Annotated in this window: 52 protein-coding genes (2 of these 52 cut by a window edge); 51 read left to right on the top strand and 1 reads right to left on the bottom strand. The window is 41.9% G+C overall.

Annotation, left to right across the window (positions count from 1 at the left end; all coding sequences use genetic code 11):
* From aroQ to BUA83_RS05285, 23 genes are all read left to right on the top strand, one after another.
* Positions 1-138 carry the end of a type II 3-dehydroquinate dehydratase gene (gene aroQ / locus BUA83_RS05395; RefSeq protein ID WP_072935187.1) on the top strand. It extends 309 nt beyond the left edge of the window, so only the last 138 of its 447 coding nucleotides appear in the window; the start codon falls outside the window, past its left edge; it ends in the stop codon at positions 136-138.
* Positions 135-1,214, top strand: coding sequence for a M24 family metallopeptidase (locus BUA83_RS05390; RefSeq protein ID WP_072935186.1), 1,080 nt, complete (start codon positions 135-137; stop codon positions 1,212-1,214). Before aroQ ends, BUA83_RS05390 begins: the two co-directional genes overlap by 4 nt.
* Before the next feature lie 12 nt (positions 1,215-1,226).
* Entirely contained in the window at positions 1,227-1,784 is a 558-nt protein-coding gene (gene efp / locus BUA83_RS05385; protein ID WP_072935185.1) for an elongation factor P, read from the top strand.
* A gap of 150 nt (positions 1,785-1,934) precedes the next feature.
* Positions 1,935-2,336 (top strand): Asp23/Gls24 family envelope stress response protein, encoded by a 402-nt coding sequence (locus BUA83_RS05380; protein ID WP_072935184.1) that lies wholly within the window; start codon positions 1,935-1,937, stop codon positions 2,334-2,336.
* A gap of 17 nt (positions 2,337-2,353) precedes the next feature.
* Entirely contained in the window at positions 2,354-2,926 is a 573-nt protein-coding gene (gene amaP, locus BUA83_RS05375; RefSeq protein ID WP_072935183.1) for an alkaline shock response membrane anchor protein AmaP, read from the top strand.
* Between the two features lie 18 nt (positions 2,927-2,944).
* Complete coding sequence (locus BUA83_RS05370) at positions 2,945-3,184, top strand: DUF2273 domain-containing protein (RefSeq protein WP_094756487.1); 240 nt, start codon at positions 2,945-2,947, stop codon at positions 3,182-3,184.
* A 48-nt stretch (positions 3,185-3,232) separates the two neighbouring features.
* Positions 3,233-3,658 (top strand): transcription antitermination factor NusB, encoded by a 426-nt coding sequence (gene nusB, locus BUA83_RS05365; protein ID WP_072935182.1) that lies wholly within the window; start codon positions 3,233-3,235, stop codon positions 3,656-3,658.
* A gap of 52 nt (positions 3,659-3,710) precedes the next feature.
* Positions 3,711-4,922 carry an exodeoxyribonuclease VII large subunit gene (gene xseA / locus BUA83_RS05360; RefSeq protein ID WP_072935408.1) on the top strand — a complete coding sequence of 404 codons (1,212 nt, stop codon included), beginning with the start codon at positions 3,711-3,713 and terminating at the stop codon, positions 4,920-4,922.
* Entirely contained in the window at positions 4,915-5,154 is a 240-nt protein-coding gene (xseB, locus tag BUA83_RS05355; protein ID WP_072935181.1) for an exodeoxyribonuclease VII small subunit, read from the top strand. The genes xseA and xseB overlap by 8 nt, the downstream gene beginning before the upstream one ends.
* A gap of 5 nt (positions 5,155-5,159) precedes the next feature.
* Positions 5,160-6,035 (top strand): polyprenyl synthetase family protein, encoded by an 876-nt coding sequence (locus BUA83_RS05350; RefSeq protein ID WP_200795991.1) that lies wholly within the window; start codon positions 5,160-5,162, stop codon positions 6,033-6,035.
* Positions 6,036-6,054: 19 nt separating this feature from the next.
* Entirely contained in the window at positions 6,055-7,926 is a 1,872-nt protein-coding gene (dxs, locus tag BUA83_RS05345; protein WP_072935180.1) for a 1-deoxy-D-xylulose-5-phosphate synthase, read from the top strand.
* A 2-nt stretch (positions 7,927-7,928) separates the two neighbouring features.
* Positions 7,929-8,732: a TlyA family RNA methyltransferase gene (locus tag BUA83_RS05340; RefSeq protein WP_072935179.1), complete on the top strand. Its 804-nt coding sequence runs from the start codon at positions 7,929-7,931 to the stop codon at positions 8,730-8,732.
* Positions 8,733-8,744: 12 nt separating this feature from the next.
* Positions 8,745-9,599, top strand: coding sequence for an NAD(+)/NADH kinase (locus BUA83_RS05335; protein ID WP_072935178.1), 855 nt, complete (start codon positions 8,745-8,747; stop codon positions 9,597-9,599).
* A gap of 16 nt (positions 9,600-9,615) precedes the next feature.
* Positions 9,616-10,068: an arginine repressor gene (argR, locus tag BUA83_RS05330; protein WP_072935177.1), complete on the top strand. Its 453-nt coding sequence runs from the start codon at positions 9,616-9,618 to the stop codon at positions 10,066-10,068.
* A gap of 12 nt (positions 10,069-10,080) precedes the next feature.
* The gene (gene recN / locus BUA83_RS05325) at positions 10,081-11,784 is read left to right on the top strand and encodes a DNA repair protein RecN (protein ID WP_072935176.1); all 1,704 of its coding nucleotides are present in this window, start codon (positions 10,081-10,083) and stop codon (positions 11,782-11,784) included.
* The gene (locus BUA83_RS05320) at positions 11,784-12,350 is read left to right on the top strand and encodes an NUDIX domain-containing protein (protein WP_094756486.1); all 567 of its coding nucleotides are present in this window, start codon (positions 11,784-11,786) and stop codon (positions 12,348-12,350) included. Before recN ends, BUA83_RS05320 begins: the two co-directional genes overlap by 1 nt.
* Positions 12,351-12,377: 27 nt before the next feature.
* Positions 12,378-13,019: a site-2 protease family protein gene (locus BUA83_RS05315; RefSeq protein WP_072935175.1), complete on the top strand. Its 642-nt coding sequence runs from the start codon at positions 12,378-12,380 to the stop codon at positions 13,017-13,019.
* A gap of 64 nt (positions 13,020-13,083) precedes the next feature.
* A complete protein-coding gene (locus BUA83_RS05310) occupies positions 13,084-13,845 on the top strand; it encodes a segregation and condensation protein A (protein ID WP_072935174.1) in 762 nt (253 codons plus the stop codon).
* Complete coding sequence (gene scpB / locus BUA83_RS05305; RefSeq protein ID WP_072935173.1) at positions 13,832-14,419, top strand: SMC-Scp complex subunit ScpB; 588 nt, start codon at positions 13,832-13,834, stop codon at positions 14,417-14,419. The genes BUA83_RS05310 and scpB overlap by 14 nt, the downstream gene beginning before the upstream one ends.
* A gap of 470 nt (positions 14,420-14,889) precedes the next feature.
* Positions 14,890-15,867 carry a hypothetical protein gene (locus tag BUA83_RS05300; protein WP_072935172.1) on the top strand — a complete coding sequence of 326 codons (978 nt, stop codon included), beginning with the start codon at positions 14,890-14,892 and terminating at the stop codon, positions 15,865-15,867.
* A gap of 653 nt (positions 15,868-16,520) precedes the next feature.
* Complete coding sequence (locus BUA83_RS05295; RefSeq protein ID WP_072935171.1) at positions 16,521-17,366, top strand: hypothetical protein; 846 nt, start codon at positions 16,521-16,523, stop codon at positions 17,364-17,366.
* 225 nt (positions 17,367-17,591) lie between these two features.
* Positions 17,592-19,751, top strand: coding sequence for a hypothetical protein (locus BUA83_RS05290; protein WP_072935170.1), 2,160 nt, complete (start codon positions 17,592-17,594; stop codon positions 19,749-19,751).
* 71 nt (positions 19,752-19,822) lie between these two features.
* On the top strand, positions 19,823-20,443 hold the full coding sequence (locus BUA83_RS05285; protein ID WP_072935169.1) for a hypothetical protein: 621 nt from the start codon (positions 19,823-19,825) through the stop codon (positions 20,441-20,443).
* Between the two features lie 331 nt (positions 20,444-20,774).
* Here BUA83_RS05285 and BUA83_RS05280 read toward each other — a convergent pair whose 3' ends face one another.
* Positions 20,775-21,446 (bottom strand): hypothetical protein, encoded by a 672-nt coding sequence (locus BUA83_RS05280; RefSeq protein WP_072935168.1) that lies wholly within the window; start codon positions 21,444-21,446, stop codon positions 20,775-20,777.
* Between the two features lie 1,171 nt (positions 21,447-22,617).
* Between BUA83_RS05280 and BUA83_RS05275 the strand changes: the two genes are divergently transcribed.
* The 28 genes from BUA83_RS05275 to der all read left to right on the top strand — a co-directional run.
* Positions 22,618-23,577: a hypothetical protein gene (locus BUA83_RS05275; protein ID WP_072935167.1), complete on the top strand. Its 960-nt coding sequence runs from the start codon at positions 22,618-22,620 to the stop codon at positions 23,575-23,577.
* Positions 23,578-23,593: 16 nt separating this feature from the next.
* On the top strand, positions 23,594-23,875 hold the full coding sequence (locus BUA83_RS05270; protein WP_072935166.1) for a hypothetical protein: 282 nt from the start codon (positions 23,594-23,596) through the stop codon (positions 23,873-23,875).
* Between the two features lie 930 nt (positions 23,876-24,805).
* Positions 24,806-24,943 (top strand): hypothetical protein, encoded by a 138-nt coding sequence (locus BUA83_RS12640; protein ID WP_159430480.1) that lies wholly within the window; start codon positions 24,806-24,808, stop codon positions 24,941-24,943.
* Between the two features lie 187 nt (positions 24,944-25,130).
* Entirely contained in the window at positions 25,131-25,733 is a 603-nt protein-coding gene (locus tag BUA83_RS05265) for a recombinase family protein (protein WP_072935165.1), read from the top strand.
* A gap of 301 nt (positions 25,734-26,034) precedes the next feature.
* On the top strand, positions 26,035-27,090 hold the full coding sequence (locus BUA83_RS05260) for a tyrosine-type recombinase/integrase (RefSeq protein ID WP_094756485.1): 1,056 nt from the start codon (positions 26,035-26,037) through the stop codon (positions 27,088-27,090).
* A 106-nt stretch (positions 27,091-27,196) separates the two neighbouring features.
* The gene (locus BUA83_RS05255; protein WP_072935163.1) at positions 27,197-27,403 is read left to right on the top strand and encodes a hypothetical protein; all 207 of its coding nucleotides are present in this window, start codon (positions 27,197-27,199) and stop codon (positions 27,401-27,403) included.
* Complete coding sequence (locus BUA83_RS05250; protein ID WP_072935162.1) at positions 27,400-29,892, top strand: U32 family peptidase; 2,493 nt, start codon at positions 27,400-27,402, stop codon at positions 29,890-29,892. The genes BUA83_RS05255 and BUA83_RS05250 overlap by 4 nt, the downstream gene beginning before the upstream one ends.
* 58 nt (positions 29,893-29,950) lie before the next feature.
* Positions 29,951-32,323 (top strand): endonuclease MutS2, encoded by a 2,373-nt coding sequence (locus tag BUA83_RS05245; protein WP_072935161.1) that lies wholly within the window; start codon positions 29,951-29,953, stop codon positions 32,321-32,323.
* A gap of 60 nt (positions 32,324-32,383) precedes the next feature.
* On the top strand, positions 32,384-34,480 hold the full coding sequence (locus tag BUA83_RS05240; RefSeq protein ID WP_072935160.1) for a transglycosylase domain-containing protein: 2,097 nt from the start codon (positions 32,384-32,386) through the stop codon (positions 34,478-34,480).
* 16 nt (positions 34,481-34,496) lie between these two features.
* Complete coding sequence (gene tyrS / locus BUA83_RS05235) at positions 34,497-35,717, top strand: tyrosine--tRNA ligase (RefSeq protein ID WP_072935159.1); 1,221 nt, start codon at positions 34,497-34,499, stop codon at positions 35,715-35,717.
* Positions 35,718-36,187: 470 nt separating this feature from the next.
* Entirely contained in the window at positions 36,188-36,802 is a 615-nt protein-coding gene (locus BUA83_RS05230) for a phosphoribosylanthranilate isomerase (RefSeq protein WP_072935158.1), read from the top strand.
* 14 nt (positions 36,803-36,816) lie between these two features.
* A complete protein-coding gene (gene trpC, locus BUA83_RS05225) occupies positions 36,817-37,617 on the top strand; it encodes an indole-3-glycerol phosphate synthase TrpC (RefSeq protein ID WP_072935157.1) in 801 nt (266 codons plus the stop codon).
* 40 nt (positions 37,618-37,657) lie between these two features.
* Complete coding sequence (trpB, locus tag BUA83_RS05220) at positions 37,658-38,842, top strand: tryptophan synthase subunit beta (protein WP_072935156.1); 1,185 nt, start codon at positions 37,658-37,660, stop codon at positions 38,840-38,842.
* A complete protein-coding gene (gene trpA, locus BUA83_RS05215) occupies positions 38,839-39,657 on the top strand; it encodes a tryptophan synthase subunit alpha (RefSeq protein WP_094756484.1) in 819 nt (272 codons plus the stop codon). Before trpB ends, trpA begins: the two co-directional genes overlap by 4 nt.
* Before the next feature lie 36 nt (positions 39,658-39,693).
* Complete coding sequence (locus BUA83_RS05210) at positions 39,694-41,208, top strand: anthranilate synthase component I family protein (RefSeq protein ID WP_407695186.1); 1,515 nt, start codon at positions 39,694-39,696, stop codon at positions 41,206-41,208.
* Entirely contained in the window at positions 41,189-41,761 is a 573-nt protein-coding gene (locus BUA83_RS05205; RefSeq protein ID WP_072935154.1) for an anthranilate synthase component II, read from the top strand. The genes BUA83_RS05210 and BUA83_RS05205 overlap by 20 nt, the downstream gene beginning before the upstream one ends.
* Before the next feature lie 326 nt (positions 41,762-42,087).
* A complete protein-coding gene (locus BUA83_RS05200) occupies positions 42,088-43,752 on the top strand; it encodes a ribonuclease J (protein ID WP_094756483.1) in 1,665 nt (554 codons plus the stop codon).
* A 107-nt stretch (positions 43,753-43,859) separates the two neighbouring features.
* Positions 43,860-47,264 (top strand): DNA polymerase III subunit alpha, encoded by a 3,405-nt coding sequence (locus tag BUA83_RS05195; RefSeq protein WP_072935152.1) that lies wholly within the window; start codon positions 43,860-43,862, stop codon positions 47,262-47,264.
* A 121-nt stretch (positions 47,265-47,385) separates the two neighbouring features.
* On the top strand, positions 47,386-48,480 hold the full coding sequence (locus tag BUA83_RS05190; RefSeq protein WP_159430479.1) for a D-alanyl-D-alanine carboxypeptidase family protein: 1,095 nt from the start codon (positions 47,386-47,388) through the stop codon (positions 48,478-48,480).
* Between the two features lie 16 nt (positions 48,481-48,496).
* Positions 48,497-49,234 carry a pseudouridine synthase gene (locus tag BUA83_RS05185; protein ID WP_072935151.1) on the top strand — a complete coding sequence of 246 codons (738 nt, stop codon included), beginning with the start codon at positions 48,497-48,499 and terminating at the stop codon, positions 49,232-49,234.
* On the top strand, positions 49,234-50,484 hold the full coding sequence (locus tag BUA83_RS05180) for a BaiN/RdsA family NAD(P)/FAD-dependent oxidoreductase (protein ID WP_072935150.1): 1,251 nt from the start codon (positions 49,234-49,236) through the stop codon (positions 50,482-50,484). Before BUA83_RS05185 ends, BUA83_RS05180 begins: the two co-directional genes overlap by 1 nt.
* Before the next feature lie 17 nt (positions 50,485-50,501).
* Positions 50,502-51,821: a 3-phosphoshikimate 1-carboxyvinyltransferase gene (gene aroA / locus BUA83_RS05175; RefSeq protein WP_072935404.1), complete on the top strand. Its 1,320-nt coding sequence runs from the start codon at positions 50,502-50,504 to the stop codon at positions 51,819-51,821.
* Positions 51,822-51,846: 25 nt separating this feature from the next.
* Positions 51,847-52,503 carry a (d)CMP kinase gene (gene cmk / locus BUA83_RS05170; RefSeq protein WP_072935149.1) on the top strand — a complete coding sequence of 219 codons (657 nt, stop codon included), beginning with the start codon at positions 51,847-51,849 and terminating at the stop codon, positions 52,501-52,503.
* Between the two features lie 6 nt (positions 52,504-52,509).
* Complete coding sequence (locus tag BUA83_RS05165; RefSeq protein ID WP_072935148.1) at positions 52,510-53,109, top strand: lysophospholipid acyltransferase family protein; 600 nt, start codon at positions 52,510-52,512, stop codon at positions 53,107-53,109.
* 57 nt (positions 53,110-53,166) lie between these two features.
* On the top strand, positions 53,167-54,003 hold the full coding sequence (gene ispH, locus BUA83_RS05160) for a 4-hydroxy-3-methylbut-2-enyl diphosphate reductase (protein ID WP_072935147.1): 837 nt from the start codon (positions 53,167-53,169) through the stop codon (positions 54,001-54,003).
* Entirely contained in the window at positions 53,988-55,049 is a 1,062-nt protein-coding gene (gene rpsA / locus BUA83_RS05155; RefSeq protein ID WP_072935403.1) for a 30S ribosomal protein S1, read from the top strand. The genes ispH and rpsA overlap by 16 nt, the downstream gene beginning before the upstream one ends.
* A gap of 84 nt (positions 55,050-55,133) precedes the next feature.
* The gene (locus BUA83_RS05150) at positions 55,134-56,537 is read left to right on the top strand and encodes a DUF512 domain-containing protein (RefSeq protein ID WP_072935146.1); all 1,404 of its coding nucleotides are present in this window, start codon (positions 55,134-55,136) and stop codon (positions 56,535-56,537) included.
* Positions 56,530-57,671, top strand: partial view of a ribosome biogenesis GTPase Der gene (der, locus tag BUA83_RS05145; RefSeq protein WP_072935145.1) — the 5' portion only. 190 nt of this gene lie beyond the right edge of the window; 1,142 of the gene's 1,332 nt are visible here — the first part of the coding sequence; the start codon lies at positions 56,530-56,532; its stop codon lies off the right edge, out of view. The genes BUA83_RS05150 and der overlap by 8 nt, the downstream gene beginning before the upstream one ends.

Here is a 57,671-nt window from a genome sequence, read left to right as displayed (position 1 = left end):
AATGTCCATAAACGTGAAGAGTTCCGCCATCATTCAGTTATCTCTCCTGTTGTCATGGGGCAGATTGCGGGCTTCGGTGTCGACAGCTACATTGCTGCTCTGGATATTGCTCTCAGGAAAATGGGGGCGGCAAAATGATTGAGGAGCGTCTTGCAGGCCTTAGAAGCTTTTTGCGTGAAAACGGTGCGGATGCCGTTCTTATTAACAAAGAGGTAAATCTTCATTATTTCAGCGGATTTCGCGGTGATGATACATTGCTTCTTGTTTCTGCGGATAAAGCATTTTTGCTGACTGATTTCAGATATACCGAACAGGCAGCGGAACAGGCAGCGGAATTTGAGATTGTTGAGCAAAAACACGGACTTTGGAAGGAAGCTGCTGCAGTCATAAAAAAAGAAGGCTGGAAGCAGATTGCCTTCGAGGGCAACGCCATTTTGTTTAATAATTATTCGCAGATGGAGAAAGAGCTGAGGGGAGAGGCTTCCTTTGCAATTCCTGTTTCGTTGGACTCTTTGCGTGTGATTAAAGATGAAAATGAAATTGAGTACATACGCAAAGCTGTTTCAATAAGTGATGCTGCATTCGAGGACATTATTTCGTATATTAAACCCGGAATGTCAGAAATAGAGGTTGCTGCCCGCATGGAGCAGAAAATGCGTGAGCTTGGCTCGGAAAGACCTGCATTTACGACTATTGTAGCTTCGGGAGCAAGAGGCAGCCTGCCGCACGGAGTTGCTACGGAAAAGTTGATTGTTTCAGGAGAATTTGTTACAATGGATTTTGGTGCGGTATACAAAGGATATCATTCTGATATTACCCGTACCGTTTGTGTTGGAAAAGCGGATGAAAAACAGAAGGAGATTTATTCTCTCGTACTGAATGGTCAGCTGCTGGGAGAGTCGCTGGTGAAACCGGGGGCTTCAGGTAAGCAGATTGATGCGGCGGTGAGAGGGCTCTTTGCTGAAAAAGGGTATGAAAAGTACTTCGGACACGGGTTGGGACACAGTCTCGGGCTGGAAATACATGAAGAACCTCGTTTGTCACCCTCAAGCTTATGTGAGCACCTTGAACCAAATACGCTTGTAACCGTTGAACCGGGGATATATATACCGGGTTGGGGCGGTATCCGCATTGAAGATACAGTGTTAGTGACAGCTGAGGGAAGTGAACCGCTTACCCGAAGCGACAAAAAACTTATAGAAATTTTTAATTAAGGGGAGAAATTTATGATTTCAAGTACAGATTTTCGCACAGGTCTCACCATCGAGATTGATAACAGCGTATGGCAGATTGTTGAGTTCCAGCATGTAAAGCCGGGCAAGGGTGCTGCTTTTGTCCGCACAAAGATGAAGAACGTTGAAACAGGTGCAGTTGTTGAGCGTACCTTCAATCCAAACGAAAAAATGCCTCCTGCTCATCTTGATACCCGCAATATGCAGTATCTCTATGAAGCTGATGGAATGTACACGTTCATGGATTTGGAATCCTATGAGCAGATTGAGCTCAGCAAGGATCAGCTTGGCGATGCTCTCAATTACCTCAAAGAGGAGATGGAGGTAAGCGTTCAGTCCTTCAAGAGCCGCATTATTGGTGTAAATCTTCCGAATGCAGTTGTTCTCCAGGTAACGGAATGCGAACCGAGCGTTAAGGGAAATACTGCAACGGGTGCAACAAAAATGGCAACTGTTGAGACCGGCTATCAGGTCAAGGTTCCTTTGTTTGTCAATGAAGGCGATAAGCTCCGCATTGATACACGTACAGGTGCTTACATCGAGCGTGCTTGATTTTTCAGACCATTGCACAGTTTAAGTGCAATGGTCTTTTTATGTTAAATTTTACTGTCTGAACTATATCGCATAGAATTTCAGAAAGTTTGTATGTTTAGCCGTGAATATGTTATAATCAGAATAAATACATTATGGGAGGGTTCTTAAATGGCAGAGGATACGAAAGTCTTGGACAAAAAAGGTGTTTTGGGTGCGGTTCGTATTGCAGACGAGGTTGTCAGCATCATCGCAGGACTTGCAGCAACTGAAGTCGATGGCATTGCAGGTATGAGCGGCGGCCTGGTGGGCGGAATTGCTGAAATGCTCGGAAAAAAGAATTTTGCCAAAGGTGTTAAGGTTGAGGTCGGCGAAAAGGAAGCAGCAATCGACCTTTATATTATTGTGAAGTATGGTGTTCGTATTCCTGATGTTGCGCTTTCCGTTCAGGAAAATGTCAAACAGGCAATTGAAACCATGACAGGTCTTTCCGTTGTTGAAGTTAACATTCATGTACAGGGTGTTGGTTTCCCTGAACCGGAAAAAGAAGAAGAAGAAGTACGTGTACGTTGAAATGAATGAGGCATAGAATGGGATATTTTAACCGTTTTTTGCTATTTATTTATTCCTTGGCGATTGCAGCTGTGTCTTTGGGCATTGTTGCCCTTTGCCTGCATGTTCTGCCGATGAATGAGATTTTAAACGAAATAAAGTTTGCTTTATCAAGATGGGAAACAATCGCGGCAGCTGTGTTTGTTTTCTTCTTTAGTGTGCATATTTTGGGATGCGCATTGTCATCCGGAAGCAGTGAAGGAAGCACTCGTGGTGAGATGCTGCTTCTGTCGGGAGTTACCGGTGCTGTTTCTGTTTCTGTTGAAGCAGCTCGCAGTCTGGTTGAGAAAACAGCGCTTTCTGTTTCAGGTGTTCGTAGTGTGAAATCGAAAGTTTGGGCCAAGAAAACCCAGGATGATATGTCTGAGCTTGATGTTCGGCTGAAGCTTGCCGTTGGTCAGGAAAATAAGGCAACGGAAATAGCAGATGAGGTACGTCAGAGTATTATTGACAATGTAGAAAAAGTCCTCGGGCTGAAGACCTGCAATATTGAACTGGAGATTTCGGAATTTGTTAAAGGTGCTCCTTCAAAAGGACCACGAGTAGTCTGAGAAGAGGCGTAATGTGTCATGAAAGAGGAAGCAGTTGCTTTTATTAAAATGCTTTGGGACGAACAGCGCGGAGCATTTATCGGAACGGTAGTAGGTGTTTTGTTTGCTCTCTTTATACTTTTATTCGGACTATGGCGCGTCCTTTTCGTCCTGCTCTGCGCGGGAGCCGGACTTTGGCTGGGACGTAAATTTGATAAGGTCGGTGCGGCTTGGGCGGACGAAAGAAGCCATTGGAGCCGTAATGATTCATTTAAGTAAATAATGTGTCTTTCAAGACATATTAAAAGATAAGGAAAGAAGGATTGTATGAGTCGTAGATACGCTCGCGAAGCGGCGATGCAGGCACTTTTTCAACTGGATATGATAAAACCTGCACAGGACAACGAGGATAAGGCGCAAAAGGAGGCGCTGGATTCTTCATGGCAGGCTGGTGATTTTAAGAAAGTTTCAGAGATTGACAAAGGATACGCGGCGGCCTTGGTTAAAGGTGTCAGAGCGGGATTGCAGTCAATTGATGAAATTATTTCGAAAAAATCGCACGGTTGGAAAATATCACGCATGGCAGCTATTGACCGCAGCATTTTACGCCTTGCTGTATACGAGATGAAGTATATTGAAGATGTAACACCGGGAATCGTAATTAATGAAGCGGTAGAGCTTGCAAAGAAATTTGGTACAGATGAGTCAGCTCGTTTTGTTAACGGTGTGTTGGGTGCAATGGTAGATAAATAATAAAAAAGGGCCAGGCACAGGGCTTGGCCTTTTTCGTATGATATGGGGGTGCCTGATGGTTCATTCTGTAAGTGAAGTAAATCATTTTATAAAAGGATTGCTGGATCATCAGGGCCTTTTGCAAAATATGGCAGTTCGCGGCGAGGTTTCAAATTTCAAGAGATATCCGTCGGGACACTGCTATTTTTCGATTAAAGACGATAAATCCAGCCTTAAATGTGTAATGTTCAGGAATAATGCTGCACGACTTCTGTTTGAACCTCAAAACGGCATGCAGGTTGTCGTGACAGGAAGTATTTCTGTTTATGAGCGGGATGGGGTATATCAGTTATACGCTGAAACAATGATGCCTGAGGGAAAAGGCTCTTTGGCTGCTGCCTTCGAACAGCTTAAGGAAAAGCTGAAAAACGAAGGGCTTTTTGATGAAAGCAGAAAGAAGCCGCTGGTTAAATTCCCGCAAAAGATAGGTGTGGTTACATCACGGGCCGGAGCTGTATTACATGATATTTATCGGGTTGTAAAGAGAAGAGAACCTTCTGTACAGCTTATTTTGTACCCGGTGCAGGTACAGGGGGATATGGCATCAAAGGAAATTTCTGAAGGTATTCGTTTCTTCAACAGTGAGTATCCCGTAGATGTTTTGATTGTCGGGCGTGGTGGAGGCTCAATGGAGGATTTGTGGGCCTTTAACGTCGAGGAGATTGTCAGAGCGGTTGCGGACTCTGAGATACCTGTTATTTCAGCTGTTGGACATGAGACCGATTATACACTGTGCGATTTTGCGGCAGATGTCAGAGCTGCGACTCCGTCGCAGGCGGGAGAGCTTGCCGTAAGAGACCGGAATGAGCTGATACAGTACGTTGACAGCATAGCAGCCAGATTGGACAATGTACGAAAACGTTGGATGGATATGAAGCGTCAGCGGCTTACAAAGGCGTTATCAAGTCCGATATTTAAAGCACCAATGCGTCAGATTGAGCTTCGTACTCAGCGGCTGAAAGAACTGCAGGGAAGTCTGGAAAAGATTCGTGAATTATACATGCAGAAAAAGAAGCATCGGCTGGAGTTTGCTATGCAGCAGCTGGATAGCATGAGTCCTGTACATGTACTGCGCCGCGGTTATGGATTTATCTCGGATGCAAATGGGAAAAGCATTCGGAAGATTACACAGGTAAAGAATGATATGAAGTTGAAAATAACGCTGGTGGATGGTACATTTACGAGCATTGTTGAATCTGTAGGTCAGGAGGGAAAGCATGGCTAAAGCAAAAGAACCTTCATTTGAGGAGGCTTTGGAAGAACTTGAAAGTATTGTGCAGGAAATGGAAAATCAGGAGCCTGAGCTTGCAGAATTAATGGAGAAGTACAGCAGAGGTGTTATTCTCTCTCAGAAATGTATGAAATCACTGGAACGTGCCGAGAAGGCAATGGATCTTATGGTGAAGAAAGAAAAAAATACAGTACAGGAACTTGAACTCAAAATAGAAGGGGATTAAATCTGATGTTGAAAGAAGAGTGGGCTGCAAAGCGTGCACTTTTGGAATCTGAACTCGAAAGGGAATTGAATCTTGAAAATGCGTTGGATAAGACGCTCGCAGAGTCCATGCGATACAGTCTTATGGCAGGAGGCAAGAGGCTTCGGCCTGTTCTTCTCATGGAAGCTGCAGAGGCTGTGGGCGGCCGTGGTGAGGACTATATTCATGCTGCATGTGCACTCGAAATGATACACACATATTCTTTAATCCATGATGACCTTCCTGCTATGGATAATGATGATTATCGCAGAGGAAAGCTTACAAATCACAAGGTGTATGGTGCAGGTATTGCGACTCTGGCAGGTGATGCGCTGCTGACACTGGCGTTTGAGGTAATCCTCCGGCAGAAGGCTGACTCTGAAACACTTTGCCGTGTAATACGTGAAATTAGTCAGGCAGCGGGCCCTGATGGTATGGTCGGCGGTCAGGCAATTGACATGGAGTCAGAGGGCAAGAGCATTACGATGGATGAGCTTCGCAAAATGCATATGGGTAAAACCGGTGCATTGTTCCGTGCGGCGATTCGTTCAGGTGCTATACTGGCAGGTGCAGGTGAAACAGAATTAAATGCTCTGACACGCTACGCAGAGGCATTTGGACTTGCTTTTCAGATTACTGATGATATTTTGGATGTTATCGGTGATGAAAACGAAATAGGAAAGCCGGTCGGAAGTGATGAAAGAAATCATAAGTCGACGTATGTCACGCTTACTTCGTTGGAAAATGCAAGACAGCTTGCTAAGGATGCTGTGGATGAGGCCGTGCTTGCACTTGAACCTTTCGGAGATAAAGCGTGGTTTCTCAAGGAATTGGTTGAGTTTTTGATTTCAAGAAAAAAATAACGGAACGGAAGATTATGTTATGCTGCTCGAATATATAGATAAACCGGAACAGTTACATACTTTAAATATAGACCAGTTAGAACAGCTTGCGGGCGAATTAAGAGAATATATTATAAAGACGGTATCACAAACAGGCGGACATCTTGCACCCAGTCTTGGTGCAGTTGAATTGACACTTGCTTTATACAGTACGTTTCACCTTCCTGTTGATAAGGTGGTTTGGGATGTAGGGCATCAGGCTTATGCCCATAAAATTCTTACAGGACGCAGGGAACAGTTTAAAAAGCTTCGGCAAAAGGGCGGCATTACAGGTTTCCCATGCCGCAAAGAATCCGCTTATGATGCTTTTGGTGTAGGACATGCAAGCACGTCCATTTCGGGAGCGCTGGGAATGGCAGCTGCACGCGATATTCTGGGCCGCGGTGAGCATGTTATTGCTGTAATCGGTGACGGAGCAATGACCGGCGGGGAAGCCTTTGAGGCATTAAATCATGCCGGTGATTTGAAGAAGAATTTAATTGTTGTACTCAATGATAATGGCATGAGTATTGACTGTAATGTCGGTGCTATGTCAGAGTATTTGTCAAAAATTCGTGTTGCTCCGCAGTACAGACAGGTGAAGGAAGATTTAAAAGGTTTTTTGAGGAGCATTCCGCATATAGGTGATACGGTAGTAAAAACTGCAGAGTATCTTAAAGATGGAATGAGAGCAGTTTTAGTTCCCGGCGAAATTTTTGAGGAAATGGGTTTTGTCTACGTAGGCCCTATTGATGGACATAATATTGCTGCTATGAAGGATGTCTTTGAAAGGGTACGTCTTGTTGACGGACCTGTTTTAGTGCATGTTCATACAAAAAAGGGAAAGGGCTATCTCCCTGCAGAGCTTCAGCCTGATAAATTTCACGGCGTAGGAAAGTTTGATATTCCAAGCGGCAAGGTGATTAAGGCGAGCGGAAAGCCGCCAACATATACATCGGTATTCAGTGATGCAATAGTTACCTTGGCTGAGAAAAATACCCGTATAGCAGCTATTACGGCAGCTATGCCGGAAGGAACAGGGTTGAAGCGCTTCTCTGAGCTTTATCCTGAACGTTATTTTGATGTAGGTATTGCTGAGGAACATGCGGTCACACTGGCTGCAGGTATGGCAACTGCAGGAATACACCCTGTCGTGGCGATTTATTCTTCCTTTGCGCAGCGTTCGTATGATCAGCTGATGCATGACGTATGTCTGCAGAACCTTCCCGTTACGTTGTGCCTGGACAGAGCAGGACTTGTTGGTGCAGACGGAGCTACGCATCATGGCGCGTTTGATTTGTCATATCTTCGTACTATGCCGGGAATGGTAGTAATGGCACCAAAGGATGAAAACGAACTTCGCCACATGCTTTACACAGCCGTGAATTATGAAGGACCGGCTGCTGTTCGTTATCCGCGCGGTGAAGGAATCGGAGTTCCTTTGGACAGTGATTTCAATGAGCTGGAGATTGGAAAAGCGGAAGTTATTCGGGACGGGGGAAGTATTGCGATTCTGGCTGTGGGAACAATGGTGTCTGCTGCCTGCAAGACCGCAGAGCTTCTTTTGAAGCGCGGAATAAATTGCACTGTAGTTAACATGCGCTTTATAAAGCCTTTGGATAAAGAGTGTATTTTGCAGGTGGCTGACAAGATGGAAGCAGTTGTGACTATGGAGGAGAATGTCCTGAACGGTGGATTTGGTTCTGCTGTAGTTGAGTTATTGGCTGACGAAGGCCGAAGCATTCCGGTTTTACGTTTTGGAATACCGGATGAATTTATTGAGCAGGGAACACAGAGTGAGCTTAGGGAGCAGTGCGGACTGACTCCTGAGCAGATGTCTGAAAAGATAAATGATATGTTGAATAGGGATTGATTATGGCAAAAGAACGTTTGGATGTTTTATTGGTAGAAAGAAATCTTGCAGAAAGCCGGGAACGCGCAAAGATAACGATAATGGAAGGCCTGGTTCTTGTAAACGGGCAGAAGGTTGATAAGGCCGGAACTATGATAAAGCCTGATGCGGAAATACGTATTTTGGGGAATACTCTTCCGTATGTCAGCCGCGGTGGGCTTAAGCTGGAAAAGGCGCTGAAAACATTTCCGATTATCCTCGAAGGTAAGGTTATGGCGGATATTGGAGCATCTACCGGAGGATTTACAGACTGTTCTTTACAAAATGGCGCTTCGAAGGTATATGCCATAGATGTCGGATATGGACAGCTTGCGTGGAAGCTCAGACAGGATGCCCGGGTTATAAACATGGAACGTACCAATGTCCGTTATGTTACTAAAGAGGATGTTGGTGAGCTGATTGATTTCGCTTCAATTGATGTGGCGTTTATCTCACTTACAAAGGTACTCGGTCCTGTAAAAGAATTGCTTAAGCCTGCGGGAGAGCTTGTGGCGCTTATTAAGCCGCAGTTTGAAGCCGGACGTGAAAATGTTGGGAAAAAGGGTGTAGTAAAAGACCCGAAAATACATGAAAAAGTAATTGAAGAGGTTATCTCTTTCGCAAAGGAAATAGGATTTGTTATTTGCGGATTGACTTATTCTCCGGTAAAAGGTCCGGAAGGAAATATTGAATATCTGATGTGGGCTTCGAATAATTCGGAGTCAGAAGAAGGAGATATTCAAATCAAGGATGTCGTCAGTGAGGCACATAAGACACTTGATCATTGAGGAGAGAGTAAAATGTTGAATGTAGCAGTTTTTCCAAACATTGACAAAGAGAATGCTCCCATGGTGTTAAAGCGTATTGTCGATTTTTATCATGACAAGGATGTTAAAATTCTAATGCCTATGGATGGAGCAAATTTTTTTGATTATGGAAAATACGGGGTTGAAGACATTGAAAATCACCCTATAGATATGGCACTGTCGATTGGTGGAGACGGTACGCTGCTTGGTATCTGCAGACGTCTTTACGAACGTGATATCCCTGTTTGCGGAATAAATATCGGTACGTTCGGCTTTTTGGCTGATATTGAACTTCCTGAAATTGAAAGCAAATTAGAAAAAATTATGCAGGGGCAGTATTATATTGAGGAACGTATGCTTGTGTCGGGTTTTGTAAAGAGCGGAGAAGATGATGAGCGTTTTTTGGGACATGCGATAAATGATGTTGTTGTTACAAAAAGCGGCGCGGCAAGAATGCTTCATCTTGGTTTGATGGTTGACGGCTGCAGGGTTATGGATTATAAGGCTGATGGACTCATTGTTTCCACTGCCACAGGTTCTACCGCGTATTCACTTTCTGCAGGCGGCCCTTTGATAAATCCTAAAATAAAGGTATTGCTTCTGACACCTATATGCCCGCATACTTTTAATGCGCGTCCGATGGTCATTGATGAAAATGATGAGGTAAAAATAAATGTAGCCGCGTTTCATCAGGATATAATTGTGACATTTGACGGTCAGGAAACCTTTAAAATTAAACCGGGAGATACGGTTATAGTCCGTAAGGCACCGCTTCCTGCCAAAATTGTCAAGTTTGATGACAAAAACTATTATCAGACAATACGTACGAAGCTTTTGTATAATGCGTAGTTAAGAGGTGAGATGGTTGAAGTCGGCACGTCAGGCAAGGATTAAGGAAATTATTGAGACTGAAATTATCGAAACGCAGGAGGAGCTTGCGGCTTCACTGCGTGCGCATCATATAGCGGTTACCCAGGCTACCGTATCAAGGGATATTAAAGAGCTGATGCTCATTAAAATTCCAACCGGAGACGGAAGGTATAGATACGCGTTCCCGAAGGATAACAAGCCGTTTTTCTCCAAAGACCGTATGGAGCGCATGTTTCATGACTCGGTTACCAGTGTTGATTACAGCGAAAATATTATTGTGCTGAAGACACTGCCGGGAACAGCAAATGCGGTGGCTTCCACCATTGATGGCGCGTCGTGGCCTGAAATTATTGGAACCTTAGCCGGTGACGATAATATTCTGGTTGTGGTGAAGCCCAAGGAAGCAGCGCCTGCTATTGCTGATAAAATGAAAACCATGTTTAAGTGAGGGGATGAGCATATGCTCAAGACTTTAACTGTATGGAACTTCGCTTTGCTTGAGCATGTAGAAATAGAATTTTCTGCAGGGCTTAATATTCTTACAGGTGAAACAGGCGCCGGTAAATCAATCCTGATTGACGCGCTTGGAGCGGTATTAGGCAGACGGCTTACCGGAGACTTTATCCGCACAGGATGTGAATGGCTTCGGGTTGAAGCTGTTTTTGATATAAGTGGACAGAAGGATGTAAAGGAAATTTTATCAGAACAGGCAATTGATGCAGATGAAGACACTCTGATAATTACAAGACAATATACGACCAAGGGGAAAAACAGTATATTGGTAAATGGATGCCATGTAACAATTGCTTTTTTGAAAAGTCTGGGAGAGGCTCTTGTAGATATTCACGGGCAGCATGAAAATCTTTCTATTCTTAAGCAGGATAATCAAAGATATATCGTAGATCATAGCAATACTAAGGTTTATAACCAGCTTAAAAGCTATGAAATGGTATTCAGCAAATGGAAAGAGCTTTTAACAGAGATTGAAGAAAAAAAGGAAAAAGCAGCTAATCTGAATGAACGCCTTGATATGCTGCGTTGGCAGGATCAGGAAATCGAGCAGGCTCAGCTGACTGCAGGCGAGGAAGTAGAGTTAGAGGCTGATATAAAAAGATTATCGAATTCTGAAAGAATCACCGAAAATGTTGAAAAGGCATACTGCTTATTTGATGGAACTGAGGAGAGTGAGGGTATTCTTTCAGCTGTTGCACGTGTGCGTCAGTGTCTGGAGCAGGCAGGGCGGTTCGAGGAACAATTGTCCGAGCTGGTGCAGCCCCTGGAGGATGCGTCTTATCAGCTGCAGGATATATTCTATTCGGTTCGTAATTATAAGGATGCTCTGGATTTTGACCCTAAACGGTTGGATGATATTCAAAATCGTATGGATCAAATCGACAAGCTTCGAAAAAAGTATGGAAGCACTGTCGAAGAAGTATTACAGTATCAGAAAAAAATCCGGCAAGAGCTTGAGGATATGGAAAACTTTGATGCTAATCTCGAGGCAGATGAGCAAAAGCTACAGGTTTTGCATGACAGCCTCATGGATGAAGGAAATAAACTTACTGAGCAAAGAAAAACCGCTGCGGAGAAGCTTTCATCATCAATACAGCGCCAGCTTAAAGCTCTTGGTATGCAAAGCTCTCAATTCAGAATCATGATTTCCGAATCAGAACCGACATTGAACGGGTTGGATGAGGTGTCGATTCAGTTTTCTGCCAATGAAGGAGAAAAAGAAAAATCATTGGCAAAAACGGCTTCAGGCGGAGAGCTTTCCCGTATAGCGCTGGCAATTAAAACTGTTTCAGCCCAGAATGATGATTCGGTTGGAAGCATGGTTTTTGATGAAATTGATACCGGTATCGGCGGTGAAACTGCCCAGATGGTGGCGGAACGTATCGCATGGGTTGGTTTCTTTAAGCAGGTGCTTTGTATTACACATCTTCCACAGATTGCGTGTATGGCAGATGCGCACTATCATCTGTACAAAGAAGTAAATGAAGGAAAAACAGTAACGTCTGTAAAAAAACTTTCAAGAGATGAACGTATCCGTGAGGTTGCGCGTATGGCATCAGGAAAGGATATATCCAAAGCTGCACTCACAAGCGCAGAAGAGATGATTGAGCATGCTTATGCCCGCAAGGAATCCTTTCGCAAAAGGAAATAATGGTGATGACAGATAAAATGAACAATAATGACAATGACCTGATTGAAAAGAAAATTGACAGCAAAAATGTTTTTGACGGACATCTTTTACATGTACGTTGTGACTCAGTACGTCTCCCGAATGGAAACGTAACAACACGTGAATGGGTTAAACATCCGGGTGCTGCGGCAGTTCTTCCCATACTTCCGGATGGCCGTGTTATTTTGGTGCGGCAGTACAGATATCCGGTTCAGCGGGTTACACTTGAGATACCGGCAGGAAAGCTTGATTCGCCGGATGAAAATCCATTGGATTGTGCAAAACGCGAGCTTGCGGAAGAGACGGGTTATCATGCGTCGGATGTGGAAAAGATTTTAACGCTGGCTACAACAGTGGGCTTTTCAAATGAGTTTATTCATATCTATACAGCCAAGGGACTCGTTCCGGGCAAGCAGCATACTGATGATGATGAATTTATCCATGTGGCTGAGGTTCCGCTTGAAAAGGCGTATGAAATGGTACAAAACGGCGAAATTATAGATGCGAAGACCATTGCGGCTATTCTTTGGGAATTCGCACGTCGCTGACAGTTATTTGTTGTTTGGAGGAAATTTATGTTTGGTTTTGATTTAATGTCAATGGTAGCAAGTATTCCGGGGTTAATCCTAGCTTTGTCGCTTCATGAATACGCACATGCACGTGTTGCGGTCGCTATGGGTGATTTTACGCCGCGCATGATGGGACGGCTGACGTTGAATCCGCTTGCGCATATTGACCCGATTGGATTGATTATGCTGCTTATAGCAAGATTTGGATGGGCGAAGCCTGTTGTGATTAATCCGTCAAATTTCAGGGACCCCAAAAAGGGAGAAATCCTCGTGGCGCTGGCAGGGCCGGCGATGAACTTTCTGATTGCGTTTCTGGCCATGCTGTTCATGGTTTTGTACACTGTGCTCTTTAACGAGAGAATGTCAGTTGGACTTCATAATGTTTTATGGCTGATTGTTCTGTATAACATCAATTTTGGCGTTTTCAATCTGATTCCGATTCCTCCATTGGACGGATCAAAGGTTCTTATGCAGCTTTTGCCGCATGATTTGCAGTACAGATTTCTGGAATTGGAGCGATACAGCTTTTTGATTTTTGTTGTCATGATAGCAACTCCGATTCTTGGATATATTCTTGTGCCAATTGCAAGCTTTATTGTTAATGCTTATGCGACGATTCTTTATGGTGTTGTCGGAATTATGATATGATGGGTTGTTTTCCTGACTGAAATATCCGATGGAAACCTTATCCTGTTATTAAGGCTTATACTTTATGGAAAAATATGAAGTTCGATTAGAAGCATTTGAAGGGCCGATGGACCTTTTGATGCATTTGATAGAAAAAAATAAAATAGATATTTATGATATTCCAATATCTAAATTGACAGAACAATATCTGGATTATCTGACGCAGATGAGAAGATTTGACATTGAAATAGCCAGTGAGTTCCTTGTTATGGCAGCTACACTTCTTGTGATAAAATCCAGGATGATGCTTCCAAAATCCAATCAGGATGAAGAAAAGGAAGAGGAAGACCCGAGGCAGGAGCTTTTGGAACGTATCCTTGAATATCAGCAGTTTAAACAGGTCAGTGCGGTGCTGGAGGATAAAGCACAGGAGCAGAGCAGATTTTTTTCACGTGAGCCTGTGGAACTACCGATTCACCACAGCCCGCCGGAGAATCTTTCTGTAACGGAGCTTTGGGAAGCATTTCGAAGAGTTGTTGCTGTTCGCAAGGAACTGACAATTCCACCGGTGATTGTTGCACAGGAGGAGTACCGTATTGAGGATCAAATGCTCAGGATTATGAGTCTTTTAGCAGAAAGACCGGAGGGTGAAATTCGTTTTGAAGCTATTTTTGTTTCAGGAATGCGCAGCGAGCTTATAGCATCTTTTTTGGCGCTGCTTGAGCTGATTCGCCGCCATCGTGTCGTTGTCAGGCAGGATATGCTTTTTTCATCCATAAATATTTGTCTGCGTAAGGACTGGATGCCATCCATGGAGCGTGATGAAGAGGATTATGTTTTTGAATGAAATGAAAAAACCGCTTGAGGCAGTATTATTTGCCGGTGGGGAACCTGTTTCAGAAAAACAGCTTTGTTCTATTCTGGAAGTGGATGAAGAAGCACTTCATGAACTGCTTGAAGCGTTGGAGCGTGACCTTGAAACGCGTGGAATTATGCTTCAGGAGACAGCTGGAGGCTGGCAGCTTGTTACCAGGCCCGAGTGCTTTGCGTATGTAGAGAAGCTGGCAGAGGTATCAGACAGAAAGCTTTCAAAAGCGGCTATGGAAACCTTATCAATAATTGCATTCAAGCAGCCTATTACAAAGCAGGAAATCGAAAAAATCCGAGGCGTCAAGGCAGAGCGTGTTCTGGCACAGCTGATTGCCAGGGAGCTTGTTACAGAGGTTGGCAGGAAAAACGTAATCGGCAGACCTTTTCTTTACGGCACAACGGATATTTTTCTGCAGTCCTTTGGTTTAAAATCATTGGATGAGCTTCCTGCTCTTCCTGAACCGGATATAGATAATGAACAGGCAGAGCAGCTTTTGCTGATGAATTTGGGAGATAAGGAAAGCATTTCCTCTGATGAGGGAAATGAATAATATTAAATGAGATTTCAACACACTCTGCGGCAGGGTGTGTTTTCTTGCCAAAATCAGTACAGAAATTTGAGACTTCGAGAATTGCATTTTAAACGTGTTTTTAGGCAAAATTCAACTTTTTTAGTACATTCGTGCGTTAAAAAAATCGAAAAACGCGAGAAAATGCAATACAGTAAAACTTTTTTGTTACCTTTTTGTTACCTAAAAAACCCGCGTGAAATCGCGGGTTTTTGTGTTTTTGCGTTGTTATTTTTTCGAGTTGAAATAAGTTTTTGTTATAATATAAATAAGCCCTCTGAATAGCTACCAACTACTCAGAAGGCACATGATGAAGAACAACCGAACTTGCTTTCATCTTTCTATATAACATTATAGCAAAAAAATCAAAAAGATACGAAAAATAAAAGCAGGTTCGGCAATGATTCTTTATCATTGCCGTTTTTTTATTGTAAAGAAAGGAAGTGCCAACTATGGCAAAGAAAAACAACTTCAAAATGCAGAACAGTAATGTCAATAAGAATCTCACTTCGACTGATACGCGCGTGAAAATCAGCGGAACGCATGGTGGAATCTACACGAAAGTCAAGCTAATTTTCGAAGAAGATTTAAAAAAGAAAAAGGAACAAAAAATAATCAAATCAGACGAACCATGGAACCCGTCAGCAGTAGTAAGCAAACGCTTAACACCAACTGACATGCGTATATTTCAAGCAGTTTGCACACTAATTAAAGAAAAGAAAGATGATAACTACTCATTTTCTGCGAATGAGATACTTTTGAAAAGCGGTCTTGGTCGCGGAGAAAGAAACCTTTTAAAACTCGATGCTACTATGCGAAAGCTTTCAACAACGTTTATTTGTTTGAATATCTGCGACGAATACGCACGAAGAGAAGAAACGGGCAAAGACTATTCTTTAATAAAGCCGTACTTTTTCAATGACACTTTTATTATTCGAACACAGATGATTCAGCTTACAACTGGGTTCAGAACATGGCGCGGTGAGCAGAAAATACGCTATAAAATTGATAAGGTTCCCATTTTAATGAGGTATAACGAGATTTGGAACACTTTTATTAATGTTCCAGTGAAGTTACTTAAATCAAACTGTGCAAATGATGTTCAAATAGCTATAGCTGATTATCTTATTCAGAGAATTGGTGGCATTAAAAAAGGTAAAATGCAAGATACTATCACAATGATAGACTTGCAGAAGAAAGTTGAAGAAATGGCCAGCGAAAAAATAACAAAAGCACATTACGACAGGTTTGTAAAAAGGGTTTTTGATTTTCTTGAATTAGCAAAAAAAGAAAAAGAAATCATAGACTACACACCAATAAAACTAAAGAAAAAGCTATTCTCAATTAAATTGATTGTTAACAAACAATCTCAAAAAGAAAAAGATAACAAGAAAATTGCAGCGATAGAGAGCGGAGATTTAAAATTATAAAATATGTGCAAACTGGTGAATACGAGCAATATAAATGGCAAAAAATATGTGCAAACTGGTGAATACGAGTAAAAAATATGTGCAAACTGGTGAATACGAGCAAAAATAATATGTGCAAACTGGTGAATAGCAAATTCTGTAAAACTGCGAAAAATCAGCATTTGAAAGCATTTTTGCGTTTGCGTATACGCTTTTAATATATATATGTATATACTGCGGAGCAGAAGCAAACTTAATGAGTAATAAAGTGGTGACCTGAGCATGATTTTGAGTGATAAAGTGGTGAGCTAACTTAAAAAAACTAGTAGTAAAGTGACGACCTACACAGTTGTACATATAAATACTAATTACAAGCGGAATTGATATGAACGCATCTAGTCGTTAACTTAATATACGCTACTCGCGATATTAAATAAATAGTTCACCAGACGCTAGTTTTTATTAAAGAAAACTTCGGAGAAATCCGTCCCGGGGCAACGGCTCTTCCTTTTGCCATAGAGAAGAGAAAAGCTGAGGTTCTTTTTACAAGAAAAAATCAACTTTAAGAACATATTCAAGTTTAACCGCGAATATCTTAAAGTACCAAACTAAACAGATGCGGTTATATCAATTCCGAAAAAAAATATATATATACTAGAAAGGAGTTGGCAACTATGCCATCAGATAAAATAACAAAAGCAAGAAAAGCAAGTTTATATAAGTTTTGTGAAAAAAATCATAGCGATTTGTTTAAATCAGTGAGTTTGAACTACATAGAAATGAAGTCAAACCCAGCTATACAAATATCTAAAACCGGGTACGGTTATATCGACCTCACAAGTGGTAAACAAATAAACAAAGCTGGTACTTTTGCAAGTGCTAACGCTATCGATTTTCTTGTGCGATATTTGAACTATGACTTTTATTCAGCAGTTTGCGAACTATCGAAAGACGAATATCAATTTTCTGAAAAGAATAAACCTCATCAATTCAGTATTCCAAGTAAATTAAACTATGATGACGCATTAGTTAACTACTTAACGATGAAGAAGATATCGAAGGATTTAATCAATAAATTAGAATCTGACAATTTGCTTTATCTTTCTGACAACTACGGATTTGATAACATAGTTTTTTTGAATAAAGAAAAAAACTACGGGGAGCGTGTTGGAACAGATTTAAGAAACGAATTCTATAGATTATTGTATGGCGTATCACCTTCCGAATGTTGGTCTTTCGCAGACATAGAAAACTATGATACTGCTTACATATGCACTACTGCTTTAGAAGCTATGAGCCTTTACGAACTAAATAAAAGATTTAATAAAATACGCAATGGCTTATTTGTAAGTATTGGTAATCCGCAAAGAATCCGAGCGATAAATAAAATCTTATTGAATGAACAAATCAAAGAAGTAGTCATAGCTTCAAAATGTATTAATGACATCTCAAACGAAAAAATTTACAGAAGAATATCACCGTCTAAAGCGAGTTGGAATAATTGTCTTGCAACTATATGATATTTAAGCGTGAATAGCTCTATTTCGCGAGATTATGCTAATCAAGTAAAAATATACTTGATTAGCATAAAAATGCGAAATAAAGCGAATTAAACGCAAAAAACGATGATTTAGTTTTTCGTTTATTTTGCGTTATAATTTGTAATTTTGATAGAATTACATATAATTATAGCGTCCCTTAAATCTTCGCAACACTTGTAAACACTAAGAAGGAGATGAATCAATATGCTAAAAAGTATAAACAAACATATAGCAGTTCTGTTGACTACACAGATGTTCTTTTCACCGCTTGCGTATGCAGCCGAGTCCTCCGCTGATGATACTTTTGCAGTTAAAGCTTCACAAGCATTAACGAAAAACGATTTCAGCGACTTAGACAATGGTTCTGCTACTTTCTCTTATTCTGATAACAGTAAAGCGTATGTTAAAGTATCAGATTTGACTGTCGAAACTACTGCAAGCGACAATAGCACAAGCACTGTAAGCCTCGGTAAGCAATATGAAGTATGCTCAGTTTCAAGCGATTCTCGCACAGTATCATGTAACTATACAACAGTTCGTAACGATAACTCAAAAGAAGTGAAATCACTAAATATAGACAACACAGCAGAGCATCAAATTTATTCAGTACCAGCAAATGCAGTATATACAGATAGCGACAAGAAATACTTCGTAACATCTTTTGATAATCCATACTACAAGTTCCGTTCTATAGATGCGGACGGGCATATCAGCGGAACTAATTGCATAAAGCTTTCCGATAGTCGCATGGTCTGCTCTGCCGACTCAAGTATAGATATGAGTAAACTTTCTGCAAGCGACTTCGCTCAAATAGATAATACAGAAAAGTATCAAATTAACCGCGATACCCTCACTAATGCTACTCTCGCTACAAGCGACGGTTCCTGCGCTATCGATGGTTGGGTGCAAGCAGATGCTACGCATTGTTGTCCACCAAACGACGGAACATATTCTTATAGTTGGGACACAGCACAACAGCAATGCAAAGTAACGAAACATAATTCCGTAAAAGAAAATAAAAGCAATATCTTAAAAGACCTGTTGTCTGCTGGTGCTATCTTCGCCGGGGGTATAAATAACAAAAAAGACTCTAAAAAACAAGATTCTGCGGGTACTGACACAACAACACATCTTAGCAAAGATTTAACATTTCAACAGTCTAATATAGATAAGAACGCAAAAGTAGACATCAAATTTAATCCAAAGATACCTACTGCTTACGAAAAACTCAGTGCGACTATTAATGTTAAAGATACAGAAAGCGACAAACTTGTTGTTCGTGTTCAAATGCCATCAAAAGAAATAGAAACACTTACTACAAAAGAAAACAAAGAATTTCTTCTTAGTAAAGAAGCAACACCGGGACAGTACAATATCGTTATATATGTCTATGACAAAGATATACGCAAAGCTACATTTAAGACGAGTTTTAAAGTATATGACGAAGTTACAGTATTAACGGACGAGCAAAAGAAACAGTTTGCAGACATTAAATTAACGCAAATATCCGAAGAAATAGAGCAATTTTCTATAGCTGGCGATGTATCGAATGTACGCTATGACGAAGAAAACTCTATTTGTTCATTTGATGTTAACAATGGTTATGCACAAATGCTTAATGAAGAAGCTTTTAAAGTAACTGAATCAATGCCTGCTGAAGTTAAAATGAGCAAAGAGACTTGCGAGGATATTAAAGCATCTTCAAAAATTTATATTGAAAATGCGTTACTTCATAGCGATGGTGGCAGACTTGGAGTTGTTATTGATGATTCTTCTGTCATCTTAACAGATAAGCAAGACGCAATATTTAATATTGAAGATGAAGCTACTATAAACACATACAAAGATATTGTTAAAAATAATATCGTGCAAGATGATGTATCAACAATCGCAGTAAATGACGGTAATATAGTTGTTAGTACTTCTTTTGATGAAAACAACAATGCACTGTTAACTGATGTAGCAACAAACGAAACATATACATTAGCTGAATTTGCAGATGCGTTTAATATTAACGAAGATGCTTTAATCGTTGAAACAAAAACAGTTGATGATACGACAATAACGCGTGTTTATGTAAGTGATGAAAACACAAAAAACATCTACATAAAAGAAGCTTTCAACAATATCATGCAAAATCTTTCAAGCACAAATAAAAAAGCTTCGCGTATTAGCGATTTTACTGTTAACACCTTAAACACCGCAAAAGTTAAACGTACACAGAAAGAAAATAAAACACAACAAAAAAGCAGCGGAAGAAGCTTTGGAAGTTGTGTAGACGATTTTACAAAAGAAATACAAAAAGAAATAGAGCAACAAGTAAAAATCAATGTTGCGTTATTAAATCAAATTTTTGATACATGAAATAAAAAGGGCGGTTTTTACCGCCTTTTTTATACAAAAAATGATAAAATGTTAACGAAGGAAGTGATACTATGAAGAAGATTTTTCTCTTTGTTTTTATATGTTTATGCTTTTCAAATATCTGCTTCGCACAAAGAATTGATGCAAAAATAGATGCGTCAGGCTATAAAGTAGTGATGCTTAAAGCGAAGCTTTTAAAGCAATACGACAGAAGTGCAGAAAACAAAATGCTCAATTTTGCATACGAACCGAGCGAACAAGCAGTTTACATTGAAGTCCACGGAGATTCACGCGGACGCTTGTATTTACAAAAAAACAGACATACAAAAGAAACAGTCGAACAATGTATCGACCGTTTGATTAAAGAGAATGAATACCTTTTTACTTTGCCAGTTAAAAAGATTGTCTTAATGTCATGCTACGAAGAAAGTAGACATCAAGACAATCCGCAAAATCTGTACATCGGACATTCAGATACATTAAACGCAGATATATATGAAATATCGCGTTATTGTTCGCTTCTTGAAAATCTCTACAAAATAGAAAACGGATATATATATTCAATTAGCTACGACCAGACAAACTCAAATCCGCTTCAAGATAAGAATATATACAAGCTTGCAAAGAATGCAGCCGAATCCGCCGGGGCTGATTGGGCTGTCGAAATGCTCAAAAACAATAAACAGTTCTAACATACTATAAACAAATTTATACTAACACAATAAAAAAGCACTAATCAATTAATTTGATTAGTGTTTTTTTATTGTGCGCGAGCAGATTTTTTTAAATTTGCTCGCTGATTTTCGTTTTTCGCATTCAAAAACACGCTTAAATTCGCGTCATATCGCGTTTTTTCCGCTCGTTGAGTGTATTTATACCTTTAGCGGTAGAAAATGCGAAATAGACGCAAATAAACGCAAAAGTGCAGTAAAATGTTGATTTATTAAGCTTTCAAAAGCACACTTCAGCTTTGAAGTGTGCTTTTTTGCGTAGCTGAATTTTGAAAATTAGCGTAGCTGATTTTTAGATTTCAGCGGAGCAATCGTTGCCCGGGAGCAGAGGTACCGCCACGGGCGGTTCTTCTGCTCGTTCTGCTATTTTTTTAAAAACATCAAGCACAGCATTTTCAACCTCCCGGGGCGGTTCTACCGCTGGCGGTTGAACTATCTGTTCTTGTGCTATATTCTTTTCTCTTCGCCACGCCAGATAGTAGCGATTCATCATCTGCGCTGTAGGCTTCTGTCCCCAGAAGTCGCTTCGATGCTTCGAATACAATACTTCGATAGCATCTTTCGTACTCATTCCGCCGAGCTTCAGTTGATGAAGCTCGGACATATACATCGCACAGACTGTCTTTTGATTTGCTCTTCGCTTCTTGTTTTTGCGTTTAACTTCGCGCTCTTTTTTTACTTTGATTTGTTCTACTGTCGAGAAGTAATTATGATTTTTCTTCTTGACGAAATACATCGCTATTGCGAATACTTCTGCCATTTTTAAATTTAAAGCTTTCTTGAAATTTAAGTTAATCTCTAACTGAAGATTTAAAACTTTAGTTCTTTCTGTTGATGTACGTTTAGCAAAATACTTCCAAAGTTCATCTTTTACTAAATCATCTGACACGATTTTTCGTGCTTCTTCAATCTCAGAAATAGTAAACATTTTCTTTTGCGTACTAGCATCAAAGCGTTCTTTCATGTGTATCAACCTCCGAATTCATACAATTCATACTAAATTGGTGGGTGCTTTTTTTAGTGCTACGAAAAAAGCAGAAACGCATTTTTTCAAAAACGAGCAAAGCTCGTTTTTGAAAATTTTTGTGAGCGCAAATTCTGCGGTCACAAAAATTTATTTCGCGTAAGCGAAAATGTGGGCGAAGCCCACGGTGACGCAGTGCGTCACCTAAAGGCGGGGCGAAGCCTCGCCCAGCGTGGAGCGAAGCGTAGTGTATTTTGTTGCAAGTGTAGCGTGTGACAGCTTTGTATATGCTCGCATATACAAAGCTGGTTACAGCTTTCGACCTCGTCCGCGGTGCGAGCGTGGAGCCTTGCGTCGAGCGCCGAGGACGACTCTCCGCCGGCAAAGCCGGCGCGCGTCGGTTTTTAAAATTATACTAAATTTTTTTTGCAAAACTAAATCTTTAAATTTGAAATTCGAAAAAAGTTGAATATAATTCATGTGTATCAACCGCCAGTTTTTACTGGCAAAAAGATGTAGCACAGCTTTTCCCAAGCGTTAGTATTATCTATGATAATACAGGGTTTAGTGCTGAGCACTGCTGTTCCCCAGTAAATAAGCGTGCTTCTGGACGCAGGGATAGTGCTAAATTCGTATGTCTATGACATACACACAAAGACATTAAGTTTCAAAGACGCATCAAATGAAAAAAACGAAAGGGTGATTTTTATGTATCAAATTTTCAAATTTGTGCGGTCTGTAAGACCGCCGAACGACATTAAGCTTTTCAGACGTACCATTTTTCAAAGACATTAAGCTTTTCAAGATGCACTAAACGAACACGTTTCTGCCCGTGTAATGACAGAAGTTGACTGTAGTACGGCGCGCGGAAGCCGTTACCTCTTTTTTAAGAGAACCGTGATGACGAATACTTGAGATTATAGCGAATTAGTCACTCGCGAAGTAGTCTCGAAAATGCAATACTGGGGTTGGTCGCCAGTATGAAGTTGTAAATTACAAGTTACATCACCGTCAGACCTGTAAGAACGGTCAGGTTGCTTACCTGCGCTGGATTGTAGCAAAAAAAGCAAAAAAAACAAGCTTAAAAGCATACTAAAGTACGCTAAATATCGCAATTTAGCGTGTTTTCGTGTGCTTTTAAGCACTGAAAAAACAAAAAAGAGGTGATAATATGTCGCAGAAATTCATGTCTGTAAAGAGCGAAGTTGACAATATTTTTCACGAATCAGAGTACATTAAAATCAACGATTCGCAATCTCGCAGGGAAGAAACCGCGGAAGCAAAACAAGAACTACGAGATGAGGGACAAAAATGCGATAGGCAGAATTTAATGGGGAAAGTCGGCATTCACAACGACAAGACGCTAGCTAACTACAAAAGTTCGTGCAGACAGTTTTTTAAGTTTTGCCGGGCGGAGGGCCTTGGGCGAAATCATTACACATATAAACCAGAACAAATCCGCGATTTTGTAGCGTACAGAATAGAGCAAAATTGCTCGTATGAGACGATAATGAGCGATTTAACTGCATTTAACAAGTTAGATGATATGCTTAACGCATCGCAAATCGAGCGTTTCGGCGAAATGCGATACGAAAAGCAAGATTTTTCAAAAGTAATCGCGGAAATCAGAGCAGATTTAAAGATAGAGATGAACGAAACGCACGAAAACAGAGCGTTTAAGAACCCAGAGAATGTCATAGCAAACTTAAAAACAGACGAAGCGAAGCTCTGTGCAACTCTCCAGTTAAACTACGGCTTACGCGTAATGAATACAAGCAATATCAAGCTAAATTCGAATAATACGCTATTCGTAGTGTCAAAAGCTGGGTATACTGTCAAAGAATTCAAAGTATCAAAAGAAATATACGACAAACTGAAAGAGTTCAGTGGCGGAAAAACAAGCTTTCAGCTTATCGACTACAAAAAATATTTAGCAGAAATTAAAGAAGCTTGCGAAAAGACCGGCGAAAAGTATAGTGGAAGTCACCCGTTCCGCTACAATTTTTGTCAAAATTTATATAATGTTTGTCGTGCCAGCGGTAAAACGCATGATGAAGCACGCGCAATATGTGCAAATGCGCTTTTCCACGGTCGCCTCGACATTGTTGATAGATATTTAGGAATTAAATAAATAAAGGAGTGATAATATGTTAAGAACACGCATCAAAGCGATGCTAAAACAAGCACGAAAGAACAACGTTGCAGCGAAACCGTTCAAAATGACATATAAAGAAGCAAATTTAATGTGGGAAAAGTGGATAAACATGTGCGAAGACTTGTTAGAAATTGACGAATACGCAAGCACATTGTCGTTAAAGTTTGCATTAGCGAATAATCGTGAAGAATTGTACAACCTTGGATATACATACAAAGAACAGAAGACTTTGCGGAGATTTTTGCGAAAATGCAAAGAAATCATAGAATTATAAAAAAAAACCGCTCATCAGAGCGGTTTTTTTTGAGTCGCGTATGCGACAAACTGCTATCAAAGATAGCAAAAGACATTAAGCTTGGGGCGACGCACCAAACATCTGCAATACTCGTGAGTATTGCAGACAACGATGAGTTGCCCCGAACTCATTAATATTATAACAAATTTTTCGTCCGCGACAAATTTTAAAGCAAAACGAACAAAAAATTCAGGATTTTAATTCACAATTTTAATTGTCAATTTGAATTTAAAATCCAGAATTAAAATTTTAAATTCAAATTCACAATTTTTATGTCAGAATTAAAATAAAATTAAAAAATACGCTAGAAATAGCGTTTTTTTGTCGTTTATTTAGCATTATTTAGCAATGAATAGTAGTGTTTAGCAGTATTTAGCACTACTTCGCAGAAAATGCAGCTACTTTTGATTACTTAATACTACTTTTTACTATTTCATATTATTTCATATCATTTAATACCACTTGATACTACTTTTAAGTATTTAATACTATTTCGCACTACTTGATACTACTTAACATTACTTTTAAGTATTTAATGCTCTTTTTGACTATTTGATAGTGTTTTTCCGCCATGGTATAAATATTCCAGAACGGCATAAAATAAACAAAAAAAAAGAGCCAAAAGGCTCTTTGTCACCTATTCGGTGAATAACTCGATGCTACTGCAGATTTGGAAACACTTGAAATTCTAAGTCACCTATGCGGTGAATAACAAATAGGCGCGTGATGAAGAACAACAGCACTTATTCTAAATCACCTATGCGGTGAATAATAAGGAAGAAGTTGAAGCTTTATGCTTCATTCATATTATAGCAAAAATTTGCTATTGCAAAAATTTTAACTATAATATTAAAAAATTTAGTTAGGAAAGGAAGTGATACTATGTACTCGTTTCGCAGACTTTATCAAATGACAGAAGAACAACGCGCTGAATTTCAAAAAAATCCGCTTAAGTATATTATCGAAAATCCAATGAGTAACGATGATGATGATGATTCAAGCGTTGATTCTGTTGATTCAAGCATCAATGTTGATGTTCCGTTTTAACGCAAAGAGCCGAAAGGCTCTTTTTTTTGCGGTTTTTCTGGGTATACTGAAAAATTTAGAATCAAATTTATGTTTTGCTATAATATATACATAGACATTAGTTATATGATTTATAACTAATAAATTTTAAGTTCTACGACAAATAACAGACATTCTAAATGTAAAAGAACAAAAAGGGGTAATCAGTATGATAAAAGCTTATGTGAGAGTATCGACAAAAGAACAGCATCTTGCACCGCAGATTAAAGAAATTATTGACTACGCAAAAGACAAATTTAACGAAGAAATCGCATCTGAAAACATATATTCAGATGAAGCAAGCGGAACGACAACAGACAATCGCCCAAACTTGCAGAAGATGTTAGACGACTTGCAAGAAAACGATGTATTAATCATTCGTGAATTTTCTCGTTTAGCAAGAAGCACAAGAGATTTGCTAACGATAGTTGACGCTATTAAATCGAAAAAAGCTAAACTGTACAGTATAAAAGAAGGAATAGATACAGCAGGCCCATTAGGTGATTGCATAATCGCAATTCTCGGTGCAGTGTATCAATTAGAAAACGATATTCGCAAAGAACGCCAGCGCGCTGGCATAGCATTGGCGAAAGCACAGGGAAAATACAAGCGTCCAAAAAAGAAGCAGCCGAAATTTTGGCCACAAGTTTATAAAAAATGGCTAAATCGTGAGACAAGTTTTGAGCGCATGGCTAAAGAATGCTCAGTTAGCAAGACAACGATACAAAAGTGGGTTGCAGAAGAGCGTAAAAAACTCAAAAAAGAAGCATAAAACAACCGCCAAAGAGCCGAGGAATCGGCTCTTTTTTTTACTGCAAAAGTGCTTAAAACCCAGTAATATCAAGGATTTCAGCGATTTCGCGTTTAAATGCGTTTTTTAGCGACTTTTTTAAAACGCAAGTATAAATATAACTCTCGATTTTCAAAAAGCGTCTTAAAACGCGAATTTGAGCGTATTTTTTTTACGCAAAAATTAGCTTGTCGTCTAAATTTACGCAAAAAAAACAGCTTCAACGATTGAAAACACACTTTTTACAGGATAAAATAGAAAGAATAAGAAAGGTTGTGAATATATGTCTGTCCAATCTTATTCTACAAAAAAAGGGAAAAAGTGGATGTTTTTCGCGCGTGATGCTGAAAAAAGACTCGTTAAGAAAAGTGGATTTAAGACAAAGCACGAAGCGCAGGAAGCAGAACGACGCTTTCTTATGCAATATAAAGTGAGTTCAAATCACTCGTTTTGGGAATTCTACGAATTAAACTATATTCCGTACATTAGTAATGTAAAAAAACTAAGAATTTCGACGATTGATACTATTAAATCAGCGTTTACGACTCGATTTAAAAAAGAGTTTGGCGATAAAGAATTATCTTCGTTTACACCGATGTTTTTCAATCTTTATTTGCAAAGACAGATAAAAGAACGCTCGGAATCGTATGCAGCGAATTCGTACATGTATTTACATGCTTTTTTTGCGTATGTCGAAAGAATGCTCGACCTGAAGAATCCGCTCGATAAGATTGACAAACCTCAGTCACCGCTAAAATATTCACCACGGTGGACAATCGACGAATTCAAAAGAGCGATGAACATTATGAACACTAGCGAAAGACCGAGTTATCATTATTATAAACACATTTTTGAGTTGCTTTATTTGACTGGTTGTAGGATTGGCGAAATATTAGCGTTAACACCTGACGATGTTGTGTGTGAAAGCAACATATACAAGCTAAAAATCAATAAGACATTCAACTCAAAGAACGAAATAACGCTCATACACACGAAAAATCATAAAGATAGAGAAGTATTTATTAATCAAGATTTGTATGATAAAATTAAAAGATTCGTTGACGAACATGAAATATCAGATAACGAACGCATTTTCAAGAAAACCGAGAATGCAACTTTGCGATTCTTGAAAGATTTCTGCGATAGAGAGCAGTTAAAAAAAGTAACATTACATTCGTTTAGAAAAGCACATGTATCGTATTTAATACTAAAAAATATGAATCCGGCAGTTGCAGCCGATAGACTCGGTCACTCAACAAAAGTTATGTTTGATTACTATGTCAAAGTCAAGCAAGACAAACAAGAAATCGAAAATCTTTTAGATGAGTTGCAAAAGTAAATGTTACTTTTCGGTTACTTTTTTCGATAATGAATTGCTAGAATCCTTATAAATAAAGGGGTATAGACTCAGAATTTGTTTTCTTGCCAAGTTGGAGGTTAATATTTTGGATAAAATTTTGAATTCATGGTGGAGTATTCTTGATGATCCGCAGCTTATGATTTTATATATTGCTGCAGCGCTTCTTTCAGCGGTTGCTTTCTATCTGATGTATAAGGACGGAAAGAAAGAGAAGATATTGATGCAGGAAAAAGAATTGGAAAAGGCGAAGCTTGAGCTTGCCAAGAAGGAAAAACAGGAGAAACGAAAATGATTGAACTTTTGGCTCCGGCAGGGAGCAGAGAAGCTCTTACGGCAGCAATCGAAAATGGAGCAGATGCAGTCTATCTTGCGGGAAATCTTTTCGGAGCCAGAGCTTACGCGGATAATTTTGACCGTGAAAATTTACGTGAAGCCATTCAATTCGCGCATTTGCGCGGGGTGGCAATCCATATAACAGTCAACACTATTGTCGGAGACAATGAAATGGAGGAGTTGGCTGATTATCTGCGATTCCTGTACGAAGCAGGTGCTGACGCAATCCTTGTGCAGGATTTAGGTGTCGCGCGTGTTGCAAAAAGTGTTGTACCGGATTTACCAATGCATGCGAGTACGCAGATGACAGTACATAACCTTGAAGGGGTATTGGCATTGGCGGATATGGGCTTTTCACGTGTTGTTTTATCCCGTGAAATGTCACTTAACGAAATTCGGGAAATATGCAGAAAGAGTCCTGTGGAGATAGAGTGCTTTGCTCACGGCGCGTTATGTGTCTGCTACTCAGGGCAGTGTCTTATGAGCAGCATGATTGGCGGACGCTCCGGAAACCGCGGACGCTGTGCCCAGCCCTGCCGCCTTCCTTACACCTTGGTAAATGACGAAGGAAATGACGTTTTAGGAGATACTGCAGGAAATTATTTATTGTCTCCGAGAGATATGAATACTATTGATATACTCCCTGAGCTTATTCAGGCAGGAGTAGCTTCCCTGAAAATTGAAGGACGTATGAAACGCCCTGAGTACGTCTCGGTCGTTGTAAGCACCTATAGAAAAGAGCTTGACCGTATATACGGCATTGAAAAAAGCAGCGATAAAGAAGAAAGCCACCGTCGTCTTGCTCAGATATTTAACAGGGATTTCACAACAGGCTTCCTTTTGAATAATCCGGGGAAAAATCTTATGAGCGACCGCCGTCCGAATAACAGAGGACTCCTCATAGGCCGTGTAACAAAATATGATTTTTCATCAAAAAGGGTTTTTGTAAAATTATCGGCTGACGTGACCGAAGGTGACGAGCTTGATTTTTGGGTTAAGGTCGGTGGACGTGTAACGACAGCACTGACCGATATTAAAGATGAAAAAGGACATTCCGTCACGGAAGGAAAGGCCGGAGAAGAAATCAGCTTTCCGCTGGCAAAAACAGTAAAGGTTCATGATCGTGTTTTTCGGGTATATGACGCGAAGCTGATGCAGGAAGCCCGCAGTACGTTTCAAAACGGAGCGCCTGTGCGGCGTATTCCTGTTGACTGCAGTGTGACAGCAAGAATAGGAAAGCCTGTCATGGTTTCCTTCAGGACTGCGGATGGCGCAGAAGCAGAAATAGTATCGGATTTTATTTGTGAAAAGGCGCAAAAAACGCCTGTTTCCGTTGAGGTATTACAGAAGCAGTTATCGAGGCTGGGTACAACCGTATATGAATTAAGAAATTTTGCAGCAGAGCTTGATGACAATGCAATTGTTCCTGTGAGTGTTTTGAACAATCTGCGCAGACAGGCATCAGAAATATTGGATGGAAAACGCTTGGAAAAATACAAGCGGGTTTCTTTGAGCGAAACCGGTGCAGTTAAATCACTTCCTTCCTGTGATATCAGAAAGAACAGAGAAAAGTCTGCAAAGCTTGTCGTGCGTGTCGATTCTGTGGCAAAGGCCAAAGCTGCTGTAGATGCAGGCGCCGATGGAATTATTTTTGGCGGTGACTCTTATTCACATCACGTTTTTTCACTGAAGGAATATAGTGATGTGTTTGAGTATGCAAAAAAATATAACAGGACTGTGGATTTCAACACTCCGCGTATTTTACGGGCAGCCGCCGCAGAAAAAATGCAGAAAATGATGCAGGAATGGGAGAAAATAGGAGCAGATACAGTTCTTGTTCATAACATAGGCTCTCTGTACATGGCCCAAAAAACAGGGCTTCCTGTTCAGAGTGATTTTTCCCTTATATCCTACAATGAACAGACGATACAGCATCTCAAGGAGCTGGGCGTTGTAAGGGCGACACTTTCACCTGAACTAAATCTGCAGCAGGTAGCTTCAATTGCCGAAAAAGCACCGCTTCCTTTGGAATGTATTGTCTACGGACGATTGGAGCTTATGGTCTCTGCTTATTGTGTTCTTGGAAGCTTTCTTGGAAATGTTGATTCCGGTGCGTGCAGTGCGCCATGTATGTGCGGCGGATTTAAGCTGACTGACAGAATGGGAGCAGAGTTTCCTGTGGTTAACGACGCAGACTGCAATATGCATATTTTGAATTCAAAGATATTAAGCATGCTGCCGCATGCAATGAAATTTGCAAAAATGGGAGTTGAACGTCTTCGGATTGACGGCGCGTATCTGAATGAAGAAGAGATACGTCGTTCTGTCACTATTTTTAGGGATTTCATGAAATATAACGAAGAGCTGACTGAAGACCAGCAGATTCGCTGTGATTCATTTGAAGGGCAGTCCTTTACACGGGGACATTATTTCCGTGGTGTTTTGTGACCTGACAAAAGATTGCTCTTATGCTTCGTTGGAATAAAGCATTAAAAAAGGTGTTTTGATGAAGGAAAAAGAAGAAAAAACGCTGGAATTTGATAAATTCCGCAAACTATTGGTGGATAAAGCCGGTTCTGTTTTGGGAAAAGAGCTGGCTGAAAAGCTGCGCCCTGCGGAAGATTTTGATGATGCGCTGAGGCTGCTTGATGAAACAGAGGAAGCATTCATTTTGCTTCAGTCAGGAGCAATGCCGCCAATCGGAGGTATGCGTGATATCAGAAAGCAGCTTGAGAAGGTAAAACGCGGTGCTTTCCTGGATATGGAAGAACTGCTTCTTGTGCGGGACTCAATGTATGTTATGCGTGCCGTGAAAAAATATTTCAAGGAAATCGAGCAGGAAGTCCCGATTTTGAAGAGCTGGGCACATGACATTGAGCTTTTGGGGCAGCTTGAACGGCGTCTGGAAAATACGGTAGATGAAAACGGGACAATTCGGGATGAAGCTACAATCGAATTGGCAAGAATACGGAAAAGCATAAGAAAGACCGAGCGCGATGTAAAAACTCAGCTATCCGCAACGCTTCATAATCCTTCTTATCAGAAGTTTTTTCAGGACAGCATTGTTACTATTCGTGACGACCGCTACGTTATCCCTGTTAAGCAGGAATACCGTTACGCATTTCCCGGTATCATTCACGACCAGTCGGCAACAGGGGCAACACTGTTCATTGAGCCTATGGCAATAGTTAATCTGAACAATGATCTGAAGCAGCTGACATTGGAGGAAAAACAGGAGATTGAACGTATATTGCGCAGAATTTCACAGGAGATAGGTAAAGTTTCCTCTGAACTTTCGCAGAATATGCAGATTCTGGGCAGAATGGATTTTACGATTGCAAAGGCAAAACTGGCTGTGGATATGAACGGTACACGTCCAAAGCTGAATAAATCCGGCCTGACCGACATTAAACAGGCAAGACATCCGCTGATCAGTAAGGATACAGTTGTTCCTGTAAATATTGCTCTGGGCGGGGAATATTCAATGCTTTTGGTAACAGGACCGAATACAGGCGGAAAAACTGTAAGCATGAAAACACTGGGATTGCTTGCGCTTATGGCAAAATCCGGCTGCTTCATCCCTGCGGAAATTGATTCTGATGTTGCGTTTTATGAGAATATTTATGCTGACATAGGGGATGAACAAAGCATAGAACAAAGCCTCAGCACATTTTCTTCACATATTCGGCATATTGTTGATATATTGGAAAAAGCAGAAAGCGGAGATCTGATACTCCTGGATGAGCTGGGAGCAGGGACAGATCCTGAGGAAGGTGCCGCGCTTGCGATGTCTATTCTTGAGACACTGCATGAGCGGAATATTTCTGTTGTTGCTACAACACATTATTCCGAATTGAAAACATTTGCCTACACACATGACGGCATCGAAAATGCGTGTGTGGAGTTTGATTTGAAGACACTTCGTCCGACATATCGTCTTCTTACGGGTATTCCGGGAGCAAGTAATGCTTTTGCAATCAGTCGCAGGCTGGGTTTGAGTAAAGCATTGATTTTGCGTGCTCAGGAATTGATTCGGGAAGACCACGCACAGTTTGAGCATGTCGTGGATGCCCTCGAAAAGGAAAAGATTCTTTATGAGCAGCGAAACGAGGAAATTCGTGAACGGCAGGAGCACGCGAGAAAACTGGAAGAAAAGCTTCGGAAGATGCGTGAAGAATTGTCTGAGAAGAAAACTCAGATTTTGAAACAGGCAAGAAGTGAAGGAAACACCATCATCCGCCGTGCAAAACGCGAATCTGAAGAGATTATTCAGGAGCTCAAGGATCAGTTTAATGATTACGGTGTAAAGAAACGGCAAAGTACAATCCAGAACGCGCGCGGCCGTTTATCCGAATTATCTGATTCCGTACGGCCTGAATTCAAAACCAGCACGATATACAAAGAAAGAATTGATACAGAGAAGCTTGAAATAGGGGATATTGTTTTTGTTACTGCACTGAATGAAAAAGGGCGTGTAATTTCGAAAAAAGGAAAATCTATTGAAGTAGATTTTGGAAATATGACGACAAAGGTATCTGCTGACTCCTGCCGTTTTGTTTCAAGGGCAGAAAAGTCTCCAGCAGAAAAAGGCAGCATGAAAAACGGAGCACGCGAGCTTCTGCAGAAAGCTCAGAATGTTCGTCGTGAGATTGATATCAGAGGAATGATGGTAGATGAAGGTGAGCAGTGTGTCGGCAAATTTATTGATGATGCTGAGCTTGCCGGACTGAAGGACATACTCGTAATTCACGGAAAAGGGACAGGAGCGCTCAGAAAAGGAATTCATGAGTATTTAAAGAGGCATAAGAGCGTGAAAAATTTCATTTTTGCTGATATAGATGAAGGCGGTTCCGGAGCAACAGTTGTTTACTTAAAATAAAACTGCGTTCTTTGTTTATTTATGGTAAAATGGAAAGGATTCATGAAGGAGGATTTTTCAATGGAAAAGCATTCTGCCGGAAAGAAAAAAACGCAGTCAAAAAAGAAAAGCAGCTGGGGACGGATTTTACTCGGCTTTTTAATTGTTGTCATTGTTATGCTCACAGGCATTGGCTGTGGTTTTTTGACGGCAAGCATGAATACCAAGCCAAATCTTGCAGGCGATCTGACTCCGTCTGCATCCTCGCAGATATATGATGTTAATGGCAACGAAATTGCCAATATACACGCAGCTGAAAACCGCGTTCCGGTGAAGCTGAATCAGATACCGAAAGGACTGCAGGATGCCTTTGTTGCCGTTGAGGATGCCAGATTTTATGAACATTCGGGAATTGACCCACGGGGTATTCTGCGCGCACTTTGGACGAATATTTCCGGTGGTACTGTGGCTGAAGGCGGCTCTACAATAACACAGCAGCTTGCAAAAAATGCATATTTGACACAGGAAAGAACCTTAAAGCGAAAAGTTCAGGAAATGTTTTTGGCGCTTCAGCTTGAACGTCAGTATACGAAGCAGGAAATCCTGGAAATGTATTTGAATCAGATATATTTCGGGCAAGGCGCGTATGGAGTTCAGGCAGCTGCCAAGACGTACTTTGGCAAAAATGCCAGTGACCTTGATTTGAATGAATGCGCAATGCTGGCAGGTATACCTAAAAGCCCAAATTATTATTCGCCCTTCAACGATTTAACAGCGGCACAGGAGAGAAAATCTACTGTACTTGATCAGATGGCAAAGTATGGCTATATTTCGAAAGCAACGGCGGATAAGCTCAAAAAAGAAAACATGAAGCTTGTAAAGCCGCAAAAAACCTCGAATTCAACAACGGCTTCGTATTTCATTGATTATGTTACACAGATTTTGATAGATAAATATGGCGCAGATGCAGTTTATCAGCAGGGATTGAAGATATACACTACAATTGACATGGACAAGCAGAAAGCAGCGGAAGCAGCCATGGCAAATCTTCCAACCTTTGAAACTGATGCCCAGGGAATCCAGCAGCCTCAGGGAGCATTGATTGCAATTGATCCGCATACAGGACAGATTAAAGCAATGGTCGGAGGCCGTGGAACTGACCAGTTCAACAGGGCAACAATGGCTGAGCGTCAGCCGGGTTCTGCATTTAAGCCGTTTGTTTTTGCGGCGGCACTGGAAAATAATTTTTCGGCTTCAACAATAATTGAAGACAGTCCTGTCCGTATAGGGGATTGGGAACCGGAAAACTATAACCGTACATTCAGCGGAAAGGTAACTCTGAGGACAGTTGCCGAACAGTCCCTGAATGTTCCGACAGTAAAAATCGCACAGAAGCTGGGAATAGAGAAACCTATATATTATGCCCAGGAGATGGGTATTACCACCTTTGTTTTGGACGGACCGATGAATGACAGAAATCTCGCGGCTTCTTTAGGTGGTTTAACAAAAGGTGTAACCCCGCTTGAACTTACAAGTGCTTATGGTACATTCGCAAATAAGGGTGTACATATAGAGCCTGTTGCTATTCTTAAGGTTTTGGACAGAAACGGAAAGGTGCTTGAACAGGCGAATCCGCAGAAACGTACTGTAATAAGTGAAAGCAGTGCTGCTGAATTGACAGGAATGCTTCAGGGCGTTGTACTGCGCGGAACAGGAACAGGGGCCAATATCGGCCGTCCGGCAGCAGGCAAAACAGGAACGACCAGTGATTACCGTGATGCATGGTTTGTCGGATATACAACAGATCTTGTAGCGGGCGTGTGGATTGGCTGCGACGATAACAGCGATCTGGACGGCATGACTGGCGGTACTATGCCTGCGACTATATGGCGGCTGTTTATGGAGCAGGCTGTTAAGGATATGCCTGTAAAACAGTTTGACGGTGTTTCAGCGTATAAGGATGCCATTGGTGAATTAGCTGATGACAAGAGTACTAAGGTAACGGATGACCGAAAGAAGAATAACAAAAATAATGCTGCTTCAGAAAATCCGGCACCGGCTGCACGTCCATCCAAAAATGATGCAGGACGCAGAGAACAGAATGCGCCTGCACAGCCGGCTTCTCCGGCACCATCCGCACCAAGCATGAATGGTAATATGGGAAAAGGAAAAAATTGATAAAGGAGTTTCTTTGATGGGACAAAATGTATATGATACGTTAGTTGAACGCGGATTTGTAGCACAATGTACAAATGAAGAGGAGCTTCGGAAGCTTTTTGAAACTGAAAAGGTTAAATTTTATATCGGCTTCGACCCGACAGCAGACAGTCTCCATGCAGGTCATTTTATAGCCCTTATGGCAATGGCACATCTGCAGCGTGCAGGTCATGTTCCTATCTGTCTTGTTGGCGGTGGAACAGGCACGGTCGGAGATCCTTCCGGCCGTACGGATATGCGCAAAATGCTCACAGATGAAGACATTGAGCATAACTGCGAGTGCTTCAAAAAGCAGATTTCGCGGTTCATTGATTTTTCCGATAACAAGGCCATTATGGTAAATAACGGAGATTGGCTCCGCAAGCTGAATTACATTGATTTGCTTCGTGATGTAGGAGCATGCTTTACTGTCAATCGTATGCTTGCTGCAGAATGCTATAAACAGCGTTGGGAAAAGGGACTGACTTTCCTTGAATTTAACTATATGGTAATGCAGGCCTATGATTTCCTCGAACTGAACCGCAGATATGACTGCAAGCTCGAAATGGGCGGAGATGACCAGTGGTCAAATATCATTGCCGGTGTTGAGCTGAACCGCCGTAAGAGCAATACTGCTGTATACGGACTTACCAATAAGCTTCTGACCAAGAGTGACGGAAAGAAAATGGGTAAAACTGCAGGCGGAGCGCTTTGGCTTGATGCAGAGAAGACTTCTCCGTATGATTTCTATCAGTATTGGCGCAATGTTGACGATGCTGATGTTGAAAAATGTCTTGCGCTGCTGACATTCCTGCCGATGGATGAAGTACGCCGTTTGGGTGCACTGAAGGATGCCGAGATTAACGAAGCCAAGAAGGTTCTGGCCTTCGAGGTTACGAAGATTGTACATGGCGAAGAAGAAGCTAAGAAGGCAAAAGAGGCTGCAGAGGCGCTGTTCTCAGGACAGGGTTCTGCAGAAGATATGCCGACAATAGACGTTGCTCTTTCCGGCGGAGAAAAGCTGATAGATGTTTTGACTCAGAACGGTGTCTTTGCTTCAAAGGGTGAAGGGCGAAGACTGGTGCAGCAGAACGGACTGACTCTTAACGACGAAAAGGTAACGGATGTTGACTATGTACTTACAGCAGCAGACTTTAATGATGGCAGTGCGATAGTGAGAAAAGGTAAGAAAAAGTATTATCGCCTGCAGAGCAAATAAATCTTAGTTAACACTTAACACTCTTTTTTTTTATAAAAATTCGATTAAAGTTACAAATTTGTGTTGACACATGTTACGTTTAGCCTTATTATTTGAAATATCGAAAATGAATATTTCAAATCGTTGAACAGGAAATAGTAGCACAGCATTACCTCATTACAGCGAGTCGATAACCGGTTTCCGGAGGTGTGATGATCGACATGAGAGGCAGTGTGAATGGACCTGTGAGAGCCTGCTTAAAGCGTTTTGGCGTGAGTATGCGGGGACGGGAGCTACCGTTACATAGCTAGAATATATTTATTGTATTCGATGAGACGTTACATAGGGTGGCAGAACCATTTCATTCCCTTTGGGAGTGAAATGGTTTTTTTATACCTATGAACTAAAATACGGGTGGTACCGCGAAACCATTTCGCCCCGCAGCTTAAAGGTTGCGTGACGGAATGGTTTTTTTGTTGGGAGGTTTAAGGATGCTGGTCAAAATATGCGGAATCAAAACAAATGAGGCTGCTGATGCGGTTGTAGAGGGCAATGGCGACTTCCTTGGAATGATATTTGTAAAAGGAAGAAAACGTTATTTAGACCCTGGACTGGCAGAGGGCATTTCCAGCAAACATAAGAGCATAAAAAAGGTTGGAGTCTTTCTGGATGAAGATCTTGAACGTGTTAACACGATAGCAGATTTTACCTGTATAGATTATGTACAGCTTCACGGTCATGAGAGTGCCGAATACGCGTCAAAAATCGGGCTTCCGGTTATTAAGGCATTTCGATGGCATGATGACTTTGATGTTGAAGCAATAAATAAATATCCCTGTGAAATTGTTCTGATAGAAAGCTTTAACAAGAAGACAAACGGTGGAACGGGAGAGGTTTTCAACTGGCATGAGGCTGCCAAAGAAATAAAGATGATAAAAAAGCCTGTTTTAATTGCAGGAGGCATTACAGAAGATAATATTTTTGAACTGAAGGAATTGTTTCCGGATGACAACATAGGCGTAGATGTTTCGAGCAGTCTTGAAATAAACAACTGCAAGTCACCGGAGAAAATACGCAGCTTTTTGAAGAAATCCAAAGGTATATGACAGGAGGAGCCACGATGAGAAATTATTTGGCAGAGATTGTTGAAGATAAAAAGATAAAGGTTGAAGCTCAAAAAAAGAATGTACCATTAGCTGAGATAAAGAAAAAAATCAATCACGGAAAGTTTATGGCATCGCATAATATGCACAGGTCAAACTGGAATCTGATTGCGGAATGTAAGCTTCAGAGTCCTGCCAAAGGCAGATTATGTCAAACACACAGCGTACTTGAGCTGGCGAAAATTTATGAGGAAAATGGAGCGAGCATGTTATCCGTACATACGGATGAGCATTTTCTGGGAAAAAATGAAGATTTAACAGCGGTCAGAGAAAAAACTTCTCTGCCGATTATGAGAAAGGACTTCATCATTGATGAATATCAGCTTTATGAAGCACGTATGCTTGGGGCAGATGCAGTACTGCTGATTGCAAGAATTTTGCCAAGACAGCAGCTTCTTGAATTTTTGTATACCGCATGGGGACTTGGCATGGATGCTTTAATTGAAATTCATGATGAAGACGACCTTGAAAAAGCATTGTCAACACCGGCTGAGTTTTTGGGAATCAACAACAGAAATCTGACTACATTCACGACGGATATTGACAATTCTTTGAAACTGGCAAAAAAACTTGGTCATGTAGATAACCGTACTCTCATAAGTGAAAGCGGAATATTTACATCAGAGGATGCAGTTGTGCTGCAGGACGCGGGGTTCCAGGGAATTCTTGTTGGCGAAGGCCTGGTCCGGGCAGATGATATTTCAGCAAAGACAAGAGAATTATCTTTGGTTTCCGCGGTAAACGGTAAAAGTGCCTGATAGAAAAATTCAGATAAAGACAAACACGGGAGGAATAAAGATGACAGAGGGAAGATTTGGAAAGTTCGGTGGGCAGTACGTTCCTGAGACAGTTATGCCTGTATTGAAGGAACTGGAGGAAGCCTATAAAAAATATAAGGATGATGAGAGCTTTAAGGCAGACGTAAGATATTATCTCAACAAGTACGCCGGCAGACCTACAATGCTGTATTACGCTAAAAAGCTTACTGAGCATTATGGCAAGGCAAAGATTTATCTGAAGCGTGAGGACCTGCTTCATACAGGTGCCCATAAAATCAATAACGCTCTCGGTCAGGCACTTCTGGCCAAGCGTATGGGAAAGAAGCAGATTATTGCTGAGACGGGTGCAGGGCAGCATGGCGTCGCAACAGCAACGGCTGCGGCATTGTTTGGTCTGGACTGCTGTGTTTTTATGGGCGCACTGGATATGGAGCGTCAGAAGCTGAACGTATTCCGCATGAAGCTTCTTGGAGCAAAGGTTATACCTGTTTCAAGCGGAACCGGTACACTTAAGGATGCTACAAGTGAGGCAATCCGTTACTGGGCAGCCCATGTTGAGGATACTCATTACATAATCGGTTCAGCAGTCGGTCCTCATCCGTATCCTACAATTGTACGTGATTTTCAGTCCTGCATCGGTGAGGAAATCCGTCAGCAGATTAAAGAAGAGGCCGGCGGCCGTATTGATTACCTGCTGGCATGTGTTGGCGGCGGAAGCAATGCTATCGGTACCTTCTATGAATTCCGAAATGATAAGGATGTAAAGAAGTTCGGTATTGAAGCAGGCGGCAGGAGCGATACAAGCGGAGACAACGCGAAAACCCTTTCGGGAGCAGGAGAACCGGGTGTTCTTCATGGAGCATACAGCTACGTGCTTCAGACACCTGAGGGACAGATTGTTGAAGCATATTCTGTTTCTGCAGGCCTTGATTATCCGGGTGTCGGCCCTGAGCATTCATATTTCAAGGATGAGGGTATCGTAAAATACGTATCTGTTACTGATACAGAGGCTCTTGATGCGTTCCGGAGACTTTCAAAGCTTGAAGGTATAATTCCGGCACTGGAAAGCAGCCATGCACTTGCATATCTCGAAAAACTCATGCCGCAGACGAAAGAGGACGAGGTAGTTGTACTTTGCCTGTCGGGACGCGGTGACAAGGATGTACAGATGGTTGCAAAAATTCTGGGGGAGGGGATTGAATAATGACACGATTGGATAAAGTTCTGGCTGAACTCAAAAATCAAAATAAAAAAGGACTCTTTATATATCTGATGGCAGGAGTACCTGATGAGGCAGGTACGATTGAAGCTGTGAAGGCAGCAGAGCGTGCAGGGGCAAATGTTATAGAGCTTGGTATTCCTTTCTCGGATCCGCTGGCGGACGGACCGGTGATTCAGGAAGCAGGAATAAAAGCAATAAAGGGTGGAATGAACCTTACGAGACTGCTTGATTTAATAAAAAAGATACGCACGGAGACGCAAATTCCTCTTATTGGTATGGGATATATCAATAACATTCTTCATTACGGTGTCGAAAAATTCGTGAAGGATTTCAAGGAAGCAGGCCTCGACGGTATGATTATTCCTGACGTTCCCCATGAAGAAAGCGCGGATATAAGAGCTGTCTGCAAAAAAGAAGATTTCCACCTGATTGAGTTTGTTACTCCGGGGACAACCGTTGAACGCATGAAGGAAACATGCTCCAGCGCGGACGGCTTCATCTATGCAGTATCCGTAAACGGTGTAACCGGTGCGCGTGACGGCGGAGCACAGGCTTTCGGTCAGGCTGCCGTTATTGATTACGAAGTAATCGGTAAGGTCGCGGAGCTTGTAAAAAAAGAAACTAATGTACCTTTGGCTGTTGGCTTTGGAATCGGTTCACCGGAGGCTGCTGTTGCTGCTGCAAAGCATTCCGATGCTGTTATCGTAGGCAGCGCTGTAGTAAGCAAAATTTTGCAGAATAAGCTGGGAGAAGCGGAAAAGTTCATTGCATCACTCAGAACGGCTCTGGATGCCTAATATTTTTTGGTCTGGATTTCGCGGAGATGTTAAATAATGAATAATAACAAAATATGTATGACTCCTGCTTTGCCGGAGTACAAAAAGATAGCCAAAAAGACAAATCTTATAGCTGTTTCTGCCGAAATATCTATCGATTTGGATACTCCCGTTTCTGTTTACTATAAGCTCGTCGGTGACGGTAAGGGTTATATATTGGAGTCCGTTGATACCAGCCATCAGCAGTTCGGACGGTATTCCTTCATAGGCGCGGAGCCATTCGTCAGACTCCAGGTATTCAAAGACCACCTGATGATAAAAGAAAATGATTTGATGAAATATATGACAGGGTCGCCTGTTGAAACCATAAAGAAATATGTTTCATCATATCACCCTGCCATTGCTGACTCGGAGGTACCACTGGCTAATGGCGGTATGATCGGGTATTTCAATTATGAAATTGTTTCAACCTTTGACCGTGTACGCGGGATGGAGCTGGGAGAAAATGAGATACTTGGTCAGTTCATGATTTGCCGTGTAATGGTTATTTTTGACGCATTGAAAAATATTGCCAAGCTTGTACTGCTTACTGAAACAACTCCTGAAACTGCGCAGGAAACGTACGAGCAGGCCGTCGAAAAGATGGAGGAGCTTCAGAATAAAATATTGGCTCCGGTGGAAAAAAACGGAAAGGAAATCAAAAAGCGCAATGACAAGGTGGATTTCCTTAAGCGGTACAAAAATCCGCCTGAACGTGTTCTGAATGCTATCCGTAAAATCAAGGAGCATATTTTCGCCGGGGATATTTTTCAGGCTGTTCCATCCTTCCAGTTCACGGAGAAGATTACAAAGCCGGCATTCCATTTTTACCGCAGGCTTCGCCAGGTAAATCCTTCTCCGTACATGTTTTATCTGAATTTTGGAAGAGTAAAGCTCGTGGGAGCATCACCGGAACGGCTTGTGAAGGTTGAAGGAGATAAGGTTTATACTTATCCGATTGCCGGGACAAGACGCAGAGGCCGTGATGATGAGGAAGATAAGGCATTGGCAATAGACCTTGCAGCTGATGTGAAGGAATGTGCGGAGCATTCCATGCTGGTGGATTTGGCGAGAAATGATATCGGAAGAATAAGTCTTCCGGGAACGGTAAAGGTAACAAAGCTGAGAGCGATTGAAAAGTTCAGCCATGTAATTCACATGGTATCCGAGGTCGTCGGAACGCTCCGCCCGGAATATACTCCCATGGATGTATTGAAAGCCGCGTTTCCTGCAGGAACTGTCAGCGGAGCACCTAAGCTGAGAGCCATGGAAATTATCCATGAGCTTGAACCTGTACGCAGGGAAAGCTATGCAGGATGTGTCGGATATCTTGATTTCTGCGGCAATATGGATGTCTGTATTACCCTGAGAACAATGCGGATAGAGGACGACAGCAAGGCATTTATACAGTCAGGAGCAGGTATTGTTGCGGATTCTGTGCCTGAAAAAGAATACAATGAGTTTTTGCAGAAATCAAAGGCTCTGTTCGAGGTTGTAGAGGAGGTGGAAAACGATGTTGTTGCTTTTAGATAATTACGATTCATTTACCTACAACGTCTACCAGCTTCTTTCTGAATTGGGGGCAGATGTTGATGTTGTACGGCATGATAAAATTCGTGTAGCCGACGTTGCAACACGGGGCTACGAAGCAATCGTTATTTCACCCGGCCCCGGTGAGCCCAAGGATGCAGGAATAACTGAGGATTTGATTGGCAGTCTTAAGGGGAAGCTGCCTATACTCGGAATTTGTCTTGGGCATCAGGCTATAGGTGAGGTCTTTGGCGCAAAAATTGTGCGTGCAAAGGAAATCATTCATGGAAAGGTATCAAAAATCAAGCATAACGGCAAGGGGATATATGAAGGAGTATCTCAGGGTGCCGAAATAGGACGATATCATTCATTGATTATTGACCGCGAAACCCTGCCTGACTGCCTTGAGGTTACAAGTGAGCTTGAAGGTGGAATGATTATGGGGGTAAAGCACAAAAAATATGATGTGCAGGGAATACAGTTCCATCCTGAATCCATTCTTACTCCGGAAGGCCCGCTTATGATGAAAAACTGGCTGAAGAGTATTAAACGCTGATTTTGAAATTGAACCCAATCTCACTGAAATTTAAGAGTGAAGCTATTGCTTTACTTTATTTCAGCAGAGATTGGGCTTTTTTGTTTTTGACAAACGCCGACAGATGAAGTTTTGCCTACGGCAAAACTGGAACGAAGGCGTTATAACTCGGCAGGAAATCTCTCACTGCCTTGTTAAAACGCTGACAGAGGAAGTTTTACCACTGGTAAAACTTGAACGAATGCGTTATAATTATACTAATTGATTTGATCGGTTGTTTTTTACTATTTGCAAATTGAACGGATCGGACAGAAAACAAAAAATTAAATATATGGAGGTGCAGTTTTTTGGGTAAAGAACCACAAAAAGTGCAGATTATTCCGTTGGGCGGATTAGGCGAAATCGGAAAGAATATGACCGTTATCCAGTACGAGGATGATATTCTTCTGATTGACGCCGGATTAATGTTCCCTGATGAAGATATGCTTGGTATTGATTTAGTTATTCCTGATATAACATATCTTTTGGAGAACAGTGATAAAGTTAGAGGTATTGTTTTGACACATGGGCATGAGGATCATATTGGTGCGCTGCCGTATGTGCTGAAGCAGATTGATGTTCCGGTTTATGGAACGCGGCTTACGCTGGGTATTTTAGAGGGCCGTTTGAAGGAAAATAATGTTGACTGCGGCAATCTTCATGCTGTTATGCCGGGTGACATCATAAATGCCGGCTGCTTTAGTGTTGGGTTTATTCGTGTTAATCACAGTATCCCGGATGCAGTTGGCTTGTCCATAAAGACACCGCTGGGAATGATTGTGCATACAGGCGATTTTAAGCTTGATTACACTCCTATTGATGGGAAAATGACAGATTTCAAGCGTTTTTCCGATTTAGGAAACAAAGGCGTTCTTCTTATGATGGCTGACAGTACAAACGCTGAAAAAGAAGGACATACTTCAAGCGAGCGTACGGTTGGTATTGCTTTTGACAAGGCTTTTCATAATGCAAAACAGCGTATTATAGTTGCAACATTTTCCTCAAATGTACACCGCATCCAGCAGGTAATTGATACTGCATGCAGGTACAAGAGGAAGGTTGCCATACTTGGAAGAAGTATGGTTAACGTCGTAAATATTTCTCTGGAGCTTGGTTATATTCATGCTCCGGAAGGTACTCTTATTGATATTGATGAAATCGGAAACTACACCGGTTCGCAGGTTGTTATCATTACGACAGGAAGTCAGGGAGAGCCGATGTCGGCACTTACCCGTATGGCAATGTCTGACCATCGTAAGGTGAACATTGTTCCGGGTGATACGATAATTATTTCCGCTACCCCTATACCGGGAAATGAAAAATTAGTATCCCGTACTGTTGACAATCTTTTGAAGCTTGGCGCAAATGTAATATACGGAAGAAATGAAGGAATTCATGTTTCCGGTCACGCAAGTCAGGAAGAACTTAAGCTTATGCACAATCTGGTTCGTCCTAAGTTCTTTATGCCGGTTCATGGTGAATACCATCATTTGGTTAAGCATGCAAAATTGGCCCGTGACTTGGGAATGCCGAAGGAAAATATTTTCATAGGCGAAAACGGGCAGATTTTGGAAATTACAAAAGAAAAAGGTGCTTTAACCGGAAAGGTTACTGCAGGCCGTGTTCTGGTTGATGGTCTTGGCGTTGGAGACGTTGGAAATATCGTTCTTCGTGACCGCCGCCAGCTTTCCCAGGATGGAATCCTGATTATTGTTCTTACAATGAACAAGCAGACCGGAGAAGTCTTGTCAGGACCTGATATTGTTTCACGCGGATTCGTGTATGTACGTGAGTCCGAGGCTTTGATGGATGAAGCACGTGAGCGGGTAGAACAGGCACTTGAGCGTTGTCAGGATAGTAATATTACGGAGTGGGCTGCGATTAAGTCGAATGTTCGTGATGCACTTGGCCGCTATCTTTTCGAAAAGACGCGCCGGCGTCCGATGATACTTCCGATTATTATGGAAGTGTAAGAATATGTATTGGGCTGCCGCCCGGAAATATCCGGAGGCAGCCTTTTTGAATGTTAGTGAATAATCTCTTACCGTTTGAATCTTTTTGTAAAGAAGGGGTATTGTCTATGGCCGATTGCAAGTTTGTACACCTGCATGTTCATACAGAGTATAGTCTCCTTGATGGTGCAAGCAGAATTCCTGATTTAATAGCACGTGTGAAAGAACTGGGAATGAATGCTGTTGCTATCACAGACCATGGCAATATGTATGGTGCCGTAACCTTTTATAAAGAAGCTGTAAAAGCAGGTATTAAGCCTATTATCGGGTGTGAGGTATATTTAGCACCACGGTCAAGAAAAGAAAAATACGAGGTTGATCATACCCGTTATTATCATCTGATTCTTCTGGCAGAAAATGAGACAGGCTACAGAAATCTTGTTAAACTGGTTTCTCTGGCAAATACAGAGGGAATGTACTATAAACCTCGGATAGATAAGGAGCTTTTACGCCAATATCACGATGGATTGATTTGTCTGTCGGCCTGCATAGCTGGGGAAATACCGCATTCACTTATACAGGACAATCCTGAAAAGGCGGATAATCTGGTAAAAGAGTATATCGAGATATTTGGAAAGGATAACTTTTTCATTGAACTTCAGGATCATGGAATACCTGAGGAGAAAAAGGTTATACCGTCACTTATCGCTTTAGCTGAGAAATATGACCTGGGTGTCGTAGCGACAAATGACGCTCATTATGTACGGAAGGAAGATGCTGAGGCACAGGATGTTCTTTTGTGCATTCAGACAGGTAAAACGATTGATGATCCCGGAAGAATGAGATTTAAGGGTGATTCTTTTTACATAAAATCAGAAGAGGAAATGGAAGCGCTCTTTCCCGATAACCCGGAATTTTTGTCGAATACTGCGAAGATTGCCGAGCGATGCAATGTAAACTTTACCTTTGGGAACCATTTTTTGCCGAGATTTCCTCTTCCTGACGGAATGACAGATGAGCAATATCTCAGAAAACTCTGCGAGGAAAATATTTCTTCGAGATATCCGGATATCACTGATGAAGTGAAGCAGAGAATGGATTATGAACTGGAAATCATCCATCGAATGGGATTTGACAGCTATTTCCTGATTGTATGGGATTATATTAACTTTTCGCGTTCACAGGGTATTGCAGTCGGTCCGGGGCGAGGAAGCGCGGCCGGAAGTATTGTTGCCTATGTTTTGGGTATTACTGACCTTGATCCTTTAAAATATAAGCTCCTTTTTGAGCGTTTTTTGAATCCTGAACGTGTTTCTATGCCTGATATTGACGTGGATTTTTGTTACATAAGACGCAAGGAGGTTATAGAATACGTAAAGAAACGCTACGGAACCGACCATGTTGCACAGATTATAACCTTCGGCACTATGGCCGCAAGGGGTGCCGTGCGTGATGTGGGCAGAGTTTTGAATATGCCTTATTCAGAGGTTGATGAGGTAGCAAAGCTGATTCCTACAGAACTGGGAATAACATTGGAAAAGGCGTTAAATGATTCCCAGGATTTGAAACGCAAGTATGAGGGCAGTTCGCAGATCAGAAGATTGATTGACCTGGCAAGAGCTATAGAAGGTCTTCCGAGGCAGTCATCTACACATGCAGCCGGAATTGTTATTGCCCGTGATGCTTTAACAGAATATATGCCGGTACAGCAGGCAGATGACGGCACTTTGATTACTGAATATGATAAAGACCTCGTAGAGCAGCTGGGGCTGCTCAAAATGGACTTCCTCGGTCTCAGAACCTTGACCGTTATTGCTGATACTATCGCTAATATCAAGAAATCAACAGGCGAGGATTTTGATGTCAGGACGATTCCTTCCCGGGATGAAAAGACCGCGCAGATGCTATGCGAAGGGAAAACGGGGGCTGTATTCCAGATGGAATCCGCAGGAATGACAGCTCTTGTGAAGGATATTCATCCAGCAGGATTTGAAGACCTTATTCCGACTGTTGCGCTTTACCGGCCCGGTCCATTGGGAAGCGGAATGGTTCAGGACTTCATTGAAGGCCGCAGAGGTAAAAAGAAGGTAACGTATCTGCATCCTTTACTTGAGCCGATATTAAAAGAAACCTTCGGCGTCATTCTTTATCAGGAGCAGGTTATGCAAATCGTTCAGGTGCTTGCCGGATTTTCTCTGGGGCAGGCTGACCTTTTGCGGCGGGCGATGGGACATAAGGAACCTGAGCTTTTGATGAAGCAGAAGGAAGTCTTTTTGAAGGGCGCGGTAGCCAATCAAATAGACAGCAAACTGGCTGAACGTATTTTTGAGCTGTTAACTCATTTCGCAAACTATGGATTTAATAAGTCACACAGTGCGGCATATGCGTTGGTTGCGTGGCAGACTGCTTACTTAAAAGCACATTATCCTGCTGAATTTATGGCAGCTATGCTCACAAGCGTTGTCGATTTTAATGATAAGGTAACGACTTATATTGAGTTAGCGAAAAAAATGGGGATACAGATTCTTCCCCCGGATATTAACGCCAGCAGTGCTACATTTTCCGTGGATTCACAGGCAATCCGTTTTGGCCTTGCGGCTGTCAGAAATATTGGAATGGCAGCTATTACACAAATCGAAAAGGTCAGAGCAGATGGCGGAGCTTTCAAGTCGTTATCTGATTTCTGTGAGCGCATTGATTCATCTGTTATAAATAAAAGGGTATTGGAAAGTCTGATAAAATGCGGTGCGTTTGATTCTTTTGGTGTAAAAAGGTCGCAAATGCTGGTAGTTTGCGGAAAAATCATCGACAATGCCGCAAGACTGCAAAAAGACCATGCAAATGGCCAGATTGGGCTGTTTTCGGATGAGGCAATTGAGGACGCTATAGAAATCACATATCCTGACATCCCTGAGGAGTCATTTGACAAAATTCTTTCATGGGAAAAGGAGCTTATAGGATTTTATATCTCAGGACATCCTTTGGATGCTTACAGGGATTTGGTAAATAATCTTGTTCCGATACGAGATATAATTTCCGGTCAAAAGAAGGATCGCCAGCTTATCCGTGTCGCAGGAATTATTTCCTCTGTAAAACGTATGACGACAAAAAAAGGCGATACGATGGCGTTTGCATCAATTTCTGACTTTACCAATGGGGTAGAATGTGTAGTATTTCCTAATGTTTTTTACGACAATATGGATTTACTTGTAGATGATTCGCTGGTCGTCTTACAGGGACGTGTCAATACGACTGATACAGGTGCAAAGATAATTGTTGAATGGATAAAATCGATCAAGGACTATCAGTTTGAATATTACATCACCGTACCGGAGGGAATGGCCAATGATGAAAATTTTGCCAAATTGAATGATATCTTTGCGAAAAACCACGGAAATCACGTCGTATATTTATTTATTAAAGACAAAAATCAAAAAATAAAAACCAATGCTTCCTATTGGATGAACGACAGTGCGGATATTATAGCTGCTGTTGAAAATCTGTTTGGTAAGGGAAGTATTCTTAAACGTTGACAAGGTGATACATAACTTGAAGTGGCTGAATAAATCAAAAAAAATAAAGTTTTTAAGTATTGTCATTGGATTGAGTATGTTCTTCATGGGTAGCAGATATGCAGCCTGTGAGGGACAGGTTATGACTAATAATATATCCGGTACGGATGATTTCGCTTATTACGTTTCGGCTAATGATGCGCTTCCTTCTGTTACGGCAAAATCTGCTATAGTGATAGAGGCGTTGACAGGGCGGGTTCTTTATTCGCGTAATGCTGATGCATTGTGTTATCCTGCGAGCACGACGAAAATAATGACGCTGATTATGGCACTTGAAAAAGGAAATCTTGATGATGTAACAAAGGTAAGCGTCAATGCGGCTGATACGGAAGGCTCAACTGTCTGGCTGGAATATGATGAGCGTGTCAGGATTAGAGATTTATTGTATGGGATGATGCTGGTTTCGGGAAATGACGCGGCAGCTGCGATAGCTGAGCATTATATGGGAAGCAGCGCAAATTATGCCGAAAAAATGACAAAACGTGCACATGAACTTGGCGCGGTGCATACCAACTTCAGGAATGTTTCCGGGCTGCCTGATCCGCAGCATTATACCACGGCACGGGATTTGGCAATGCTTACGGCATACGGTTATTCAATTCCGGGGTTTGAGAATATTGTTTCCTCAAAAAATCACATGATGCTGCGGGAGCGAGAACCGTATAACAGAGACGTTGAAAATGAAAATATTCTTTTGTGGATATACAATGGAGCGAATGGTGTAAAAACAGGATATACTGATGACGCGGGAAGATGTCTTGTTTCTGCCGCCAAAAGAAATGGAATTCAGCTCATAGCGGTTGTCTTTGACAGCCTGTATATGTGGAATGACTCTATTGCTATGCTGAATTACGGTTTTCAAAATATCGAGCCTGTAACGGTCGTAAAAAAAGGCAGCAAAGCAGCAGCTGTGCCGGTACGTGGCGGCAGCAAGAAGATGGTTGACCTGGTAGCCGAGGATTCGGTTGTCCTGCCGAAGTGCAAAACAGACCGGGATAAATACGATGTTAAATATGATGTTCCGGATTCCCTGAATGCGGGAATACATCGCGGAGATGTTGTCGGAAATGAAATCATCTTGTACAATGGAAAACAAGTTGCTTCTGTTTCGCTGATTGCATCAGAGTCAATTGAACGTAAATCATTGTTCAGGCTTATATATTCGCTGTTTACTTGATTTGAAGGAGAATTGTGTGGAAAGACTGCAGAAAATTTTAGCGCAGGCAGGGATTGCATCCCGCCGTGAGGCAGAAAAAATAATTCTGGCCGGACGAGTTACGGTTGACGGCGAGGTCATTGACAGCCTGGGCTATAAGACCGAATTAGAGGGCCATACAATACTTGTTGACGGAAATCCCATTGAACGTAAAGAAGCTCTTGTTTACTATATGTTGAATAAACCGAAGGGATATATTTCAACAGTAAAGGATGACCGCGGACGGAAAACAGTCATAGACCTTTTCCCCGAAGTAAAAGAGCGGATTTTCCCTATCGGTAGACTTGACGGAAATACAGAAGGATTGCTGCTGTTTACCAATGACGGCAGTCTGATGAACGGACTTCTGCATCCGAAATATGAAGTTTATAAAACCTATGTTGCTTTAGTAGAAGGTATTCCGACCGATAAAGAAATCCTGATGCTGAAAAACGGCATAGAGCTTTCCGACGGAATGACCGCTCCTGCGGGCGTAAGGATTCTTTTTCGTGATATACCCAACAACCGAACAAAGCTGGAAATAATGATTCACGAAGGAAGAAACCGACAGGTACGCCGTATGTGCGAGGCTGTGGGGCACCCTGTTAACAGCCTTAAACGTACAGAATTCGCGGGGCTTAATCTTTCAGGATTAAAACGAGGTATGCATCGTCCCTTAACTGAAGAAGAAATCAGAAGCTTGTACGAATTAAGCGGTACGGAGGAAAAGAAATAATGAGCCGGGTACTTGTAATTGGCGGAGGCCCTGCCGGAATGATGGCGGCAATTGCTGCAGCCCGTAACGGAGCTGATGTGTGTCTGCTGGAAAAGACTGACCGCGTAGGCAAAAAGATGCGCATAACAGGAAAGGGCCGGTGCAACATAACAAATGCTGCCGATATGCAGGAGATAATAAAAAATATTCCTGGTAACGGTGCTTTTCTGCATAGTGTATTTAAGGCCTTTGATAATCAGGACGTTATTCAGTTTTTTGAAGATGCTTCTGTGCCCACAAAGGTTGAACGCGGTGGCAGAGTTTTTCCTGTCAGTGACCATGCGGATGACTGCGTTAATGCGATGCTTCATGAATTGCATGAAGCAGGAGTAGAGGTAGCAGTAAAATCAGAAGTAAAGCATATTGTCTTTCATAAACAGAAGGTCACAGGCGTCCAGCTGAAGGACGGAGAAATACTTGAGGCAGATGCAGTAATTCTTGCCGCCGGTGGGGCTTCATATCCCAAAACCGGTTCCGATGGCAGCGGGGCAGAGCTCGCAAAGGAAGCAGGGCACACAATCATCCCACTGCTGCCTGCACTCATCCCGCTTGAATCCGAAGAAGAATGGGTGGCTGAGCTTCAGGGACTGTCTCTGAAAAATGTGCATGTGGATTTGCTGGTGGACGGTGAAAAAACTGCTGACGCATTTGGCGAAATGATGTTCACGCATTTTGGTGTTACGGGGCCGATAATTCTCACGTTGAGCAGAACTGCCGCTTTTGCCCTGCATGACGAAAAAGAAGTGGAGCTGGAGCTCAGCTTAAAGCCCGCGCTTACTCCGGAACAGCTTCAAAAAAGAGTTGAAAGGGATTTTGAGCTGTATCAGAAAAAATCAATAAAAAATGCCATGCACGATTTACTTCCAATGAGAATGATTCCGATAATACTGGATTTGGCGTTTATTGACCCGGACAAGCCTGTAAACCAGCTTACCCGTGCTGAGCGCTTCAGAATTGTAAATCTTTTGCAGCATCTGACTATCAGTATTTCAAAGACACGGCCTTTGGATGAAGCGATTGTCACCTGCGGGGGCGTATCTGTTAAGGAAGTTAATCCCAAAACAATGGAATCAAAAATCATCAAAGGACTTTATTTTGCAGGTGAAGTTTTGGATATAGACGGATTCACCGGAGGCTATAATCTCCAGGCAGCATTTTCTATGGGCTATGCTGCAGGAAACTGGAGTGTTTGGAACATGGACGAAAATTAAAAGCTGTATCACTAATAATGAGTGGAGTGATTCCTTTGAACAAGACTATAGCAAAAGTAAAAAACGGCATACACGGAACTATCGTTATTCCGGGAGACAAATCGGTATCTCACCGCAGTTTGATGATTTCTGCTTTATGTGACGGTCAAACTGTACATGTGAAAAACTTTCTTCGTTCTGCAGACTGCCTCTCAACATTGGAGGCAATTCGTGCACTTGGTGTAACGGTCAAGGAAAATGAGGATAATTCCCTTGACATTACAGGTGTCGGGCTTCAGGGGCTGCAGGAACCGCAGACTATTGTTGATGCAGGAGATTCAGGAACGCTTCTTCGTCTTATGATGGGGCTTCTGGCGGCACAGCCGTTTTTGACAACGTTTACAGGTGACGCGGCACTTCATAAGAGACCAATGGGGCGTGTTATTAAACCGCTTGAGATGATGGGCGCAAAAATCGTGGGGCGCAAAGACAATACACTTCTTCCCATAACGATTCTTCCAAATGAAAAGAAGAACTTCCATGGGATAACCTACGAGATGCCTGTTGCAAGCGCACAGGTGAAATCTGCGATTCTTTTGGCGGCGCTTACTGCCGGAGTTGAAGTTAAAATCATTGAACCGGTTCCTTCAAGAAACCATACGGAATGTATGATGCGTGCTTTTGGAATAAATGTTGAAACAAACGGCAATGAGGTAGTTTTTCATCCTGCTGAGAGACTGCAGGGTCCGAAGACTATTGAAGTACCGGGTGACATAAGCTCAGCCGCTTTTTGGCTTGTAGCAGGCAGCATAATTCCGAACAGCTCAATAGTCTTAAAGAATGTCGGAGTAAATCCGTCCAGAACAGGTATTCTCGATGTTTTGCGTGATATGGGCGCGGATATTGTCGAAACGAACCGTTATGAAAGCGGCGGAGAGGCTATTGCAGACATTCACGTCAAAAGCGCAAAACTGCATGGAACTGCATTCGGGAAGGATATCATGCCGAGACTTATAGATGAAATTCCTATAATCGCGGTCGCCGCTCTGTTTGCCGAAGGAGAAACCAAAATAACCGGAGCAGAAGAGCTTCGCGTAAAGGAAACAGACAGGCTCCATGCGATAGCTGAAGAGTTTAACAAGCTTGCTCCGGCGATTACTGAACTGGAGGATGGCCTGATTATAAAGGGCGGACTCCCGTTAAAAAATTCAGAAGCATTTTCATATGATGACCACAGGATTGCAATGGCTCTTGCAATTGCCGGTGCAGCCGGAGAAGGTGTAGAAATCTCACATCCTGAGTGTGTTAATATTTCATATCCGGAATTTTATGATACACTTTCAAATGTACAGATTTAATAAATAAACAAAGAGGTAACGGAAGATGAAGAAATTAGTAATTGCCATTGATGGACCGGCAGGCGCCGGGAAAAGCACAATTGCAAAAATTTTATCAGAGAAGCTCGGATATGTTTATATCGATACCGGTGCAATGTACCGCGCCGTATCATGGGCTGTGCTTAAATCCGGAAAGGATGTAACCGAGGAAAATATTCTTGCAGTAGCCAAGGATATAGAGGTTCGTCTTGAAAACACAGACAGCGGACTGCATGTCTTTGCTGATGGCAATGATATTACAAATGAAATCCGTACTCCGGAAGTCACCAAGATTGTATCCATGGTTGCTATGCTTGCGCCTGTTCGTGAAAAAATGGTTCATCTTCAGCGCAAAATGGCTGAAAAAGGTGCTGTTGTAATGGACGGACGTGATATTGCATCGCATGTTCTTCCGAATGCTGATCTAAAGATTTTCCTCACAGCTTCAATCGAAGAGCGCGCTTCACGCAGATATAAGGAAATGGCTGCAAAGGGATTTGATGTTGAGCTTTCTGAGCTTCAAAAGGATATTGCGGCGCGTGATAAGGCTGACAGTGAGAGAAAGGTTTCACCGCTTGTCAAAGTTCCGGAGGCAGTCCTCGTAGATACAACCGGAATGACTATAGATGAAGTTGTTGAGAAAATTTTGGATATGTGCAGGTGATTCACTGTGTATCATTTTTTGCAGATTTTTTTCACGTGGCTTTTTTCCCGCGTATTTCATGCAGAAATAATCGGGACAGAAAATATGCCTGAAAGCGGTGGAGTTATTCTTGCGGCTAATCATATGAGCAACTGGGATCCGCCTTTTTTGGCAACATTTTTGTCCAGACCGGTTGCCTACATGGCAAAGAAGGAATTGTTTCAGATTCCAATATTCAGCGCTGCTATCAGAAGCTGTCATTCATTCCCGGTCAACCGCGGTGCTGCGGACCGAAGCGCATTAAAGGCTGCTGTCAAAGAACTGAACTCGGGTAATTGTGTCGGAATGTTTCCTGAGGGAACACGCAGCAAAGACGGCAAGGTTCACAAAGCAGAATCCGGTATTGCTTTGATTGCGGCTATGACAAAGGTGCCGGTGGTTCCGGCAGCTATCATAGGTACGAATGAAATTTTTTCATCAAAGAATTTTTTTCCACACCTAAAAATTATTTATGGTAAACCGCTTTTTTTTGAAGGCACAAGCAAAAATAAAGATGAATTGCAGAAGTTTTCGCAAAAAATTATGGAAGAAATTACAAAAATGAAAAATAATCATAGCAATAAATGATGAATTTATGGTATACTGTTCACTAGATTGTAAAAGGCAAGGTGTAAAAAGAATCTCATGGAAGTAATTTTAGCTGAATATTTAGGCTTTTGTTACGGCGTTAAACGTGCGATTCATTTGGCGCGCACCAATGCTGCGCCCGGGCCTGCCAATACATTGGGGCCGATTATTCATAATCCGCAAATGGTTTCGAGACTTGCGGATGAAGGTGTCGGGACAGTCAATTCGCTTGACGAAATTCCTGACAATGGAACGGTTATTATTCGTTCTCATGGTGTTGGCCCGCAGATTTATGAAGAAGCAAAACGTCGTAATCTGAATGTTGTTGATGCAACCTGTCCGCATGTCAAGAAGGCTCAGATGGCGGCACATTCCCTGTTTGAGGATGGCCTGCAGGTTGTAATCATCGGAGAGAAGTGTCATCCTGAAGTTCGGAGCATTATGGAATGGTCGGGAGAGGGCGCTTATGTCATCGAATCAGAAGCTGAAGCTGATGAACTGCCGAAGATTGGTAAGCTGGGAGTTGTCGCACAAACGACATTTTCCGGAGCCAAATTCCAGAAGATAGTTTCACGGCTTTTACTGAAATCAGATGACATACATATCATACGTACGATTTGCACAGCAACAGACCAGCGTCAGAAGGCCGCCATTGACCTTGCGCGTCAGGTGGACATGATGCTTGTAATCGGAGGCAAGAACAGTGCCAATACGACACGGCTTGCCCAGCTTTGTTCGAAGGAAACCATTACCCATCATATAGAGACTGCAACTGAACTTCGTGATGAATGGTTTACAAATATAAAAAAAATTGGTATCACAGCCGGTGCGTCTACGCCTGACTGGATTATCAAGGAGGTATATCAAAAGTGCAGGACATGGCATCATTGTTAGAAGAAGAGGAATTAAAAAACATTCAGGAGCATGAGGTTGTACAGGGAACAGTCATTCAGGTTAGCCACAACGAAGCTTTCGTTGATATCGGAGCTAAACAGGAAATTCCAATTCCGAAGAATGAATTAGCTTATCCGGCTCCGGAATCCGCTAAGGATGTTGTTAGCGTCGGAGACGTCATTGATGTATTTGTTGTTTCCAAAGGCGGAGAGAACGGATATGTTCTTTCCAAGGTAAAGGCTGACAAGCTGGCAGCATGGAAGGATTTCGATGGTATTGTTGACCGCCAGGAAGTTCTTTCTGCTACAGTTACGCAGGTTGTCAAGGGTGGACTCGTCGCAGCTGTGAAAGGCCTTCGTGCGTTCATTCCTGCTTCCCAGGTTGAGCTTCATTTCGTAAAGGATCTCAACGTATACGTTGGACAGACTATTGAAGCACTTCCTATCGAATGCGATATTAAGAAACAGCGTCTGGTTCTTTCGCGCCGTAAGCTTTTGGAGCAGGCTCGTGAAGAGAAGCAGGCTGCTCTCTTTGAAACGCTTGAGGATGGGCAGACACTTCACGGTACTGTCAAGCGCCTTGTTGATTATGGTGCATTTATTGATATCGGTGGAGTTGACGGTCTGTGCCATATCTCTGATATCTCCTGGGATCGTGTAAAACATCCATCTGATGTCCTTAAGGTTGGACAGGAACTTGATGTTTATGTTAAGAATTTTGATCCGGATACAAAGCGTATTTCGCTTAGCATCAAAGAAACTGTTGAGGATCCATGGTTCGCACGTGTTGAGCGCTATGCAGAGGGTCAGACAATCACCGGCAAGGTGATTAAGCTTACTGATTTCGGTGCATTTATGGAAATTGAGCCGGGCTTTGACGGACTTATTCCTATGGGTGAGCTTTCCGAAAAACGTATCGCACGTGCTGATGAAGCAGTTCACACAGGCGATGAGGTTTCTGTCAAGATTCTTCACATTGACAAGAAGCGTAAACGCATTTCCCTTAGCATAACAAAAGCAGCGCATGATGCTGAAAACGAAGGCTGATTGCGAAATTTAGTTTCATATCTGAGAATGGATGGAGGAGTGATGGTCGCATCACTCCTTTATTTTTGAAAAAGGACAGTTTTAATGAGTTTAGGAAAAATTCTTCGTGTGGCGAAAGACAGTATTGCATACGAACTCGGTTTAAAATCCGGAGACAGCATTGTATCTGTAAATGGGCAGAAATTAAAGGACATCATTGATATGAGCTTTGCATTTGCAGAAGAGGATATCGACCTTTTGATTCAGCATTCGGACGGAACGCAGGAAATGTATTCTTTTTCCAAGGATTATGACGATGAGCTTGGGGTTGAATTTGAAGCTGCGGTTTTTGATGGAATCCGTTCGTGTGCCAACCATTGTTATTTCTGCTTTGTTGACCAGGTACCTCCCAATATGCGTGACAGCCTGCATATAAAGGATGATGATTACAGACTTTCCTTCCTGTATGGTAATTTTATTACCATGACGAATATGGGAAAGGCAGATTTTGACCGAATCAGAAAATATCATCTGTCTCCGTTGTATGTTTCTGTTCACACGATGAATATGGAGCTTAGAAAACAGATGCTCCGTACACCATTGGCAGGAAATCTTATAGCGCAGCTTGAAAGTCTGGAAAAGGCTGATATAGAGTATCATACACAGATTGTTTTGTGTCCGGGGCTTAATGACGGCGATGATTTGGATAATACGATTCAAAAGCTTTTGGAGCGCCGTCCTTATTTGCAGTCACTTGCAATTGTTCCTGTAGGTCTTACACGATTCCGTACTGATTGTTATCCGTTACAGCTTTTCGACAAGGAAGGAGCACGAAAGGTTGTAGCACAGGTAAAAAAATGGCAGGATAAAAATCGTGAAGAGACAGGCGAAACTTTAATATATTTAAGCGATGAGTTTTATCTTTTGGCCGGCGAAGATATACCACCGGCTGAATACTATGATGGATTTCCGCAGCTTGATAACGGTATCGGTCTTACGAGAAATTTCATTGATGAATGGACCGAAGCGGAAAAAGAAATAATGCCGGCTGCTTTTGACAAGACAGTAAAACTTTTGGTAGTATCAGGAAAAGCAATCGAGCCGATATTTGAGAAGTTAATTAAAAGGATTAATATCCCTCAATTAGATGTACATATTTTGGCAGTTGAAAACCAATATTACGGGACATCTGTCGATGTATCAGGACTTTTAACAGGCGTGGATATAAAAAATGCTGTTTGTGCAATTAAAGAAAAAGCTGACTTTGACGGTGTAATAATACCAAGCAGCGCAGTTCGTGCAGGTGATGACATACTTTTGGATGATATGACCGTAAGCGAACTGGAAAAACAAATTTCCATTCCTGTTAAGTCTGCACTGGGTGGCAGAGATTTGTACAAAATGCTGACTAACTGGTGTATTGAGACAAAATCTGAAGAACGAGAAAAGCTTTATACATGGCAGAGCAATGCCGGATACACAAAATTGAAGGAGGAGGAAAATGAGTAAACCGATAGTAGCTATTGTGGGACGTCCTAACGTTGGCAAATCCACATTGTTTAATCAAATAGGAAAAAAACGCATTTCCATTGTTGATGATATGCCCGGAGTAACCCGTGACCGTATTTATCTTGACGCGGTATGGCTGGGAAAACCTTTTGTAATGATTGATACAGGTGGAATTGAGTTCTCAGGTGATGATAAAATTTTATCCTCCATGCGGGACCAGGCGAAGCTTGCTATGGATGAAGCGGATGTCATTGTATTTGTTGTTGATGGCAGAACGGGACTTACGACATCTGACGAGGAAGTCGGCAAAATGCTCCGCACAACAAAGAAACCTGTTATCCTCGCTGTAAATAAAATCGACAGCCCTAAACAGGACAATGATATATATGAATTTTACAATCTTGGACTGGGTGATCCTATTCCCATAGCCGCGGCAAATGCACTGAATCTCGGAGATTTGCTTGATGCAGTTGTCGCCGCATTCCCGGATAACTCAGACGAAGATGAAGAATCTGATGAAATCCATATTGCTGTTATAGGACGTCCAAATGTTGGCAAATCTTCACTGGTTAACACACTTTTGGGAGAAGAACGTGTTATCGTAAGCGATATACCGGGCACGACGCGTGATGCAATAGATACACACTTTAAGAAGGATAATATCAAATTTACGCTCATAGACACGGCCGGTATGCGAAGGAAGGCTCATATTGATGAAGCAATCGAGCATTACAGCGTACTGCGTTCATTAAGAGCAATAGACCGTTCCGATGTAGTATTGATGGTTATAAATGCAGTAGAGGGCATTACCGACCAGGATACGAAAATCGCGGGCTATGCCCATGATTCCGGCAAGGGTGTTATTCTTGTTGTAAACAAGTGGGATATCTATGAGAATAAAGATGAGAAATCTACCCTCAGATTTACGGAAGACCTGCGCGAGAAAATCGGATTCCTGCAGTACGCACCTGTAATTTATATCTCTGCACTCACAGGGCAGCGTGTGCATCGTATAACCGATTTGGTAAAATATGTAGCCGACCAGCAGTCGATGCGTATTAAGACCAGCGTATTAAATGAACTTCTTCGTGACGCTATAGCAATAAATCCGCCGCCTTCATATAAAGGAAAACC

The organism is Schwartzia succinivorans DSM 10502, from assembly GCF_900129225.1.
In the GTDB taxonomy this organism is placed as follows: domain Bacteria; phylum Bacillota; class Negativicutes; order Selenomonadales; family Selenomonadaceae; genus Schwartzia; species Schwartzia succinivorans.
Note: the sequence above shows the minus strand (reverse complement) of the source record. Positions and strands in the feature narration are given on the sequence as shown.

Bases quoted from the DNA above. Each gene is read 5' to 3' on its own strand.
- BUA83_RS05390 (WP_072935186.1), top strand. From the start codon at position 135: ATGATTGAGGAGCGTCTTGCAGGCCTTAGAAGCTTTTTGCGTGAAAAC.
- efp (WP_072935185.1), top strand. From the start codon at position 1,227: ATGATTTCAAGTACAGATTTTCGCACAGGTCTCACCATCGAGATTGAT.
- BUA83_RS05380 (WP_072935184.1), top strand. From the start codon at position 1,935: ATGGCAGAGGATACGAAAGTCTTGGACAAAAAAGGTGTTTTGGGTGCG.
- amaP (WP_072935183.1), top strand. From the start codon at position 2,354: ATGGGATATTTTAACCGTTTTTTGCTATTTATTTATTCCTTGGCGATT.
- BUA83_RS05370 (WP_094756487.1), top strand. From the start codon at position 2,945: ATGAAAGAGGAAGCAGTTGCTTTTATTAAAATGCTTTGGGACGAACAG.
- nusB (WP_072935182.1), top strand. From the start codon at position 3,233: ATGAGTCGTAGATACGCTCGCGAAGCGGCGATGCAGGCACTTTTTCAA.
- xseB (WP_072935181.1), top strand. From the start codon at position 4,915: ATGGCTAAAGCAAAAGAACCTTCATTTGAGGAGGCTTTGGAAGAACTT.
- BUA83_RS05350 (WP_200795991.1), top strand. From the start codon at position 5,160: ATGTTGAAAGAAGAGTGGGCTGCAAAGCGTGCACTTTTGGAATCTGAA.
- dxs (WP_072935180.1), top strand. From the start codon at position 6,055: ATGCTGCTCGAATATATAGATAAACCGGAACAGTTACATACTTTAAAT.
- BUA83_RS05340 (WP_072935179.1), top strand. From the start codon at position 7,929: ATGGCAAAAGAACGTTTGGATGTTTTATTGGTAGAAAGAAATCTTGCA.
- BUA83_RS05335 (WP_072935178.1), top strand. From the start codon at position 8,745: ATGTTGAATGTAGCAGTTTTTCCAAACATTGACAAAGAGAATGCTCCC.
- recN (WP_072935176.1), top strand. From the start codon at position 10,081: ATGCTCAAGACTTTAACTGTATGGAACTTCGCTTTGCTTGAGCATGTA.
- BUA83_RS05320 (WP_094756486.1), top strand. From the start codon at position 11,784: ATGGTGATGACAGATAAAATGAACAATAATGACAATGACCTGATTGAA.
- BUA83_RS05315 (WP_072935175.1), top strand. From the start codon at position 12,378: ATGTTTGGTTTTGATTTAATGTCAATGGTAGCAAGTATTCCGGGGTTA.
- BUA83_RS05310 (WP_072935174.1), top strand. From the start codon at position 13,084: ATGGAAAAATATGAAGTTCGATTAGAAGCATTTGAAGGGCCGATGGAC.
- scpB (WP_072935173.1), top strand. From the start codon at position 13,832: ATGTTTTTGAATGAAATGAAAAAACCGCTTGAGGCAGTATTATTTGCC.
- BUA83_RS05300 (WP_072935172.1), top strand. From the start codon at position 14,890: ATGGCAAAGAAAAACAACTTCAAAATGCAGAACAGTAATGTCAATAAG.
- BUA83_RS05295 (WP_072935171.1), top strand. From the start codon at position 16,521: ATGCCATCAGATAAAATAACAAAAGCAAGAAAAGCAAGTTTATATAAG.
- BUA83_RS05290 (WP_072935170.1), top strand. From the start codon at position 17,592: ATGCTAAAAAGTATAAACAAACATATAGCAGTTCTGTTGACTACACAG.
- BUA83_RS05285 (WP_072935169.1), top strand. From the start codon at position 19,823: ATGAAGAAGATTTTTCTCTTTGTTTTTATATGTTTATGCTTTTCAAAT.
- BUA83_RS05280 (WP_072935168.1), bottom strand. From the start codon at position 21,446: ATGAAAGAACGCTTTGATGCTAGTACGCAAAAGAAAATGTTTACTATT.
- BUA83_RS05275 (WP_072935167.1), top strand. From the start codon at position 22,618: ATGTCGCAGAAATTCATGTCTGTAAAGAGCGAAGTTGACAATATTTTT.
- BUA83_RS05270 (WP_072935166.1), top strand. From the start codon at position 23,594: ATGTTAAGAACACGCATCAAAGCGATGCTAAAACAAGCACGAAAGAAC.
- BUA83_RS12640 (WP_159430480.1), top strand. From the start codon at position 24,806: ATGACAGAAGAACAACGCGCTGAATTTCAAAAAAATCCGCTTAAGTAT.
- BUA83_RS05265 (WP_072935165.1), top strand. From the start codon at position 25,131: ATGATAAAAGCTTATGTGAGAGTATCGACAAAAGAACAGCATCTTGCA.
- BUA83_RS05260 (WP_094756485.1), top strand. From the start codon at position 26,035: ATGTCTGTCCAATCTTATTCTACAAAAAAAGGGAAAAAGTGGATGTTT.
- BUA83_RS05250 (WP_072935162.1), top strand. From the start codon at position 27,400: ATGATTGAACTTTTGGCTCCGGCAGGGAGCAGAGAAGCTCTTACGGCA.
- BUA83_RS05245 (WP_072935161.1), top strand. From the start codon at position 29,951: ATGAAGGAAAAAGAAGAAAAAACGCTGGAATTTGATAAATTCCGCAAA.
- BUA83_RS05240 (WP_072935160.1), top strand. From the start codon at position 32,384: ATGGAAAAGCATTCTGCCGGAAAGAAAAAAACGCAGTCAAAAAAGAAA.
- tyrS (WP_072935159.1), top strand. From the start codon at position 34,497: ATGGGACAAAATGTATATGATACGTTAGTTGAACGCGGATTTGTAGCA.
- BUA83_RS05230 (WP_072935158.1), top strand. From the start codon at position 36,188: ATGCTGGTCAAAATATGCGGAATCAAAACAAATGAGGCTGCTGATGCG.
- trpC (WP_072935157.1), top strand. From the start codon at position 36,817: ATGAGAAATTATTTGGCAGAGATTGTTGAAGATAAAAAGATAAAGGTT.
- trpB (WP_072935156.1), top strand. From the start codon at position 37,658: ATGACAGAGGGAAGATTTGGAAAGTTCGGTGGGCAGTACGTTCCTGAG.
- BUA83_RS05210 (WP_407695186.1), top strand. From the start codon at position 39,694: ATGAATAATAACAAAATATGTATGACTCCTGCTTTGCCGGAGTACAAA.
- BUA83_RS05205 (WP_072935154.1), top strand. From the start codon at position 41,189: ATGTTGTTGCTTTTAGATAATTACGATTCATTTACCTACAACGTCTAC.
- BUA83_RS05195 (WP_072935152.1), top strand. From the start codon at position 43,860: ATGGCCGATTGCAAGTTTGTACACCTGCATGTTCATACAGAGTATAGT.
- BUA83_RS05190 (WP_159430479.1), top strand. From the start codon at position 47,386: ATGACTAATAATATATCCGGTACGGATGATTTCGCTTATTACGTTTCG.
- BUA83_RS05180 (WP_072935150.1), top strand. From the start codon at position 49,234: ATGAGCCGGGTACTTGTAATTGGCGGAGGCCCTGCCGGAATGATGGCG.
- aroA (WP_072935404.1), top strand. From the start codon at position 50,502: ATGAGTGGAGTGATTCCTTTGAACAAGACTATAGCAAAAGTAAAAAAC.
- cmk (WP_072935149.1), top strand. From the start codon at position 51,847: ATGAAGAAATTAGTAATTGCCATTGATGGACCGGCAGGCGCCGGGAAA.
- ispH (WP_072935147.1), top strand. From the start codon at position 53,167: ATGGAAGTAATTTTAGCTGAATATTTAGGCTTTTGTTACGGCGTTAAA.
- rpsA (WP_072935403.1), top strand. From the start codon at position 53,988: ATGGCATCATTGTTAGAAGAAGAGGAATTAAAAAACATTCAGGAGCAT.
- BUA83_RS05150 (WP_072935146.1), top strand. From the start codon at position 55,134: ATGAGTTTAGGAAAAATTCTTCGTGTGGCGAAAGACAGTATTGCATAC.